General features: G+C 44.6%; 58 protein-coding genes and 1 pseudogene (1 of these 59 running past the window's edge). 18 read left to right on the plus strand and 41 right to left on the minus strand.

The features are described 5' to 3' along the window. Nucleotides 1-438: 438 nt before the first annotated feature. From TOI97_RS09490 to TOI97_RS09505, 4 genes are all read right to left on the minus strand, one after another. Nucleotides 439-861, minus strand: a complete 423-nt coding sequence (locus tag TOI97_RS09490; protein WP_321553883.1) for a PA0061/PA0062 family lipoprotein — start codon at nt 859-861, stop codon at nt 439-441. Between the two features lie 16 nt (nt 862-877). Continuing rightward, nucleotides 878-2,104, minus strand: a complete 1,227-nt coding sequence (locus tag TOI97_RS09495) for a nucleoside recognition domain-containing protein (protein ID WP_321553884.1) — start codon at nt 2,102-2,104, stop codon at nt 878-880. Between the two features lie 17 nt (nt 2,105-2,121). After that, complete coding sequence (locus TOI97_RS09500; RefSeq protein WP_321553885.1) at nt 2,122-2,901, minus strand: N-acetylmuramoyl-L-alanine amidase; 780 nt, start codon at nt 2,899-2,901, stop codon at nt 2,122-2,124. A gap of 156 nt (nt 2,902-3,057) precedes the next feature. Beyond that, entirely contained in the window at nt 3,058-3,303 is a 246-nt protein-coding gene (locus tag TOI97_RS09505; RefSeq protein ID WP_321553886.1) for a transposase, read from the minus strand. 466 nt (nt 3,304-3,769) lie between these two features. On the opposite strand from TOI97_RS09505, the gene TOI97_RS09510 reads away from it, so the two are divergent. Together TOI97_RS09510 and TOI97_RS09515 are read left to right on the plus strand one after the other, a co-directional pair. Then, nucleotides 3,770-3,994, plus strand: a complete 225-nt coding sequence (locus tag TOI97_RS09510; RefSeq protein ID WP_321553887.1) for an Mpo1-like protein — start codon at nt 3,770-3,772, stop codon at nt 3,992-3,994. Nucleotides 3,995-4,086: 92 nt separating this feature from the next. After that, nucleotides 4,087-4,497, plus strand: coding sequence for a TM2 domain-containing protein (locus TOI97_RS09515; protein WP_321553888.1), 411 nt, complete (start codon nt 4,087-4,089; stop codon nt 4,495-4,497). A 13-nt stretch (nt 4,498-4,510) separates the two neighbouring features. Here the strand turns inward: TOI97_RS09515 and TOI97_RS09520 are convergent, their stop codons facing one another. The 17 genes and pseudogenes from TOI97_RS09520 to TOI97_RS13350 all read right to left on the minus strand — a co-directional run. Further along, on the minus strand, nt 4,511-5,104 hold the full coding sequence (locus TOI97_RS09520) for an RNA-guided endonuclease InsQ/TnpB family protein (RefSeq protein WP_321553889.1): 594 nt from the start codon (nt 5,102-5,104) through the stop codon (nt 4,511-4,513). 114 nt (nt 5,105-5,218) lie between these two features. Next, a complete protein-coding gene (locus TOI97_RS09525; RefSeq protein WP_321553890.1) occupies nt 5,219-5,512 on the minus strand; it encodes a hypothetical protein in 294 nt (97 codons plus the stop codon). 269 nt (nt 5,513-5,781) lie between these two features. Continuing rightward, nucleotides 5,782-7,140 carry a bifunctional UDP-N-acetylglucosamine diphosphorylase/glucosamine-1-phosphate N-acetyltransferase GlmU gene (glmU, locus tag TOI97_RS09530; RefSeq protein ID WP_321553891.1) on the minus strand — a complete coding sequence of 453 codons (1,359 nt, stop codon included), beginning with the start codon at nt 7,138-7,140 and terminating at the stop codon, nt 5,782-5,784. A gap of 110 nt (nt 7,141-7,250) precedes the next feature. Beyond that, nucleotides 7,251-7,676 (minus strand): F0F1 ATP synthase subunit epsilon, encoded by a 426-nt coding sequence (locus tag TOI97_RS09535; protein WP_321553892.1) that lies wholly within the window; start codon nt 7,674-7,676, stop codon nt 7,251-7,253. Nucleotides 7,677-7,753: 77 nt separating this feature from the next. Next, complete coding sequence (gene atpD, locus TOI97_RS09540) at nt 7,754-9,130, minus strand: F0F1 ATP synthase subunit beta (RefSeq protein ID WP_321553893.1); 1,377 nt, start codon at nt 9,128-9,130, stop codon at nt 7,754-7,756. Nucleotides 9,131-9,160: 30 nt separating this feature from the next. Continuing rightward, on the minus strand, nt 9,161-10,030 hold the full coding sequence (gene atpG, locus TOI97_RS09545) for a F0F1 ATP synthase subunit gamma (protein WP_321553894.1): 870 nt from the start codon (nt 10,028-10,030) through the stop codon (nt 9,161-9,163). A gap of 51 nt (nt 10,031-10,081) precedes the next feature. Continuing rightward, entirely contained in the window at nt 10,082-11,626 is a 1,545-nt protein-coding gene (gene atpA, locus TOI97_RS09550; RefSeq protein ID WP_321553895.1) for a F0F1 ATP synthase subunit alpha, read from the minus strand. 15 nt (nt 11,627-11,641) lie between these two features. Next, nucleotides 11,642-12,178 (minus strand): F0F1 ATP synthase subunit delta, encoded by a 537-nt coding sequence (locus TOI97_RS09555; protein WP_321553896.1) that lies wholly within the window; start codon nt 12,176-12,178, stop codon nt 11,642-11,644. A gap of 12 nt (nt 12,179-12,190) precedes the next feature. Further along, a complete protein-coding gene (locus TOI97_RS09560; protein WP_321553897.1) occupies nt 12,191-12,661 on the minus strand; it encodes a F0F1 ATP synthase subunit B in 471 nt (156 codons plus the stop codon). Nucleotides 12,662-12,745: 84 nt separating this feature from the next. Next, on the minus strand, nt 12,746-12,985 hold the full coding sequence (atpE, locus tag TOI97_RS09565; protein ID WP_269818599.1) for a F0F1 ATP synthase subunit C: 240 nt from the start codon (nt 12,983-12,985) through the stop codon (nt 12,746-12,748). A gap of 67 nt (nt 12,986-13,052) precedes the next feature. Then, nucleotides 13,053-13,865 carry a F0F1 ATP synthase subunit A gene (gene atpB, locus TOI97_RS09570; protein ID WP_321553898.1) on the minus strand — a complete coding sequence of 271 codons (813 nt, stop codon included), beginning with the start codon at nt 13,863-13,865 and terminating at the stop codon, nt 13,053-13,055. Between the two features lie 15 nt (nt 13,866-13,880). Beyond that, entirely contained in the window at nt 13,881-14,240 is a 360-nt protein-coding gene (locus TOI97_RS09575) for a F0F1 ATP synthase subunit I (RefSeq protein ID WP_321553899.1), read from the minus strand. 170 nt (nt 14,241-14,410) lie between these two features. Beyond that, nucleotides 14,411-15,280 carry a ParB/RepB/Spo0J family partition protein gene (locus TOI97_RS09580; RefSeq protein ID WP_321553900.1) on the minus strand — a complete coding sequence of 290 codons (870 nt, stop codon included), beginning with the start codon at nt 15,278-15,280 and terminating at the stop codon, nt 14,411-14,413. Nucleotides 15,281-15,289: 9 nt separating this feature from the next. Then, nucleotides 15,290-16,081 (minus strand): ParA family protein, encoded by a 792-nt coding sequence (locus TOI97_RS09585; RefSeq protein ID WP_321553901.1) that lies wholly within the window; start codon nt 16,079-16,081, stop codon nt 15,290-15,292. Between the two features lie 13 nt (nt 16,082-16,094). Beyond that, a complete protein-coding gene (gene rsmG, locus TOI97_RS09590) occupies nt 16,095-16,739 on the minus strand; it encodes a 16S rRNA (guanine(527)-N(7))-methyltransferase RsmG (protein WP_321553902.1) in 645 nt (214 codons plus the stop codon). Continuing rightward, nucleotides 16,736-18,631 carry a tRNA uridine-5-carboxymethylaminomethyl(34) synthesis enzyme MnmG gene (gene mnmG, locus TOI97_RS09595; protein ID WP_321553903.1) on the minus strand — a complete coding sequence of 632 codons (1,896 nt, stop codon included), beginning with the start codon at nt 18,629-18,631 and terminating at the stop codon, nt 16,736-16,738. Before mnmG ends, rsmG begins: the two co-directional genes overlap by 4 nt. 935 nt (nt 18,632-19,566) lie before the next feature. Next, a pseudogene (locus tag TOI97_RS13350) lies at nt 19,567-19,763 on the minus strand (transposase); the annotation flags it as partial. A gap of 780 nt (nt 19,764-20,543) precedes the next feature. Between TOI97_RS13350 and TOI97_RS09605 the strand changes: the two are divergent. From TOI97_RS09605 to wrbA, 6 genes are all read left to right on the plus strand, one after another. Beyond that, the gene (locus TOI97_RS09605) at nt 20,544-20,744 is read left to right on the plus strand and encodes a hypothetical protein (RefSeq protein ID WP_321553905.1); all 201 of its coding nucleotides are present in this window, start codon (nt 20,544-20,546) and stop codon (nt 20,742-20,744) included. Nucleotides 20,745-20,848: 104 nt separating this feature from the next. Then, nucleotides 20,849-21,442, plus strand: coding sequence for an RNA-guided endonuclease InsQ/TnpB family protein (locus tag TOI97_RS09610; protein WP_321553906.1), 594 nt, complete (start codon nt 20,849-20,851; stop codon nt 21,440-21,442). A gap of 289 nt (nt 21,443-21,731) precedes the next feature. Beyond that, entirely contained in the window at nt 21,732-22,184 is a 453-nt protein-coding gene (locus TOI97_RS09615) for a DoxX family protein (RefSeq protein ID WP_321553947.1), read from the plus strand. A gap of 182 nt (nt 22,185-22,366) precedes the next feature. Beyond that, complete coding sequence (locus TOI97_RS09620) at nt 22,367-23,326, plus strand: quinone oxidoreductase family protein (RefSeq protein ID WP_321553907.1); 960 nt, start codon at nt 22,367-22,369, stop codon at nt 23,324-23,326. Between the two features lie 47 nt (nt 23,327-23,373). Beyond that, on the plus strand, nt 23,374-24,072 hold the full coding sequence (locus TOI97_RS09625; protein WP_321553908.1) for a pirin family protein: 699 nt from the start codon (nt 23,374-23,376) through the stop codon (nt 24,070-24,072). Between the two features lie 135 nt (nt 24,073-24,207). After that, nucleotides 24,208-24,807, plus strand: a complete 600-nt coding sequence (gene wrbA, locus TOI97_RS09630) for an NAD(P)H:quinone oxidoreductase (protein ID WP_321553909.1) — start codon at nt 24,208-24,210, stop codon at nt 24,805-24,807. 94 nt (nt 24,808-24,901) lie between these two features. Here wrbA and mnmE read toward each other — a convergent pair whose 3' ends face one another. The 7 genes from mnmE to ampD all read right to left on the minus strand — a co-directional run bounded on the left by mnmE (nt 24,902) and on the right by ampD (nt 30,725). Further along, entirely contained in the window at nt 24,902-26,269 is a 1,368-nt protein-coding gene (gene mnmE / locus TOI97_RS09635) for a tRNA uridine-5-carboxymethylaminomethyl(34) synthesis GTPase MnmE (protein WP_321553910.1), read from the minus strand. A 78-nt stretch (nt 26,270-26,347) separates the two neighbouring features. Then, nucleotides 26,348-28,087, minus strand: a complete 1,740-nt coding sequence (gene yidC / locus TOI97_RS09640) for a membrane protein insertase YidC (protein WP_321553911.1) — start codon at nt 28,085-28,087, stop codon at nt 26,348-26,350. 2 nt (nt 28,088-28,089) lie between these two features. Then, nucleotides 28,090-28,329 (minus strand): membrane protein insertion efficiency factor YidD, encoded by a 240-nt coding sequence (gene yidD, locus TOI97_RS09645; protein ID WP_321553912.1) that lies wholly within the window; start codon nt 28,327-28,329, stop codon nt 28,090-28,092. Beyond that, the gene (gene rnpA, locus TOI97_RS09650; RefSeq protein ID WP_321553913.1) at nt 28,322-28,723 is read right to left on the minus strand and encodes a ribonuclease P protein component; all 402 of its coding nucleotides are present in this window, start codon (nt 28,721-28,723) and stop codon (nt 28,322-28,324) included. Before rnpA ends, yidD begins: the two co-directional genes overlap by 8 nt. Nucleotides 28,724-28,739: 16 nt before the next feature. Next, on the minus strand, nt 28,740-28,874 hold the full coding sequence (rpmH, locus tag TOI97_RS09655; RefSeq protein WP_022967041.1) for a 50S ribosomal protein L34: 135 nt from the start codon (nt 28,872-28,874) through the stop codon (nt 28,740-28,742). Nucleotides 28,875-29,322: 448 nt separating this feature from the next. Continuing rightward, on the minus strand, nt 29,323-30,153 hold the full coding sequence (gene ampE / locus TOI97_RS09660) for a regulatory signaling modulator protein AmpE (protein ID WP_321553914.1): 831 nt from the start codon (nt 30,151-30,153) through the stop codon (nt 29,323-29,325). Further along, nucleotides 30,150-30,725 (minus strand): 1,6-anhydro-N-acetylmuramyl-L-alanine amidase AmpD, encoded by a 576-nt coding sequence (ampD, locus tag TOI97_RS09665; protein WP_321553915.1) that lies wholly within the window; start codon nt 30,723-30,725, stop codon nt 30,150-30,152. Before ampD ends, ampE begins: the two co-directional genes overlap by 4 nt. Nucleotides 30,726-30,993: 268 nt before the next feature. Between ampD and TOI97_RS09670 the strand changes: the two genes are divergently transcribed. Beyond that, nucleotides 30,994-31,305: a hypothetical protein gene (locus tag TOI97_RS09670; RefSeq protein WP_321553916.1), complete on the plus strand. Its 312-nt coding sequence runs from the start codon at nt 30,994-30,996 to the stop codon at nt 31,303-31,305. Between the two features lie 66 nt (nt 31,306-31,371). Here the strand turns inward: TOI97_RS09670 and hemE are convergent, their stop codons facing one another. Continuing rightward, a complete protein-coding gene (gene hemE, locus TOI97_RS09675; protein WP_321553917.1) occupies nt 31,372-32,439 on the minus strand; it encodes a uroporphyrinogen decarboxylase in 1,068 nt (355 codons plus the stop codon). Nucleotides 32,440-32,611: 172 nt separating this feature from the next. Between hemE and msrA the strand changes: the two genes are divergently transcribed. After that, on the plus strand, nt 32,612-33,229 hold the full coding sequence (gene msrA / locus TOI97_RS09680; RefSeq protein WP_321553918.1) for a peptide-methionine (S)-S-oxide reductase MsrA: 618 nt from the start codon (nt 32,612-32,614) through the stop codon (nt 33,227-33,229). Between the two features lie 158 nt (nt 33,230-33,387). Here msrA and TOI97_RS09685 read toward each other — a convergent pair whose 3' ends face one another. The 3 genes from TOI97_RS09685 to TOI97_RS09695 all read right to left on the minus strand — a co-directional run bounded on the left by TOI97_RS09685 (nt 33,388) and on the right by TOI97_RS09695 (nt 38,366). Then, nucleotides 33,388-35,166 (minus strand): acyl-CoA dehydrogenase C-terminal domain-containing protein, encoded by a 1,779-nt coding sequence (locus TOI97_RS09685; RefSeq protein WP_321553919.1) that lies wholly within the window; start codon nt 35,164-35,166, stop codon nt 33,388-33,390. Between the two features lie 227 nt (nt 35,167-35,393). Then, nucleotides 35,394-37,199, minus strand: coding sequence for a phenylacyl-CoA dehydrogenase (locus tag TOI97_RS09690; protein ID WP_321553920.1), 1,806 nt, complete (start codon nt 37,197-37,199; stop codon nt 35,394-35,396). Between the two features lie 276 nt (nt 37,200-37,475). After that, nucleotides 37,476-38,366 (minus strand): LysR family transcriptional regulator, encoded by an 891-nt coding sequence (locus TOI97_RS09695; RefSeq protein WP_321553921.1) that lies wholly within the window; start codon nt 38,364-38,366, stop codon nt 37,476-37,478. Between the two features lie 108 nt (nt 38,367-38,474). Here TOI97_RS09695 and trpB point away from each other — a divergent pair, with 108 nt between their 5' ends. Together trpB and trpA are read left to right on the plus strand one after the other, a co-directional pair. Continuing rightward, entirely contained in the window at nt 38,475-39,686 is a 1,212-nt protein-coding gene (gene trpB / locus TOI97_RS09700; protein ID WP_321553922.1) for a tryptophan synthase subunit beta, read from the plus strand. Continuing rightward, complete coding sequence (gene trpA, locus TOI97_RS09705; RefSeq protein ID WP_321553923.1) at nt 39,683-40,492, plus strand: tryptophan synthase subunit alpha; 810 nt, start codon at nt 39,683-39,685, stop codon at nt 40,490-40,492. The genes trpB and trpA overlap by 4 nt, the downstream gene beginning before the upstream one ends. Before the next feature lie 27 nt (nt 40,493-40,519). On the opposite strand, the gene dsbG is transcribed toward trpA, so the two are convergent. From dsbG to dsbD, 3 genes are read right to left on the minus strand one after another with little or no spacing between them, the layout of a single operon-like run. After that, a complete protein-coding gene (gene dsbG, locus TOI97_RS09710) occupies nt 40,520-41,275 on the minus strand; it encodes a thiol:disulfide interchange protein DsbG (RefSeq protein ID WP_321553924.1) in 756 nt (251 codons plus the stop codon). After that, on the minus strand, nt 41,272-42,108 hold the full coding sequence (locus TOI97_RS09715; RefSeq protein WP_321553925.1) for a TlpA disulfide reductase family protein: 837 nt from the start codon (nt 42,106-42,108) through the stop codon (nt 41,272-41,274). The genes dsbG and TOI97_RS09715 overlap by 4 nt, the downstream gene beginning before the upstream one ends. Continuing rightward, the gene (gene dsbD, locus TOI97_RS09720; RefSeq protein ID WP_321553926.1) at nt 42,108-43,838 is read right to left on the minus strand and encodes a protein-disulfide reductase DsbD; all 1,731 of its coding nucleotides are present in this window, start codon (nt 43,836-43,838) and stop codon (nt 42,108-42,110) included. Before dsbD ends, TOI97_RS09715 begins: the two co-directional genes overlap by 1 nt. A 171-nt stretch (nt 43,839-44,009) precedes the next feature. Between dsbD and TOI97_RS09725 the strand changes: the two genes are divergently transcribed. Together TOI97_RS09725 and TOI97_RS09730 are read left to right on the plus strand one after the other, a co-directional pair. Then, nucleotides 44,010-44,681: a response regulator gene (locus TOI97_RS09725; RefSeq protein ID WP_321553927.1), complete on the plus strand. Its 672-nt coding sequence runs from the start codon at nt 44,010-44,012 to the stop codon at nt 44,679-44,681. Beyond that, nucleotides 44,668-46,014 carry a sensor histidine kinase gene (locus TOI97_RS09730; RefSeq protein ID WP_321553928.1) on the plus strand — a complete coding sequence of 449 codons (1,347 nt, stop codon included), beginning with the start codon at nt 44,668-44,670 and terminating at the stop codon, nt 46,012-46,014. Before TOI97_RS09725 ends, TOI97_RS09730 begins: the two co-directional genes overlap by 14 nt. Here the strand turns inward: TOI97_RS09730 and pbpG are convergent. From pbpG to dnaA, 5 genes are all read right to left on the minus strand, one after another. Continuing rightward, nucleotides 46,004-46,870, minus strand: a complete 867-nt coding sequence (gene pbpG / locus TOI97_RS09735) for a D-alanyl-D-alanine endopeptidase (RefSeq protein WP_321553948.1) — start codon at nt 46,868-46,870, stop codon at nt 46,004-46,006. The genes TOI97_RS09730 and pbpG overlap by 11 nt on opposite strands. 351 nt (nt 46,871-47,221) lie before the next feature. Then, nucleotides 47,222-49,642, minus strand: coding sequence for a DNA topoisomerase (ATP-hydrolyzing) subunit B (gene gyrB, locus TOI97_RS09740; RefSeq protein WP_321553929.1), 2,421 nt, complete (start codon nt 49,640-49,642; stop codon nt 47,222-47,224). After that, the gene (gene recF / locus TOI97_RS09745; RefSeq protein WP_321553930.1) at nt 49,639-50,739 is read right to left on the minus strand and encodes a DNA replication/repair protein RecF; all 1,101 of its coding nucleotides are present in this window, start codon (nt 50,737-50,739) and stop codon (nt 49,639-49,641) included. Before recF ends, gyrB begins: the two co-directional genes overlap by 4 nt. Nucleotides 50,740-50,754: 15 nt before the next feature. Continuing rightward, nucleotides 50,755-51,858, minus strand: coding sequence for a DNA polymerase III subunit beta (gene dnaN / locus TOI97_RS09750; protein WP_321553931.1), 1,104 nt, complete (start codon nt 51,856-51,858; stop codon nt 50,755-50,757). Nucleotides 51,859-51,893: 35 nt separating this feature from the next. After that, nucleotides 51,894-53,351, minus strand: coding sequence for a chromosomal replication initiator protein DnaA (dnaA, locus tag TOI97_RS09755; protein ID WP_321553932.1), 1,458 nt, complete (start codon nt 53,349-53,351; stop codon nt 51,894-51,896). A 151-nt stretch (nt 53,352-53,502) separates the two neighbouring features. Here dnaA and TOI97_RS09760 point away from each other — a divergent pair, with 151 nt between their 5' ends. Together TOI97_RS09760 and TOI97_RS09765 are read left to right on the plus strand one after the other, a co-directional pair. Further along, the gene (locus TOI97_RS09760; protein ID WP_321553933.1) at nt 53,503-53,868 is read left to right on the plus strand and encodes a DUF3301 domain-containing protein; all 366 of its coding nucleotides are present in this window, start codon (nt 53,503-53,505) and stop codon (nt 53,866-53,868) included. 85 nt (nt 53,869-53,953) lie between these two features. Next, complete coding sequence (locus TOI97_RS09765; RefSeq protein WP_321553934.1) at nt 53,954-55,018, plus strand: RNA-guided endonuclease InsQ/TnpB family protein; 1,065 nt, start codon at nt 53,954-53,956, stop codon at nt 55,016-55,018. Between the two features lie 137 nt (nt 55,019-55,155). On the opposite strand, the gene ppx is transcribed toward TOI97_RS09765, so the two are convergent. Next, entirely contained in the window at nt 55,156-56,661 is a 1,506-nt protein-coding gene (gene ppx / locus TOI97_RS09770; protein WP_321553935.1) for an exopolyphosphatase, read from the minus strand. Between the two features lie 200 nt (nt 56,662-56,861). On the opposite strand from ppx, the gene trxA reads away from it, so the two are divergent. Beyond that, on the plus strand, nt 56,862-57,188 hold the full coding sequence (gene trxA, locus TOI97_RS09775) for a thioredoxin TrxA (protein WP_321553936.1): 327 nt from the start codon (nt 56,862-56,864) through the stop codon (nt 57,186-57,188). Nucleotides 57,189-57,440: 252 nt separating this feature from the next. Then, nucleotides 57,441-57,671 carry the 5' portion of a transcription termination factor Rho gene (rho, locus tag TOI97_RS09780; protein ID WP_321553937.1) on the plus strand. The gene runs 1,032 nt beyond the window's last position, so the window shows 231 of its 1,263 coding nt (coding positions 1-231); the start codon lies at nt 57,441-57,443; the stop codon falls past the right edge of the window.

The following is a 57,671-nucleotide window of genomic DNA, read 5'->3' on the forward strand; positions in this document are numbered from 1 at the left end:
TAAAAAGACAAAAATAACTCTATGAATTCACAGAGTAACTTGTGTTGCTGATAATCTTTTTGACTATCAATCATCGACACAAGCACCCACACGAATTGCTTGATTCAAATTGTTAAAGAACGTTTCGTTGAAGCTACCTGCTTCAGCGAGGTGGCGTATTCTACACTCACCATTTAATCTGTCAAGGTTTATTTTTAGGAAATTTAACTTCCGCTCAACCCTTGATGCCACAGAGGTATTTAAGCCTCTTTGGCAGGCCGCTCATTCTACACTAGAACTTCAGCCTGTCAAGTTTAATTTTTAAGATTTTTCCTTAAGAATCAAACTCTTACGCTAAGCAGTTATTACTGTGTTTGCCTAACGAGGTGCGCATTCTACAGGTTTTTAAAAAGCTGTAAAGCCCTTTAACTCAAAATGTTTCAAAATTATTAAAAGACATCAATATTGTGAACCACAACGCACTGGTAAACTCTCAACAATACGCTGTCCATCACTACCGTATAACCAAGCCCTTACCATCCAACCTTGTGCCACCCCTTGTATACGATAACGCTCACCTGCGACAAACTCTGGATAAACAATATCGATCAGACAACGCCGTTGACTTTCACCAGTTCGACTACTTCCCCGATTATAAATTAAACGTACCTGAAGCTGGTGAGCACCTGGACTGACTTGAACATACCGTGCATCATCCACTCTCCTGCCATCTAAACGTTGTGCTGATAATTGATGCCCAGCACGAGCTTGGATATCAATCCAAGCCATATTCGGATCATGCTCCGGTAAAGGAGCAGCACAAGCAAGACAAGTTACTACTAGCACAGCGACCCATGCGAACCGTAAAGACTTTACACTCACTTCAATCCACTCCTGATCAGCCAAAGAACCAGTAACACACCCCAATTGCAGCAATCACACCAGCCAGCTCAGCTAATAGTGCACACCCCACCGCGTGCCGTGCCCGCTGAATACCTACAGCTCCAAAATAAACTGCGAGTACGTAAAAAGTAGTTTCAGTACTCCCTTGAATTGTTGCAGCAACTAAAGCAGGAAAACTATCCACCCCCTGACTTTGCATGGTTTCAATTAGCATCGCTCTGGCTGCACTACCTGAGAAAGGTTTAACCATCGCAGTCGGTAACGCATCAACAAAGCGTGAATCCCACTGAAACCACTCAATCAACCAGCGAATACCATCTAACCCAAACTCTAAAGCACCAGAGGCACGTAACACACCAATAGCACACAACATAGCAATGAGGTAAGGAAGTAAATCTTTAGCGACTGCAACCCCCTCTTTAGCTCCCTCAATAAAGGTTTCATAAACAGGCACCTTACGCACCATACCTAATACTAAGAAGCACATAATGATGCTAAACAGCGTTAGATTTCCCAATAATGAAGATAAGCTGGCCAGTGCAGTGGCACTTAACGTTGCAAGCAAGGCCATAAAACCTCCTAGCAATAAAGCGCATGGTACAAGGTAAGCTAGCACTACAGGGTGCCAAATCTTCAAACGCTGAATAAAAGCAACAGATAATAACCCCACCAAACTAGACGCACTGGTTGCTAATAAGATAGGCAGAAACACTAAAGTGGGATCGATTGCTCCTTGCTGCGCACGGTACATAAAAATAGTCACAGGCAACAAAGTCAGGGAGGATGCATTTAAAACTAAAAATAAAATCTGCGCATTACTAGCACTGCTAGTCGATGGGTTAAGTTCTTGCAAAGCGCGCATCGCTTTTAAGCCAATAGGTGTGGCAGCATTATCTAAACCCAATCCATTGGCCGCAAAGTTCAACGTAATTAACCCCAAGGCCGGATGACCTCGAGGCACTTCTGGCATCAGTTTGGAAAATAAAGGCCCCAACAACCTCGCTAACAAATCAACTAAACCAGCTCTCTCTGCAATTTTCAAAAAACCCAACCATAGCGTAAGCGTACCAAAGAGTAACAGCATCACATCTACAGATAGTTTGGCCATACTGAATAAGCTTTCTACCATCGCAGCCCAAACATCAGGGTCTCCACCAAACCAACGCACAAGTCCAGCAATACTGGCAATAATAAAAAAACCGAGCCACAAACCATTTAACATGCAATTTGCTCCTCAGGTTAGCGATTAAACTGTGTGGATAATGCTAATAACATTGCAGCTGTTTGTGCGTCAGGCTCTCCATCATAACGCTGCGGCCTATATTTCATTTGAAAAGCGGCCAACACATTACGTGTTGCTTGATCAAGCTCGCCATGCTCAGGTACCGCATAACCTATCTTAGCGAGCTGTTGTTGGAACCATTCCACAGAAGGCATTTGCTGACTAAACTCTGTTAGGTAAAAAGCTACAGCTTGCGGATTTGGCCAGTCAATCAACCCCTCATGAGCTAAGCGCTGCCATGGAAATAAGGGACCTGGGTCCACTTTACGTTGCGGCGCAATATCACTATGCCCAACTATACTTGCTGGGGTTAAGTTATGACGCTGCATAATATCTTTTAACAGCACGATTAATGTATCGATTTGTTGATCACTCCAAGTTTGCCAAACTTTTTCTCCATCAGGCCCAGTAATGTAACCGCGATTAACCATTTCAATACCAATAGAGGTCGCATTCAGCCAAGTACGTCCACTCCACTGACTATCACCTGCATGCCACGCTCGACGGTTTTCATCCACTAAGCGATAGACTGTAGCTGGCTGCTCAGCAATTAAATAGTGACTACTGACCTGATCACCTGTTAATAACTGCAGAGAACGAGGTAAATCACTTGCCGTATAATGCAATACAATAAATTGCACACGACTATCATGCCCTTCCGACTGATAGCTATCATCAATTTTCAGTCCAGAACAGCCTGACAACATCAGTAAAAATATTAATGCTAGGTATTTCATACCCTTCCTAAATTAAGTAAAGAAACTCAAGGTTTTATGCAGTACATTTTTGGATACATGATTACATGACACCTTTGCGTACAATGCACTTTAAATGATCGGGTTTCTAAGAACACGTTACTGCACACAGTTTTGCACATTGACATCCTCCCCGACCTAAAGGACGGGGATTCCTACTGCTAGACGACTATGCCCAGCCGCGAGAATGTTACGTGCCGCGTTGATATCGCGATCGTGAGCGACACCACACCCACTGCACGTCCATTCTCTTATTCCAAGCCCTGCGATACCTTTCAACCTCGATTCAAGCAAATTACCACAAACCGAACCAAGTGGGGTGGTGTATGCCTCGTTAACTTCCTTAAAAACAATGCCTGCGCGAGCGCATTTATAATCTAGCATTATTTTTAATTACCTCTAACTAACACCCAATACTGACTTAGCCATCTTGGTTTTAACGAACTTTGAGCTACTCACATTACCCATATAGATTTCACCGCAGCGGTTGACCAAGGTGCGGCTGAACTTGTGCAGCGCCTATTTGCTACAACTAACAATCTGAGCGTGAATGCTTTTTACTTGGGTTTTATTTCTAGCCCGCTGCGTTATAGCCTGCTTCTCTTCAAGGAGATAATAAAAGTGTCCAGCTTGGAGCCCTCATATCCGTTAAGCCTAGATTAATACCGATACGTTCTTGACCTCTGGTATCCCAGCTTCAACATCAACCACTACCATTTTGGTAGACCTGTCTATTTTCCCACTGCGCTGCAGCCGTATTAACCGGAACCCTGCCCTAGGAATAACAACTTTAATCACGCTTTTTACCTACACCTAGATGTTCCTTTAGGCATTGCTATGGGTATATTTCTTGCTCTGTCTTTATAGTTGCACACTGATACACAACAGCTTGGTTAGCCTAGGGGTCGCTCATTTTTCCATTGGGCGGATTATCCAATTTATTGACCATTATTTTGAAGAGCGTCAACCTGCTTTTATCGATGATATGATGGGGGTTGCGATTGGTCCTCTATTTATTGCCGTCGAACTGGCTTTTCTTTGCGGCTTATGTAAAGCCCTCAGAACAGATATTTAAGCTCAGCTTAATCAGCAAACCAATGAATACAAGGCAACCTTTTCAATTTAAATAAGTCATATCTGCTACAGCACATCTGTAAGGACAGCTTTATGCAATACAATAGCGATAGCCACACACCCGTGATGGGATACTTACTTTGGATTTTTGGTTTTTTAGGCTCCCACCGCTTTTATTATGGTAAACCCATAACAGGAACCATTTGGTTTTTCACCTTAGGGTTATTCTTTATCGGTTGGATTATTGACTTGTTTTTAATACCTAGCATGGATCGTGCAGCTAATATGCGCTATACCACAGGGCGCATTGATTACAATGTTGCTTGGATATTACTCACATTTCTAGGCGTATTTGGCATACACCGTATGTATCAACGCAAATGGATTACAGGCATCTTATATTTACTAACAGGCGGTTTTTTTCTACTTGGCGTGCTTTATGATTTCTGGACTATGAATCAGCAAATATCAACACGCAATCAAATTTTCCATTCATCCTTTTGACATCCTCCCCACCCTAAAGGACGGGAATTCCTACTGCTAGACGGCCATGCCCGGCTGCGAGAATGTTCCGTGCCGCATTAACATCGCAATCGTGGGTGACATCACACCCACTGCACGTCCATTCTCTTATTCCAAGTCCTGCGATGCCTTTCGACCTCGATTCGGGCAAACTGCCGCAACTCGAACAGGTTTGGGTGGTGTATGCCTCGTCAATTTCCTTAAAAACAATGCCTGCGTGAGCGCATTTATAGTCCAGCATTGTTTTTAATTGACCCCAGCCAGCGTCCAGCACTGACTTGGCCATCGTGGTTTTAACGAGCTTTAAACTACTGACGTTGCCCACATAGATTTCACCACAGCGGTTGACCAGCTCGCGGCTAAATTTGTGCAATGCGTCTTTTCTACGGTTAGCAATTTTCGCGTGAATGGTTTTGACTTGGGTTTTATTTCTGGCTCGTTGCGCTATGGCTAATTTTTCCTCAAGGCCACGATAGAAGCGACCCGCTTCCAGTTTTATGCCATCCGAGCAGGTGGCAGTGTCGGTCAAACCCAGGTCAATACCGATACGGTCTTGGCCTTTGCTTGGTTCGACCTCCATATCAACCACAACATTGAAGTACTAGCGGCCACGGGCATCTTCATTGAAACTGGCCGAGCGGAATTTATATTGGCTCAAACCGTAGCTATCCCAGACCTTAAAATAGTGGCCGCTATGATAGATCTACCCGTTTTTCCATTGTGCCGCACCCGTATTGACGGGTATCCAGCCCAGTGAGCGGCATACACCGCCTGCTGATTTGTGCCAGTTCAGCCGCACCTTCTTAAACTGCTTGCGGCGTGTGACATACTCACCTGCAACGCACTGCAAGGTTTGGCTGTGCAGCACAAGCTCTTTACCTGCGCCCTTAGTGTAGGGATGCGTATCAAAAGCAGACAAAAACACACCTCGCTCTTTAATCGAGCGTTGACTTAATTCATTAACAAAGTTCCAGACGAAATTGACGCTGCGAGCCATGCGGTTTAGCAAGGGCACATGCCTATCTTGTACTCGAACTTTTAATGTTTTGGTGTACTTCATCATACTGTATACAATACCAGTTCAACCTATACTGCAAAGACTTTAGCAAGCTGTTAAGGGGCTGCTTACGCAGCCCTCGCTATCCATCCCCGCACTAAAAGCACAAGGTCTTACGCGATTTTGATAATCTTTATCACAATAAAAAGCTGCTTAATCATCCAAGTATTAAGCAGCTTTTTTATTAATGTGCTGTAAATGCTAAATATTTAGCGCTTGGTTGGACGAGGCCAGTTTTCTAAGTTACGTTGGCGTCCACGCCCCACCGCTAGAGCTTGTGCAGGAACATCTGCGGTAATTGTCGAACCTGCTCCAGTTGTTGAACCATCACCTAAGTTTAAGGGTGCAACCAAAGAACTGTTCGAGCCAATAAAGACATCTTCACCCATTACAGTTTTAAACTTATTAGCACCATCGTAGTTACAAGTAATAGTACCTGCACCAATATTAGTACGCGCTCCAATTTCACTGTCACCTAGATAGCTTAAATGTCCAGCTTTAGCACCTTCACCTAGATGAGTATTTTTCAACTCAACAAAGTTTCCCACATGAGCATTAGCAGCTAGCACAGTCCCTGGGCGTAAGCGTGCAAAAGGACCACAATCTGCTCCCTCACCAACTTCAGCACCTTCAAGGTGACTATTGGCTTTAACCACTGCACCACTGCGTAAAATAGAGTCTTTAATCACACAGTTAGGACCAATAGAGACATTATCTGCGATTTCAACCTTACCCTCTAAGATCACATTAATATCAATAAAAACATCACGTCCTACTGTCACTTCACCTCGCAGATCAAAACGAGAGGGATCAAGTAAAGTAACACCCTGTGCCATTAGAGTCTCAGCAGCGCGTTTTTGATAGTGTCGCTCTAATTCAGAAAGTTGCAAACGGTCATTAGCACCTTGTACTTCCATCGTATCGTTGGCAGTCTCAGTTGCTACCATGAAACCTTCTTCTACTGCCATGGCAATAATATCTGTTAAGTAATATTCACCTTGCGCATTACTATTAGACAAGCGACCTAACCAATCAGCCATACGCTCACGTGGAGCAGCTAATATACCAGTATTACCTTCTCGGACTTTTAGCTGTTCAGGGTTGGCATCTTTGTGCTCAACAATGGCTTGCACTGCGCCTGTTTCATTACGCATAATGCGGCCATAACCAGCAGGATTATCTAGATGAACCGTTAATAGTGCCATACTGTTAGCACTCAGCTGAGTCAGCAAGCTTTCTAAAGTACTTGCCTCAATCAGTGGCACATCACCATATAGCACCAAGGTGTTTTCTGCTTTAAGGTTAGGTAGTGCCTGTGCCACAGCATGTCCCGTGCCCAACTGTTCGCTTTGCACTACAAAACTGACATCATCGTCAGATAATTGCTCACGCACAGTTTCTGCACCATGACCAATAACCACCTGAATGCTCTGTGGTTTTAACTTGCGCGCAGTATCTACAACGTGTGCCAGCATGGATTTTCCAGCAATGGGGTGCAATACTTTCGGTAAGGCCGAACGCATTCGCGTACCTTGGCCAGCAGCGAGAATAACAATATCCAACGACATGCAATTAATCCTAAGTGAAGTATGTAAGTGCTTAATGTATTAAAAATAAGCAATAAAAAAGGGTAACCTTAGGCTACCCTTTTTTATTGTCGCGATGAAGCATGATTTGCTTATCGACGAATATTTTTGCGCAGCTCAGAAATCGTACGTAACTGTGCTGCCGCTTCAGCTAAGCGGGCTGCAGCAGATGCGTAATCAAAATCAGCACTGCTCTGCTGAATTGCTTGCTCAGCAGCTTTTTTCGCTTCTAGCGCAGCAGCTTCATCAAGATCCTTAGCACGGATAGCCGTATCTGCTAATACCTTAACTGACTTTGGTTGTACTTCGATAAAGCCACCAGAGATGTAATACACCTCTTCGCTACCACCCTGCTTAATCACCCGGACAGGGCCCGGCTTGATTGTAGAAATCAAGGGAGTGTGGCCAGGTAAAATACCCAAATCACCCATGTGACCATGAGCAATGACCATTTCGACCAAACCGGAGAACAACTCTTCTTCTGCACTAACAATGTCACACTGGACTGTTATGGCCATATAGATCGCCTCAGTTTTTTGGCTGCACGGATGCCAAAGCATCCGTCGCCATATTGCTCACCAAAAAGGTTTGCAAATTACATTTTGCTCGCTTTTTCAATGGCTTCATCGATGGTACCAACCATGTAGAACGCTTGTTCTGGCATGTCATCGTAGTCACCATTCAAGATACCTTGGAAACCACGGATGGTTTCTTTCAGCGATACGTATTTACCTGGCGCACCAGTAAAGACTTCTGCCACGAAGAATGGCTGAGATAGGAAGCGCTGGATTTTACGTGCACGAGATACTAACTGCTTATCTTCTTCAGACAGCTCGTCCATACCTAGAATCGCAATAATATCTTTAAGCTCTGTGTAACGTTGCAATACATATTGAACACCACGAGCACAATCATAGTGCTCTTGACCAATCACAGCAGCGTCAAGCTGACGTGAAGTTGAGTCCAGTGGGTCAATAGCAGGGTAAATACCCAAAGATGCAATGTCACGGGACAAAACAACGGTAGCATCCAAGTGCGCAAACGTAGTTGCTGGCGATGGGTCAGTTAAGTCATCCGCAGGTACGTAAACGGCTTGAATAGAAGTAATAGAACCTGCTTTAGTCGAGGTAATACGCTCTTGCAGAACACCCATTTCTTCAGCCAACGTTGGTTGGTAACCTACTGCAGAAGGCATACGACCTAATAATGCAGATACCTCAGTACCAGCCAAGGTGTAACGGTAAATGTTGTCAATAAACAACAATACATCACGACCTTCGTCACGGAATTTTTCCGCCATGGTCAAACCAGTCAAAGCAACACGTAAACGGTTACCTGGTGGTTCGTTCATCTGACCATAAACCAGTGCTACTTTATCGAGTACGTTAGAGTCCTTCATCTCGTGATAGAAGTCGTTACCTTCACGAGTACGCTCACCCACACCCGCGAATACTGAGTAACCGCTGTGCTCGATCGCAATGTTACGGATCAGCTCCATCATGTTTACGGTTTTACCAACACCGGCACCACCGAACAAACCGACTTTACCACCTTTAGAGAATGGGCAAATCAGGTCAATAACCTTAATACCTGTCTCTAAAATTTCATTGCCGCCTGCTTGCTCAGCGTAAGAAGGTGCAGCGCGGTGAATACCCCAACGCTCTTCTTCGCCAATTGGACCCGCTTCATCAATTGGGTTACCCAGTACGTCCATAATACGACCAAGAGTTTTAACACCCACTGGTACAGTAATAGGTCCGTTTGTATTAACCACTTCTAAACCACGTTTTAGACCTTCGGTCGAACCCATGGCAATAGTACGTACTACACCGTCACCCAACTGCTGTTGAACTTCGAGTGTAGTTTCAACGCCCTGTACTTTCAGTGCGTCATAAATGTTCGGTACCTGTTCGCGTGGAAATTCCACGTCGATAACGGCGCCGATGATTTGAACGATACGTCCGCTACTCATATCTGGTTCCTCTGAATATTTGAACCGTTCTTAAACCGCGGCAGCGCCGCCGACGATTTCTGAAATTTCTTGAGTGATTGCTGCTTGACGAGCTTTGTTGTAAACCAGTTGAAGGTTATCAATAAGATCGCCAGCGTTATCTGTTGCATTCTTCATCGCAATCATTCGAGCTGCTTGTTCGCATGCTGTGTTCTCAACAACCGCTTGGTACACCTGAGATTCGATATAACGAACAATCAGTGAGTCCAGCAACTGCTGGGCACCGGGCTCATAAATATAATCCCAAGAACCAATACGATCACCATCCAGCCCCTCGCCTTCAACCGCTAGTGGCACTAACTGCTCAACTGTTGGTTTTTGCGTCATAGTATTTACAAACTTATTCGATACTATGTACAAACGATCGAGACGGCCTTCAGAGAAGGCATCCAGCATAATTTTGATACTGCCAATCAGGTCATTAATCCCTGGCTCCTCACCTAAATCGGTGATTGCAGCAGTGATACTGAGCCCTTGGCCTTTGAAGAAACTTACGCCTTTCTTGCCGATCACGCAGAATTCTGCTTGAACGCCCTCTTGTTGTAAGTCCTTCATGTTATTAAACAGGGCCTTGAACAGGTTAAAGTTCAGACCACCGCACAGACCACGATCCGATGTAACAACGATGTAACCTACACGTTTAACCGGACGTTCGACCATGAATTCATGCTTGTACTCAGCATTGGCTTCAGCTAAATGGCCAATGACCTGACGAATACGCTCTGCATAAGGACGACCTGTAACCATGCGCTGTTGTGCTTTGCGCATTTTACTGACCGCCACTTTCTCCATGGCACTGGTGATCTTTTGCGTACTTGTGATGCTCGCAATTTTACTGCGAATCTCTTTTGCGCCTGCCATTTGTCACCCTTCAGGTTAAGCAAGCGGGAGTTTTAATACTCCCGCTGCGGCTTACCAGCTCTGAGTGGCCTTAAACTTCTCGATACCTTCTTTAATAGAAGCGTCGATATCGTTATTAAAGTCACCCTTCTCATTGATTTTCGCCATTAAGTCAGCGTAGTCACGTTTGAAGAAGGCTAACAAGGCTGCCTCGAAAGCACCCACTTTATTAACTTCTACATCAGCTAAGTAGCCACGTTCAGCAGCATACAGTGACACAGACATATCAGCGATTGACATTGGTGCATACTGTTTCTGCTTCATCAACTCGGTAACACGCTCACCGTGCTCAAGCTGCTTACGTGTTGCTTCGTCTAAATCAGAAGCAAACTGAGCAAAAGCCGCTAATTCGCGGTATTGAGCCAAAGCGGTACGAATACCACCAGACAGCTTCTTAATGATCTTAGTCTGAGCAGCACCACCAACACGCGATACCGAAATACCTGCGTTAACTGCTGGACGGATACCTGAGTTAAACATAGCTGACTCTAGGAAAATCTGACCATCAGTAATAGAAATTACGTTGGTTGGTACGAATGCTGAAACGTCACCTGCTTGGGTTTCAATGATAGGCAGAGCAGTTAAAGAACCGGTTTTACCTTTCACTTCACCTTTAGTGAACTCTTCAACGTACTCTTCAGATACACGTGATGCACGCTCCAACAAACGACTGTGGAGGTAGAACACGTCACCTGGGTACGCTTCACGTCCTGGTGGACGACGTAGCAAGAGAGAAATTTGACGATATGCTACAGCTTGTTTAGATAGGTCATCGTAAACGATTAACGCATCTTCACCACGGTCACGGAAGTACTCACCCATGGTGCAACCAGCATAAGGTGCTAGATATTGCAGTGCAGCAGATTCAGATGCACTTGCTGCAACAATAATAGTGTTGCTCAGCGCACCGTGTTCTTCAAGCTTACGTACAACGTTAGCAATGGTCGATTGCTTCTGACCAATTGCAACGTAAACACACTTAATACCGCTGTCTTTTTGGTTAATAATGGCGTCAACAGCTAGAGCTGTTTTACCAATCTGACGGTCACCAATGATCAACTCACGCTGACCACGACCAACCGGAATCATCGCATCGACAGATTTATAACCTGTTTGCACAGGCTCGTCGACCGACTTACGCCAAATTACACCCGGTGCAACTTTTTCAACTGCATCAGTTAGTTTGGTTTCGACTGGGCCTTTACCATCAATCGGATTACCCAGTGCATCCACAACACGACCTAAAAGTTCTGGACCAACCGGAACTTCTAAAATACGTCCTGTGCACTTGGCGCTCATGCCTTCGGTTAGACCGAAAGCGCTACCCAGAATTACAGCACCTACGGAGTCGCGCTCCAAGTTCAGTGCCATACCAAAAATACCACCTGGGAATTCAATCATTTCACCGTACATTACATCGGCTAAGCCGTGGATACGTACGATACCGTCAGACAAGCTGACGATTGTGCCTTCATTACGGGCTTGCGCAGATACATCAAGCTGAGCTATACGCTGCTTAATGATCTCGCTAATCTCGGAAGGATTCAGTTGCTGCATGCCATGCCCCTCAAATCAGGATTTCAACGCTTCGGCTAACTTATTCAGTTTGCCGCGGACCGAGCCGTCAATAACTAAGTCACCAGCACGAATGTGCAAACCGCCAATTAAAGCGGGATTTACAGTCGCTTTGGGTTGAACGGTACGATCAAGCCGCTTAGATAAGGCGGCAGCCAGTGTTTGGAGTTGTTCTGCGCTAAGCTCAAAAGCCGACTGCACTTCAACTTCCAAGGTACGATTTGCCTGAGCCTTAACAGCTTCAAACATTTCGCTCACCGTTGGAAGTAAAGTCAAACGGTCATTTTCACTCAGAATACTGAGGAAATTACCGAAAGAGTCATCGATATCGCCATCACACAGTTGCTTTAGAAACGCGACCTTGTCATCTTGAGTCAGCTCTGGTTTACCCAGCTGCTTAAGAACGACCGGCTCAGTTACCGCCGCTGCAGTGAGTGCCAACATCGCAGACCAAGCGTCAACTTGACCTGCTGCTGAAGCATGCTCATAAGCTGCTTTTGCGTAAGGTCGAGCAAGCGTATTGATATTCAGCATCGCTTGCCTCGCTTAAAGTTGTGCGGCCAATTGTTCGACCATTTTATTGTGAGCACTTGCATCCACCGATGAATCGAGGATTTTCTCTGCACCCGCAATCGCCAATACTGAAACTTGCGCACGGAGATCTTCTTTAACGCGATTTACCTCAAGATCAATCTCTGATTTAGCACTTGCAATCAAACGGTCGCCTTCTTCGCGCGCTTGTTGCTTAGCTTCTTCAACAATTTCACTCGCTGTTTTATTCGCCTTTTCAAGCATCTCTGCAGCAGTTTTTTTAGTATCACGCAACAGTTCTGTCGCTTTTTCTTGAGCTAGCTTTAGATCGCGCTCGGCGCGTCCAGCTGCATCTAAACCTTCAGCAATTTTCTTCTGGCGTGCATCCATTGCATTCGTAATTGGTGGCCATACGAACTTCATGCAGAACCAGACAAAAATAGCGAAGGCAATCAATTGACCAACAAGTGTCAAGTTAATATTCACTGATCTACCTCATGCTATTTCGTTGTGTATCTGAAAGATAACTTCGCGCAGCAAATAAATTTACTGCGCGATGAAATCGCTAGATCAGCCTGCCATACCTGGAGCAACAACGAAGATCAGGTACATAGCGATACCAACACCGATCATTGGTACGGCGTCAAGTAAACCAGCCATGATGAAGGTTTTAGTTTGTAATTGCGGTGCCAACTCAGGCTGACGCGCTGTTGATTCGAGCAGTTTGCCACCTAACAGTGCAAAGCCGATACCAGTAGCTAATGCGCCCATACCAATGATGATGGCGGCAGCGATAATTACGATTTCCATAGTTACTCCTAGAGTTTTAAGTTTTAAGGTTTACAGTTAAAGTTTTGGATTAACGCTCGCTTTCGCGTCAATGGCTCTCGTGGGCTGCGCTCAGGTAAACGATTGACAGCACCATGAAGATAAAGGCCTGTAACGGGATCACCAGAATATGGAAGATTGCCCATGGCCCATAAAGCGCCCACTGAACGTAAAACGGCAGTAGCGCAATCAGGATAAACACCACTTCACCAGCATACATGTTACCAAACAGACGTAATGCTAAGCTTAGTGGTTTGGTCAACAAACCTAGTAACTCAAGGAATAAGTTAAAAGGAATCAACGACCAGTGTTTAAAAGGGGTAAATGACAGCTCTTTAGCAAATCCACCCACGCCTTTAATCTTAATGCTATAGAAAACAATTAAGAAAAAGACACCGATAGAGATACCGAACGTAGCGTTTGGATCAGCTGTAGGTACATATTTAAAGTTAGGAATACCTGCAGCAGCTGCTAAGCCTGGAATCACATCAATTGGGATCCATTTTAAGCTGTTCATTAGCAAAATCCACATGAAAATGGTCAATGCTAAAGGTGCAATCAGGGAGCTGCGACCGTAAAAAGTATCGCGAACCATGTTTTGTACAAACTCAACCACCACTTCGACAAAGCCTTGTAGTCCTGTTGGTACTCCTTCATTTGCCTTTACAGCAACACGACGGAATAAAAACAAGAATAAAAAACCCATCAGCAATGACATCGCCATGGTATCCACGTGAATTGCCCAGAAACCCATTGCTTGGGCTTGCTCAGCAGTTTCAGCAAATTGCCATGTACCGTCTAGTTTACCGAAGGTAAGATTTTGTAGGTGGTGCTGAATATATTCAGCAGAACTTTGTGCCATAAATGCCTCAACCGCTCAACGCTTTAGAAAGCTTTTAGTCAAAAGAAGTGATGTTGCAGATGTAATCTGCACCAATATATAACCAGAGAACACAGCAAACACATTCAATGGTTTCACCCCCAAAAACAGCACTGCAAAAAACACTGCTGTAAGTATTAGTTTGCCCATCTCACCAGCCCAAAAAGACTGGACGATTACGGCGATTGAACGTGCACCAAAATACTGGAATGCCTTGTATGTAAAATACACGTTCGGTATGACTGCTACCAGCCCACCAAGCAATGCCGAGTAAGCTGCAGTCCATCCTTGTACTAACCCAAATAACAATCCGATCAGAACACCCACCGTAGCCTGTAGCACGATGACGCGAAACATTGGCTGCCGATGAAAAGGAACTTTATTTCGATACGCCACTGTTTGCCTGATTCCTTCGCTATTTGTTTCATCGAAACAAAAATAGCAACAAAATTGCGCGCAAAGTATAGTTGGCTAACGCTGTTCATTCAACTGTCATGTCAATATATAAGACCAACAGCTATAAAAACTTAGCGAATATGTGCCAAAACCCCTTGCAACTCTTCTAATGTGCCATAACTGATTACCAGCTGTCCTTTGCCTTTTTGACCGTGTTTGATCTGCACTTTCGTACCTAGTCGCTCGGCTAGTTTTGTTTCCAAACGCTGAACATCTGGGTCAATTATGGGTTTCTCTTTAGCAGGCTTCTCTACCTGCATATTGCGTACCATGGCCTCGGTTTGTCTTACCGTTAGCCCTTTAGCCACAACATCTCGCGCTGCTTCTATTTGCAGATCTTCAGGTAACCCTAACAAAGCCCGCGCATGCCCCATTTCTAAATCACCATGGGCAAGCAAAGTTTTCACCTCATCAGGCAAACTGATTAAACGCAATAAGTTCGCCACACTTGCGCGCGATTTTCCCACCGCATTGGCAACCTCTTGTTGAGTCAATTCAAACTCTTTTTGCAAGCGTTGCAAAGCAATGGCTTCTTCAACCGGATTTAAATCTTCCCGCTGAATATTTTCAATTAAAGCCATGGCGATGGCAGCTTCATCACTGACATCACGCACTAAAGCAGGAATACTCTCCAATCCTGCCAATTTTGATGCACGCCAGCGGCGCTCACCAGCAATAATTTCATAAATATTTTTTGCAACGAGACGGACAACAATGGGTTGCATCACACCCTGAGCTTTAATGGACTGCGCCAACTCTTCTAAACTGGCTTGATCCATATCGCGACGTGGCTGATATTTTCCTGGCCGAATACAAGTTAAGCTTAAATGCTGTAACTCATTTGCATTGGCTTTTACTGCCTGATCTTGCAAAGTATTCGCTGTCGCACTGCTCAATAATGCATCAAGTCCTCGTCCGAGGCCGCGTTTTCTAACCGCCATAGTGATTCCTTATGCGTGTTTTGCAGCACGCTGTTTGGCACGCTGACGACGTGATAGCTCAGCAGCAAGCTCCAAATAAGCTAAAGCTCCACGTGACTTTTTATCGTAAGCCAAAACTGGCAAACCATGACTAGGTGCTTCTGCTAAGCGCACATTACGTGGAATAACGGTGTCATATAGTTTTTCGCCAAAATAATCTTTGAGTTGTTGCGACACATCATTGGTTAAACTTAACCGTGGATCATACATGGTTCGCAAAATACCTTCTATTTCCAGTTCAGGATTCAACTGATCGGCAATGCGTTGAATGCTACCGATTAAATCTGTTAATCCTTCCAAAGCAAAATACTCACACTGCATCGGAATAATTACAGCGTCGGCCGCAACCATTGCGTTAATAGTCAGCATACTCAAAGAAGGCGGACAATCGATCAAAATATAGTCATAGTTACTGCGTACCGGTGCTAAAGCATCCAATAAGCGGCGTTCTTTGTTGGGTAGATCTAAAAGCACAACTTCTGCTGCAGTTAAATCACGGTTAGAAGGCAGCAATTGATAGCCACCCTCCTCTGAAAACTGCATCACATCAATTAAGTCAGCTTGTCCTGTTAGCACATCCAACACTGAATGTTCCAAGCTATGCTTATCAACTCCACTACCCATAGTAGCGTTGCCTTGCGGATCAAGATCAATTAACAACACATGGCGGCGTGTTGCTACAAGCGACGCTGCTAAGTTAATGCATGTTGTAGTTTTACCGACTCCACCTTTTTGGTTGGCAATTGCCACGACCTTGCCCATGTTGTCTCCTAAATTATGAATGACGTTGCAAGATCAGCAAGTGCCGCTGCCCTTGACAGCCTGGTACTTTTAAAATCTGACAACTTTCAAGACGAAAATCTTCTGGCAATGCTTGTAACTCATCATCAGGATGTACACCTTTCATGGCTAACCACTTGGTGTTTAGGTCACCAAGGTGGCGTGTCCACTGAGTAAAGTCAGCCAGCGCACTGAAAGCACGAGAAATAATGCCAGTAAAAGCTTGTTGTGGAGTATAGTCCTCTACTCGGCTGTGGATAACTTCTAAGTTATCCAATTTAAGCTCTAGTTTTACTTGAGTCAGAAATCGTGTTTTTTTGCCATTGGAATCTAGCAAAGTAAACCGTCGCTCTGGAAACATAATCGCTAGGGGCACACCAGGCATTCCTCCACCGCTACCTACATCTAACCAATTATCCCCATAGAGATCGACATATTCCACTACACTTAAACTATCAAGTAGATGGCGTGACACCATTTCATTGGGATTACGCACTGCAGTTAAGTTGTAAGCTTTATTCCACTTAATCAATAAACCTAAATACTGCAGTAGTAACTCTTGCTGCTGCTGACTTAGATTTACATTAAGCTTTTTGGCGCCTTGAGTCAGTTCTTGCGCATGCCGTGCAGTCATACTCATGAATCTGGTTGCTCCAACATCTGGCTCACTTTATGCTTTTTCAAATAGACCATTAATAAAGAAATAGCTGCTTGGGTAACCCCAGGTATACGTGAAGCTTGCCCTAAGGTTTCAGGCCGACTATCAATTAATTTTTGTTGAACTTCTTTGGATAACCCTGAAATAGAAGTGTAATCCAGTTCTGCCGGTAGCTTAACCTCTTCACTGGCGCGCATTTTAGCAATGTCATCAAGTTGACGACTAAGATAACCAGCATATTTAGTTTTAATCTCTATTTGCTGAGCAATTTGCTCATCAGTAATGCCATTACCTGTTACTTCAATGAGATCAAGGTAATTAATTTCAGGTCGCGCCAGCAGATTAAGTAAGTTGTACTCATGGGTTAGCGGTGTATTGAATTTCTTCATCACTGCCTCTCCCATTGGTGTTCCTGGTCGTATCCAAGTGTCTTTTAAACGCTGTTCTTCTTGTGCAATAGCTTCACGTTTTGCCTCAAAAAATGCCCAACGCTCATCATCAACTAAACCAATTTCTCGACCTTTTTCAGTGAGTCGCATATCTGCGTTATCTTCACGTAAAATCAAACGATATTCCGCACGTGAAGTGAACATACGATAGGGTTCTTGTGCACCTAATGTGATTAAATCGTCAATTAATACGCCAAGATAAGCTTCATCACGACGAGGATGCCAACTGTCTTTTCCTTGAGCACGTAATGCAGCGTTACTACCCGCTAATAAACCTTGTACACCTGCTTCTTCATAACCGGTTGTACCATTGATTTGTCCTGCAAAGAACAAGCCGTTAATTACTTTGGTTTCTAAACTGTACTTCAAGTCACGTGGATCAAAGTAATCGTATTCAATGGCATAGCCAGGGCGAATAATATGTGCGTTTTCCATACCTCGGATTGAATGCACTAAATCTAATTGCACATCAAATGGCAAAGATGTGGAAATACCATTTGGATACAGCTCATGGGTTCTTAAACCTTCTGGTTCTAAAAAGATTTGATGGCTGTCTTTATCAGCAAAACGATGAATCTTATCTTCGATAGAAGGACAATAGCGTGGACCGACTCCTTCAATCACGCCTGCATACATCGGTGATCGATCTAGGTTATTGGCAATAATTTCATGTGTACGACTATTGGTGTGAGTAATCCAACAACTGACTTGTTCTGGATGTTGTTCTGGCTTACCCATAAATGACATCACTGGCATTGGTGAATCACCGGGCTGTTCAGTCATAACTGAAAAATCTACAGAACGGGCATCAATACGAGGAGGGGTACCTGTTTTTAACCGATCAACTCTTAAAGAAAGTTCACGCATACGTTTAGCTAATGCATTTGCAGGAGGATCGCCTGCACGCCCACCAGAGTAGTTATCTAAACCGATGTGGATCACTCCACCTAAGAACGTTCCTGTTGTTAATACAACGTTATCAGCAAAAAAACGTAAACCCATCTGGGTTACGGCACCTCGAACGTCATCATTTTCAACGATAAGGTCTTCAACCGCTTGTTGAAAAATCCATAAATTAGGTTGATTTTCTAATACTTCACGGATTGCTGCTTTATAAAGAATACGGTCAGCTTGTGCCCGTGTTGCACGTACAGCTGGTCCTTTTCGACTGTTTAAAATACGAAATTGAATACCGCTTAAATCAGCTGCTTTTGCCATGGCTCCGCCAAGAGCATCAATTTCTCTAACTAAGTGGCTTTTACCAATACCACCAATTGCTGGATTACAACTCATCTGCCCGAGGGTTTCGATGTTGTGGGTTAGTAATAAAGTTTTAACCCCCATACGAGCAGCTGCGAGTGCAGCTTCCGTACCAGCGTGGCCACCACCAATTATTATCACGTCAAAACGAGAAGGATAATCCACCATATACCTCAGGATTTTAGATAAATACGGATGAGCTCATCAGTGCAAAGGTGAATTTATACACTTATGCATTTGCATTTAAGCCGATTGGTTGGCGATAGCGAGCTCTAAGTCAGCAATTGTATAGATTTTTCTTGTTCTTTGCAGAAGCTTTCATTGCTTAATTTTTGTACACAGATAAATTTACAGGTAAAAAATAATAAATATAGAATAAAGATATAAAGCTTATTAATGCTGTTACTACTACTGAGCTAATCTTCTGTAGATAACTCTATAAAACCCTTATAAATCAATACTTTAGGTTATGTATCTATCTGTGCTTAAGGGCGAATAGGTACGTTGGATAAGCCAATTAAACTTGTGGATAACAAGTCGAGTTATCCACAAGTCAAGTTATCCACAGAATTAGTCACGTGTTATCAACCTATCTCACTTAGGGTTCTCCACAGAGTTTAACCCCCTGTAAATCAAGTAAATATTGGCGGTTAAGCCCCTTTTTTGTGCCGTAATTGTGTGGGGAACTGTACTTATGAACTACCCGTCACTTTAGAATTGGCGGTTTTCTAGGTCATGCACAGACTTGGTGGGGGCGTTGCACCACAGCAGAGGTTATGCAGATTGATTCGGCTAACTCCTTCGCACCGAGGGTTTCTGTCATTGATATCCAACAGGTAACCCTTCCTTGAGTTGGCTAAAAACTTAGGATGAGCCTCGTGTTTAGTCTGACATCAGAATAAAGTCTGTTAACTCTAAATCAATGCTTATATTGCTGTTGGTTTTGAGTAATGGTGGGGCAATAGTTTCAACCAGTACACTGGAAAAGTAGTTGCCGGACGGTGTTCTTGATACCGTGTAACTTTTGTTCTTGCGATCAATCCTAGCTTTAACATGCCCCACCTTAGATAGTTTGATTGAGCGGTTGGTAACAGTAACCGTTTGAACAGAATATGAACGTGATCTTTGTCATGACTCCATTCTATGCACTCAATTTTATAGTGAGGCGCAATGCGATCAAAAATCTTTTTTGCTCTGCTTGATACAACAGCATCAAATATCTTCCAGCGGTACTTAGTGACAAGTATCAGTGATAATTGAGCAAAAAGCCCGAATGCGCATTTATGTCTAACAGCACTTACTTTCAAGCCTATCCATGCTTATGCTGAAGAATGAGTCTTATTTCATCATGCAATCGCATTTATCCCCCCACCTAAAAGGTGGGGGAATTCTGCTAGCAATTGTTAAAACCAACTTATCCACAGAGAAATCATGAGGTGACGTCACCTCAGTTAGATTCTTATTTGAAAGTTATGCACAGCCTAAAAATACGTACGAAGAAGTGATTATAAAGTCCACTCAAGTGTATTTTTACAAAAAACAAATGCACTGTCTTTTTTTAAAAAATATATAAATAGGCTTTAAGTCAGTAAATACAAGGTCTATAGGTAGTTTCCAAGGCTTGAGTAAAAGATAGCAATGACACGTTGAACAGTTTCTCTGCATACCTAAAAGACCACTTACCCCAAGTTACCCACAAAGTTATACACAGGTAAAGCAGCTAGGATTAATACTTTATTTTTGCAAAATTTAAAATAATAAGCACCCAATAACCTCATTCAATATTTAGAAGCTAATCACATATCAATTGTGTATGTGTAAAGATATCCACTAAGTTATCCACAGGTAACGGTATGCACAAACACTGTTAATGAATCTTTATCAAAATCGCGTAAGACCTCGTACTTTTAGTGAGAGGGTGGATAGCGAGGGCTGCGTAAGCAGCCCCTTAACCCCTTAACAGGTTGCTAAAGTCTTTGCAGTACAGACTGACACTGGTATTGTATACAGTATGATAAGGCACACCAAAACATTAAAAGTCCGAGTCCGAGACAGGCATGTGCCCTTGCTAAACAGCATGGCTCGCAGCGTCAATTTCGTCTGGAACTTTGTTAATGAATTAAGTCAACGCTCGATTAAAGAGCGTGGTATGTTTTTGTCTGCGTATGATATGCACCCTACACAAAGGGCGCAGGTAAAGAGCTTGGGCTGCACAGTCAAACCTGATACCCGTCAATACAGGTGCAGCTCAATGGAAAAACGGGCAGGTCTACCATAATGGCCACTACTTCAAGGTGTGGGACAGTTACGGCCTGAGCCAATATAAATTCCGCTCTGGTAGGCTTCAACGAAGATGCCCTTGGCCGCTGGTACTTCAATGTAGTGGTGGATGTGCAGGCAGAGATACCCGTCGGCCAAGATCGCATCGGTATTGACCTTGGCTTAACTGATACAGCCACCTGCTCGGATGGCACCAAGCTAGAAGCGGGCCGCTTCTATCGTGGCCTTGAGGAAAAATTAGCCATAGCACAACGGGCTAGAAATAAAACCCAAGTCAAAACCCTTCACGCCAAGATTGCTAACCGTAGAAAAGATGCACTGCACAAGTTCAGCCGCACGCTGGTCAACCGCTGCGGTGAAATCTATGTGGGCAATGTCAGTAGTTTAAAACTCGTTAAAACCACGATGGCCAAGTCAGTGCTGGACGCTGGCTGGGGTCAATTAAAAACAATGCTGGGCTATAAATGCGCTCACGCAGGCATTTTTTTAAAGGAAGTTGACGAGGCATACACCACCCAAACCTGTTCGAGTTGTGGCAATTTTCCCGAATCGAGGCTGAAAGGTATCGCAGGATTTGGAATAAGAGAATGGACGTGCAGTGGGTGTGGTGTCGCTCACGATCGCGATATCAACGCGGCACGTAACATTCTCGCGGCCGGGCATGGTCGTCTAGCAGTAGGAATCCCCGTCCTTTAGGTCGGGGAGGATGTCAACCTTCCTTTCACCTGGGTGCTAAGCCTCCTCCTCTTTAATTTTTACTTGGAAAGTATTCGCCTGTAAGCAATGTTGCATGTACTGTAAGTTCATGCTCTTAGATCTGACACCTGCAGATCTTACAACGAGGTATCAAGCAGCACCTTGTATAAAAAAAACAATTCAGTTTTATTGAGCATAAAGGTCAAAATGTTCCGTTATTATCTGTGTAATCATTGCAATATAGTAGACAAATCAAACAACATTACTGATGCATTTAGGAGATAACATGATGAATAAAGCTTTTATTCAGCGAGTACTTACAACGGACAATAGCCTTAGCAGTTTGCTAATGCGTCTAATTGCTGGGGTTATTTTTGTAGCCCATGGCGCACAAAAATTATTTGGGAGTTTCGGTGGCTACGGTTTAGAAGGGACAGGCCAATGGATGGCATCAATAGGTTTAGAGCCGGGCTACTTGATGGCTCTGGCGGCAGGTAGCGCAGAATTCTTTGGTGGTATTGCACTGTTGCTTGGATTATTAACGCGCCCCGCAGCATTAGTACTAGCAATGACTATGTTGGTCGCAATTATTACGGTCCACCTGCCAAATGGATTATTTATGAGCAATAACGGCTATGAGTTTGGTTTAGCGTTACTAGCTATCACCATTGCCTTAGCATTAAACGGTGGCGGTAAATTATCGTTGGATCATAAATTAAAAGATCGCATCGGTTCGCTTTAAATACCAATTAGTACGAAATGAGCCCGAAGGTACTTAACTTCGGGTTTAACCAAATAATACCCATTCATTCAGCACCCAATGAAGATGCCAACTGGTCAAAATCAGCAATACATATTGATGATTTAAGCTACAAAACTAACCAAGATGCCGCTTATGGCTTTACTCAGTGACTGAGGTCTCTTATGCAAGCTTTACAATTTACCGCCACAGGTTCTTTAGATTCATTGCACATAAAAAAACTGCCTAAGCCTAGAGCTGCTGCAGGCGAAGTACTGGTTGAAGTACGTGCTACCGGAGTGAACCCTAGCGATATTAAAAATATTTCAGGTTTATTTCCTTACACTACAGTACCGCGCGTACCTGGACGAGACTTTGCTGGTGTAGTTGTTGAAGGTCCCGAAGAACTTTTAGGGCAAGCTGTATGGGGGGGAAGTGGAAAAGGTTTTGGCTTTTATCGTGATGGTTGTCATGCACAGTATGTCTGCGTGCCGGTCAATGCTGTTACGCCGTTACCTAAATCTCTAACGTTTGCACAAGCAGCAACCTGTGGCGTTCCTTTTATTACAGCTTGGGACGCACTTGAACGCAGCCAAGTTAAAGCAGGTACACGGTTTTTAATTATAGGTGCAGGGGCGGTGGCCAAAGCTGCACAGGTTTTAGCTCAAGCTCGAGGTGCTGACATCGTCATGGCAGCACGTCGTGCAGAGGTTGTGCACAACCTACAAGAGCAAGGTATCAAAGCCTTTCAGTTAACCGAGGAAGGGTTATTAGCAGAACAAGCGCGACAGTATTTTCAACAACAAGCACCTGAGGTGATCTTTGAAACCACAGGTTTCTGGTTGAATGCAGCAGTAAGTACTGTTGACACCTTTGGGCGCGTAGCAATTATTGCTGCACCGAAAGAAGGTGTAATCAGCTTGTCGTCCTTGAATCTGTATCGCCGTGGCGGTTCTATTGTAGGCATTAATTCGTTGCTCTATAGCTTAGAAGAGTGTGCTCAGATGCTAAAGCATATTGGCGAAGCATTTGACGCTGACCTGCCTGCTCCCACTGGTTTCATTGAACTACCACTATCGCAAGCGATTACAGCTTATCAACAGGTTAGCGCTGGCGCGGCAGAAAAAATTGTTCTGATTCCATGACTCAATAATTTGGCTGATTACATTTCATCTCAGCAGGAGGCTTTACAATGATTGAACTACGACCTTATAACGAGCTTGGTGGAGCTCATCATGGCTGGTTAGATACACGCCACCATTTTTCTTTCGCTGATTATTACAATCCGCAACGCATGAACTGGGGACATTTACGTGTTTGGAATGATGACACCATCGCCCCACACTCAGGCTTTCCACCGCACCCTCATCGAGATATGGAAATTATTACTTACGTACGCTCTGGTGCAATTACCCATGAAGATAACCTTGGTAACCGTGGTCGCACTGAAGCCGGTGATGTTCAGGTGATGAGCGCAGGAACAGGTATTGCACATAGTGAAATGAATGAAGAAGATGTGGCAACCCAGATCTTTCAAATTTGGATTATGCCAAATGAGCAAGGTTTACCACCGACTTGGGGTACTAAACCTTTTCCCAAAGGTGAACGCAGCGGTTCTTTTGTCACTTTAGCCAGTGGTTTACCTGGAGATAAAGCGGCGTTACCGATTCGTGCCAATGCTCGCTTAGTGGCGGCAACACTCAAAACTGGGCAAAGCACTGAATATCAGATTACCGCTGGTCGTAAAGTATATCTGGTTCCTGCCAGTGGTCAGATCGAGATTAACGGTATTATCGCAAGTGCTGGTGATGGTGTGGCAATCCATAATGAATCTTTGCTGAAAGTGAGTGCTAAACAAGATAGCGAAATTGTGCTGGTGGATGTCGCATAGAGTGTGTTATTTGTAGTTGATATGAATTGGTTTTCACTGTACAAATTAATTTATATTTTCCCATCGGGAATACACTGCGAGTCACACGCTAAGGATTAAAACGCCCATAAGTAAGTCTTACAAGAGGTGATATAAATGACCAAAGTATTGATTCTTTATCATTCTATGTACGGACATATCGAAACAATGGCCAATGCAGTTGCCGACGGTGCACGCAGTGTGGCCGGTGTTGAGGTAACGGTTAAACGTGTCCCCGAAACTATGGACGCTGAAATTTTTAAAAAAGCAGGCGGTAAAACGGATCAAGCAGCAGAAATTGCAACTCCTGCGGAACTGGTTGATTACGACGCCATTATTTTTGGCACACCCACACGCTTTGGCAATATGAGCGGACAAATGCGTAACTTTCTAGATCAAACAGGTGGGCTTTGGGCTAAAGGTGCGTTAGCAGGTAAAGTTGCTAGCGTCTTTACTTCAACAGGTACTGGAGGTGGCCAAGAAATGACTATCACTTCAACTTGGACCACATTGGCCCATCACGGCATGATTATTGTCCCCATCGGTTACACCACCCCAGAACTCTTTGATATCTCACAAGTAGGAGGCGGAACACCATATGGTGCTTCAACTATTGCTGCTGGTGACGGCTCACGCCAACCTGATCCTCGTGAATTAAGCATTGCCCGCCACCAAGGCGCACATGTTGCTCAAATTACGAAAAAAGTGAGATCTTAAGTCCTATTTTAGGCTAGATACAGAGTAGAAAGCCTCAGCTTTTTAGATTTTTTAGCATGCTTAAGGTGACTTTTAAGTTACCTTAAGCATGTCTTCACTTTCCGATACAAAAGCTCGAGAAAATTCGACCTAACAAATCATCGGCACTAAATGCTCCAGTAATTTCTCCCAACGCTTGTTGTGCCATACGCAAATCCTCTGCTAATAATTCGCCAGCACTTGCATGGATCAATTGTTGATAACCATTTTCTAAGTATTTTTCAGCTTGCTTTAAAGCATCTAAATGACGACGTCGAGCACTAAAGCTACTTTCTGCAGTTTGACTATAGCCCATGCAATTCTTTAAGTGCTCACGTAGTAGATCTAAACCTTCACCTGTTCGTGCGCAAAGATTTAAGGTGACATGGCCATCAGCACTGCTAGAGATATCCACAGGTTCACCTGAAAGGTCAACCTTATTGCGAATCAAAGTTACTTTTTCTGGATTCGGCGTGCTTTCCAAAAATTCAGGCCATAAGGCAAAGGGGTCATGCGCTTCAGGCGAACTGGCATCCACCACGAGTAAAATACGATCGGCCTCATTAATGGCTTTAAGTGCCCGCTCCACACCAATTTTTTCTACCTGGTCAGCGGTGGTGCGTAAGCCAGCAGTGTCAGTGACGTGCAATGGCATCCCATCAATGTGAATATGTTCTCGCAAGATATCTCGAGTAGTGCCTTCAATATCAGTGACAATAGCTGCTTCATAACCCGCTAAGCTATTAAGTAAACTGGATTTTCCAGCGTTCGGACGACCTGCTATGACTACACTCATACCATCGCGTAATAGTGCCCCTTGTCCTGCTTCACGTACCACCTCTTTCAACTCGGTTTGCACATCAGTCAGTAGCTTTAAAATATGACCGTCAGCTAAAAAATCAATTTCTTCTTCTGGAAAATCAATCGCAGCTTCCACATAAATACGTAAACTGATCAGCTGTTCAGTTAAAGCATTTACCCGTTGTGAAAAAACACCCTGTAAAGAACGTAAGGCATTACGTGCAGCTTGTGCAGAGCTCGCTTCAATCAAGTCAGCAATGGCCTCTGCTTGGGCTAGATCTAACTTATCATTTAAAAATGCACGCTCACTAAACTCACCTGGACGGGCTAAACGTGCACCTAAATCAACACAACGTTGCAGCAACATATCTAACACTACAGGACCACCATGGCCTTGTAGCTCCAATACATCTTCTCCCGTAAATGAATTGGGACTAGAAAAATATAAAGCTAAACCTTCATCTAATGCCTGCTGCTCTTCCGTATAAAAAGGACCGTAATGAGCATAACGTGGCTTGAGTTCACGCCCTGTCATCTGCTGAGCTATCTGCCGGGCCAAAGGTCCGGAAACTCGAACAATCCCTACCCCTCCACGTCCTTGAGCTGTAGCAATAGCAGCGATGGTGTCACGCGACATTGGCATAAGATTTTCCTCAACAATATTTACAAAGCACAACGCCCCTAAAAAGGGGCGCTGTGAACTCGATTGGTTCGACTAACCTTAGTTAGTTGCCGCCATTGATTTTTCAATCTTACGAGTAATGTACCACTGTTGACCAATGGACAGGAGATTGTTAACCACCCAGTACAATACTAAACCAGCAGGGAACCAAAGGAAGAAGAAAGTAAAGATGATAGGCAATAGCTTCATCACTTTAGCTTGCATTGGATCCGGTGGTGTTGGGTTAAGTTTTTGCTGAACAAACATACTTAAGCCCATAATAATTGGCAAAATAAAGTATGGGTCTTTACTGGATAAGTCAGTTAACCAGAACATCCAAGGTGCCTGACGCATCTCGACGCTTTCTAGCAGAACCCAGTATAAAGATAAGAATACTGGCATTTGTACCAAAATCGGTAAGCAGCCGCCAAGTGGATTAATCTTCTCTTTTTTGTACAACTCCATCATGCCTTGCGACAGTTTTTGACGGTCATCAGCATAACGCTCTTTAAGCTCAGCCATTTTTGGAGCAACAGCACGCATACGTGCCATGGACTTATAACTTGCAGCTGAGAGCGGGAAGAAAGCTAGCTTAATCAAAATAGTCAAGACAATAATTGACCATCCCCAGTTACCTAAGATGCTGTGGATAACACTCAGTAACCAGAAGATTGGCTGAGCAATAAACCATAAGAAGCCATAGTCAACAGTTAATTCTAAACCTGGTGACAAAGCTTTCAAGTGACTCTGAATTTTGGGACCTGCATACAAGGTTGCAGTTGCTTGTGCATGCTGACCTGGCGCAACAACCATTGCTGGTGTGGTATAGCCAATAATGTAATTACCTTGTGAATCCTTACGTGTAGTCACTTGGTTGGTTTGCTCTGGGTTAGGTACCCAAGCTGTTACAAAGTAATGTTGTAACCAAGCAACCCAGCCACCATGAATGGCTTGACTGAAACGTTTATCATCCATATTGCTCATGGATAATTTTTTGTACGGCTCATCAGGTGTCCATAAAGCAGCACCTAAATATGTTGCAGTACCTGTAGCTGTGGTTGATGAAGGATCACCTTGACCGTCACGCTTGAGTTGGGCAAATAAATTACCTTTCCACTCTTGTTCGCTCTGGTTATCCACAAGGTAGGTTAAATCAACTTGATAGGCTTGATCGTTAATGCATTCAACTTTACGTTGACTGATATCGCGCGTAGAACATTCTCCGTTTAACCCCCGGTGAAAAGTGTAGCGCTTAGTATAATGAATGCCTTTTTCTTGGAAAGAAAGATCAACATTGAGCTGTTGTTGTCCATCTTCTAAGGTGAACTTTTGTTGAGCAACGCTGTACAGAGGGCGACCACTAGCACGGGCATCTGGACCATTAGCGCCTACTAAACCACTTTGAGCAACATAAACGCGTTCGTTACTGTTTTCAAATAGCTGTAACGGAATATCAGGGTTAGATGCATTACGTGGGTATTGGCTGAGTTTTAATTCAACAATATCGCCACCATTGGGATCAATGGCTAACTGTAATACATCGGTCTGTACGTAAATTAGATCATTGCTAACACTATTATTGACTAGTGTAGGGTCTTGCGTTAACTCATTCACAGCAACGGGCAAATCATCATTACCTGCAACAATTGGGGCATCTGAATTGCTGGCAAGTGCTGATTGAGTAGATTGCGTGGTCGCAGCTGTTACTGGTGCCTGGCCGTAGTCTTGGTTCCATTGAAGAACCATCATATAAGACACAACAGCTAAGGCAACGAGCAGGATGGTACGTTTGATATCCATAGTTACTCGGCCGTAGAAGATGAACAGGAAGAAGGTGGTACGGGATCAAAACCGCCCGAATTCCAAGGATGACAACGTCCAAGTCGTCGAGTAGCTAACCAGCCGCCCCGTATTACACCATGTTGTTCAATAGCTTCAATAGCATATGCTGAACAGCTTGGATAAAAACGACAATGACTTGCCATCATTGGGCTGATTGCATAACGATAAAACTTAATTGGCAAGATGACCAATTTACGCATTGGCCTGCCCTGTTGAATCGACTTTAGCTGTTTGCTTTGTTGTTGAAACCTGGCGAGCCAAGCGCTTCCACATTTTATCGAACTGTTTTTTAAGCTCAATATTAGACAAATCAGCAATACCCCTACGGGCGACAATTACGATATCTATCCCACTCAACAGATCTTGATTGAGACGAAATGATTCCCGTATTTGCCGTTTTATTCTATTGCGTTCAACAGCAAGTTTTACGCTTTTTTTACCAATAACCAACCCGAGACGTGGATGTCCGAGTTGGTTATCACGAGCAAGTAACAAGACACTCTTGCTTGGTACTTTATACTTTGCAGAATCAAAGACAGCCTTAAACTGCTTTGGTGTAAGCAGACGCTTTTCTCGGCCAAAGCCCAGATTCATGCTGTACTCGCTTGGATTATGCGCTCAGACGCTTACGGCCTTTGGCACGACGACGCTGAATAACTGCGCGACCGCCAACAGTTGCCATGCGAGCACGGAAACCGTGATTACGAGCGCGTTTGAGTGTGCTTGGTTGGAATGTACGTTTCATAATTCGTTACCTGGTGACTTCTTGGGCAAAAGGGGGGCCCGAAGTGGTCCCCGTTAAATAGACCGGCAATTCTAGAGAATGCTGAGCCTTAGGTCAATTGTCTGCAGCATTTGTTTACCTATTTATGTTTTACCTGTTTTAAAAAATTTTATTTTTTAACGTGTAATTCAAGATAAATAGAATTAAAAATGAATATATAAAGCTTATTAATGCTGTTACTACTACTGAGACATTTTTCTGTGGATAATACAAATAATCCTAATGAAATCAGTACCTTATTAGGATTTATAGGTTGTGCTGAAGAAGTGTTCTAAGTGTGCATTAAGAGTCTATAAGCTGTGCATAAGTAGTGAAGTTATCCACAGGTGTTTTGCTAACAGAGTTATCCACAGTTTGTTGTACTGGGTTTAGCTTGAGTTCTCCACAGAGTTTAAAACTGTAAATATGCTTAGAAAAATAACGTCCAAAAGGCTAAAAAAGCTATCCACAAGACTGCTGAGCGTATTAATAACAGCCAAATATCATTTAAAGTATCCGTGCCTTGTATCCCTAAAGCATTGTTTTCTGCTTCAACTGCAGCACGTCCTGTCTTGCTAATGAGGTTATCAGCAGGTTCTGTTATACACAGTAAATCCGGTGTGAGTGTTCGGCTGACGGTGATGAAATTACCTAATAAAGCAAAACTTAAACTCAATATACGCACGGGGATCCAGTTCAAAGCATGCAATATACGAGTGGCCTTTCCCGCAGCTTGTGGCCAATTAGACTGCTCTGAAGTCAGGACCAGTAGACGATAAAATAACGCAGCTATAGGACCTGCAATGATGTAATAAAAGATGACGGCAAAGAATCCTTGAAAGCCTTGCCAAAGGAGGTGACCTTGTACTGCTTGCAATAATCCTGCAGGTTCTTCAGATTGAATCAGTAGATCTCTTTGGGCTGCAAGACTGGCTGCTTGGGTGTCTTGTCGGCGCCAAGCATCGGTAAAAGGTCCTAAAGCAACACGTACGTCACCGCGACTTAGACTGTACATAAGAACGATAAGGTGCACTGGTAGCAGTAACAGTCCATATGCAACTGATTTTAAGCTTACTAAGACAAGGGCTAAGGCTATAAGCGGTAAACTTAGAGCTAACAGTAGGGCTAAGGTGTGTTGTTTAGAAAGGAGCTTGTGACAGCGCTGCAGTTGCTCATACCACCATTGGTCTTTTTGTAACATCTGTCTCCAGTGAGATAGTTTTTCTAGCAAGATGGTTAGAATAAGGACCAGAAAACTCATAGTATTTCTCCAAGCTGTTTTGCCGCTATGTTCTGCCATTTAAATGCAGGACCAGGGTCGGTTTTTCGTTTAGGGGCAATATCACTGTGACCGCAAATACGTTCAGAAGTGATCATTGGGTAGTGTTTGATGAGTTCATTAATCAGTTGATTTAGGCTTTTATACTGCGCTTCTGTATAGGGCCTATGATCTTCCCCTTCCAATTCGATTCCTAATGAAAAGTCATTACAGGCTTCGCGTCCTTGAAAGTTAGACACACCTGCATGCCAAGCACGATCTAAGCAGCTTACAAATTGAGTGATAGAGCCTGTGCGTTTAATAAAAAAATGTGCAGAGACTTTCAGATGGGCAATATCTGCAAAGTACGGGTGAGCATTAATAGGAAGCTGATTGGTAAAGAAAGCCTCCACCATATCAGTCCCAAACTGTCCTGGAGGTAAGCTGATATTGTGGATAACTAATAATGAGATTTCTGCTGAGGGGCGTGCATTACAATTTTCTGATGGTATGTGTTTGATACCGCTGATCCAACCAGTATTGGGGTCAAGATTTAAAGGGCACTCAGGTTGCATAAAAATATCCTGTAAGCATGTTAGTCGGAGGCGTAAGTACCCTACTGTGCCATCAAGGCTATGAATAGCATAGACAGTAGCGGTTATCAAAATCGCTTAAGCCCTCGTACTTTGAGTGCGAGGATGGATAGCGAGGGCTGCTAAAGCTTTTGCACTAGAGGTTGATACTGGTATTGTATACAGCATTATAAAGCATACCAAAACATTGAAAGTCCGAGTCCGAGTCCGAGTCCGAGTCCGAGACAGACATGTGCCTTTGCTTAATAGAATGGCAAGAAGCGTTAATTTCGTCTGGAACTTTGTTAATGAATTAAGTCAACGCTCGATTAAAGAGTGTGGCGTGTTTTTGTCTGCTTTTGACATGCACCATTACACCAAGGGCGCGGGTAAAGAGCTGGGGTTGCACAGCCAAACCTTACAGTGCATCGCGAGTGAGTATGTCACGCGCCGTAAGCAGTTTAATAAAGAGAGGCTGAACTGGCGCAAATCAGGCGGCGCTCACGATCGCGATATCAACGCGGCACGTAACATTCTCGCGGCTAGGCATGGTCGTCTAGCAGTAGGAATCTCTGTCCTTTAGGTCGGGGAGGATGTCAAAAACAACTAAGGCCGCAAATGCGGCCTTAGTTATCCACAGGTTATGCAATTAACCTTGGTGATATTTAGCAGAAAGGTCATGCACTGCATTGATGAATGCACCAGCATGTTCAGGTTTGACTTCAGGGGTAATACCGTGGCCGAGGTTGAAAACATGGCCAGGACCCGAACCGTAGCTTTCTAAAATACGGCCTACTTCTGTTTCAATAGCAGCAGGGTTTGCATATAAAACAGTTGGATCCATATTACCTTGTAGGGCAACTTTATCGCCGACACGTTTACGGGCTTCTCCCATATCACAAGTCCAGTCTAAACCTAGAGCTTCAACACCAGTGTTTGCCATGGATTCGAGCCATAGGCCACCACCTTTTGTGAATAGAATCACAGGGACACGACGGCCTTCATGTTCACGGATTAAACCGTCAACGATTTTCTGCATATAGGCTAAAGAGAACTCTTGGTATGCTGCTGAAGATAAGCTACCACCCCAGCTATCAAAGATTTGCACTGCTTGTGCACCGGCTAAGATTTGCGCGTTAAGATAAGTGGTCACTGATTGAGCCAACTTATCTAGCAGCATATGCATAGCTTGCGGATTATCGTAAAGCAGGGCTTTACTTTTGCGGAAGTCTTTTGAAGAACCACCTTCAACCATGTAAGTAGCAAGAGTCCAAGGGCTGCCAGCAAAACCAATCAGGGGTACGCGTCCGTTTAATTCATGACGAATAGTGCGCACAGCATCCATGACATAACCGAGATCTTTTTCAGGGTCAGGGATGGGTAGCGCTTCAATGGCTTCAGGGGTGTCAACAATTTTTTTGAACTTAGGACCCTCACCTGTTTCGAAGTATAGACCTAAGCCCATTGCGTCGGGGATGGTTAAAATATCTGAAAAAAGAATCGCGGCATCGAGTGGGAAGCGTTCTAATGGTTGTAAAGTTACTTCGCAAGCCATTTCAGGATTCATGCATAAAGACATAAAGTCTCCTGCACGTGTACGGCTCGCTCTATACTCTGGTAAGTAGCGGCCTGCCTGACGCATCATCCATACAGGTGTAACATCAACCGGCTGCTTGAGCAGGGCGCGGAGAAAACGATCATTTTTCAGAGCAGTCATATTAGCGTCCAATAGAGATTAATAGGTTATTGTCGCAAATTTGCTTACCAAAGGCACGAATCACCAGGAAAGTGTGTAGTAAGCAGAGTTTAGGTCAACTGCAACAATAGGCTTGTTAAGGTACTAGTCTAGCGCATCATACACTTATAAGCATATTAGCTAGGGGCTGAGAATGAAGAATACATTGATCGATGACAGTTTATTTGTAGTGGCGGCAGAAGGTGATGGTCAGAGAGGAATGCCTGAGCATGCTGTGCTGCAGCGTTCTATTTTTCCGCCCTTTCCTGAGCATTACCAGTGCGTATTATTTGGGATGGGCTGCTTTTGGGGAGCTGAGCGTCGATTTTGGCAGCAGCGCGGCGTGTATACTACGGCTGTGGGGTATGCTGGTGGTAACACACTCAAACCCAACTATGAGCAGGTATGCAGTGGTTTAACCGAGCATGCTGAAGTTGTATTGGTTGTTTTTGACCCATCAGAGATCTCTTTCTCTGAACTGTTACAAGTATTTTGGCAGTCACATGATCCAACCCAAGGAATGCGTCAAGGCAATGATGTGGGCAGCCAATATCGTTCAGTGATTTACTGTATGAGTCGAGAGCAATTAGAAGAAGCGCAAGCCAGTTGTGTACATTATCAAAAACGTTTAATCACTGCTGGTGGTGCCAGTATCACAACCGACATAGAAATGGCTCCTGTATTTTATTACGCCGAAACCATGCATCAGCAATCCCTTGCTCATAACCCACAAGGTTACTGTGGTCTTCGTGGGACTGGGGTGATGTATTAAGGATTAACTACCCACCACTTTAGAGGTGAGGGAATTCTGCTAGGTCATTGTTAAAACGGTTGTGGATAAGTTGCCTAGGCTGTTTTGAGTATTGGCTAGGATCAATATATGTTTAAACGACCAGCCTATATTTTCTAGGACTGGCCGTTTATAGGGAGTTAGAACTGCTCAGGGGCTAACAAGTATAAGCTTTCACTACCAGCTTTGACTGAGCTAGTAAGCGAATGGATACGCGGTAATAAGCGAGCAAAGAAGAAGCGCGCTGTACCTAGTTTACTAGCATAGAAGTCATCTTCTTTTTCTTTATCTTGTGCTGCAGCTGCCATCATTGCCCACATATAAGCATAGGCTGTATAACCAAAGACGTGTAAGTATTCAACAGAGGCAGCACCAATTTCATTTGGATTGGTTTGAGCTTGTTCAAGTAACCAAGCAGTTAAATCATCGAGATTTACAATGGCTGTTTTAAGCGGTTCAGTGAATTCAGAAAGCTTATTATCGGCAGTAGCGATAAAGGCTTTAACCTCATCAGAAAAATGTCGGTAAAAAACGCCACCGTTGGCCACGACCTTACGGCCAGCCAAGTCTAACGACTGAATACCGTTGGTGCCTTCGTAAATTTGTGTAATACGACAGTCACGAATCAGCTGTTCTTGACCCCATTCACGTACATAACCATGACCGCCAAAAACTTGCTGACCATGAATAGTGGATTCTAAACCAACGTCTGTTAAAAATGCTTTAGCAATGGGGGTTAATAAAGCGACTAATTCTGCTCCACGCTTTTGCATTTCTATGTCGTCACTGTATTTTGCAATGTCCAGTTGCATGGCTACGTAGCTTGAGAAGGCACGTCCTCCTTCATTGAAGGCTTTCATGGTAAGTAGCATGCGGCGTACATCAGGGTGAACTATGATTGGGTCAGCTTGTTTGTCAGGTGCTACGGTGCCGCTTGGGGCTCGGCTTTGGATACGATCTTTAGCGTATTCAATGGCGCTCTGGTAAGAACGTTCACCTAAAGATAAACCTTGGATGCCAACACCTAGACGCTCATAGTTCATCATAGTGAACATTGCTGCTAAGCCTTTGTTGGGCGCATCAATGATATAGCCGGTAGCGTTATCGAAATTCATAACACAAGTAGCTGAACCATTGATTCCCATTTTATGTTCAATTGAGCCACAGGATAAGTTGTTAGCTTCACCGAGAGATCCATCATCTTTGACCATTATTTTAGGGACTAAAAATAATGAAATGCCTTTAGCGCCAGCAGGGGCGTCAGGTAGTTTAGCTAGCACTAAATGGATGATATTTTCGGTAAGGTCATGCTCACCACCAGTGATGAAAATTTTGGTACCGGTGATTTTGTAGCTGCCATCAACTTGTGGTTCTGCTTTAGTACGAATAATGCCGAGATCTGTACCTGCATGGGGCTCAGTTAAGCACATTGAACCGGCCCACGAGCCGTTATACATGTTTGGCAAGTATTTTTCTTTTAAAGCTTCACTGGCATGCGCATGGATTGATAAACACGCGCCAGCAGTCAGCATTGGGTATAAGCCAAATGACAAGTTGGCAGAGTTAATCATCTCTTCAATTTGTGCAGTGATCATTTTAGGCATGCCCATGCCGCCAAACTGAGGGTCACCACCGACTCCGACCCAGCCTCCCTCAGCATAGGTTTTATAGGCTTCAATAAAACCTGCTGGAGTGGTGACTACACCATCATTCCATTTGCAGCCTTCTTCATCACCGATACGGTTGGTAGGTGCAATGGAGCCTTCAGCAACTTTACCAGCTTCTTCTAAGATGGCGCTGGCTGTTTCAGTATCAACGCTTTCTGCCAATGCAGGAAGTCGCTCCCAAAGCTTACCTGCTTCGAACACTTCGTTGAGTACAAAACTCATGTCACGTAAAGGTGCTTTGTAGTCGGCCATGTGGAAGTCCTCTTGATTACGCCAGTTAGGCTGTGTAAAGACACAATATCAGGCTGTTTATTTTAGTAAGGGTTGTTCGTATTTTGAGTGTACATTAATAAACTTTTAAAACTAACAAGCTCTTTTTATGACTAAATAGTTTTGTTTGTTTTAATAAAAAACCCGTTAAATGAGATGTATCAAACACTTCATTCAACGGGTTGTTAAGGTTTTAGTGTGTTTAAGGATTAATAGCTCAGAGCAAAGTCTTCTTCGGCCATATCCATTAAGTTATCTGCGCCTGACAGCATTGCAGCTACATGAGCACGAGTGCGTGGTAGTAATCGTGCAAAGTAGAAGCGAGCAGTTTGGATTTTAGCTTTGTAGAAAGCTTCTTCATCGGTACCTGCAGCAAGCTTTTCTGTTGCAACACGAGCCATGTCAGCCCAGAAATAGGCTAAGCAGGCATAACCACTGTACATCAAGTAGTCGACTGATGCTGCACCAACTTCTTCACGATTTTTCATGGCTGCCATCCCCACTTTCATGGTGATTTCGCCCCACTCTTTATTGATCTCGGCGAGTGGTGTAATGAACTCTTTAAGTGCTTCATTTTCTTCATTGGTTTTGCAGAACTTATGCACAACCTTGGTAAAGCCTTTTAAGGTTTCACCTTGGGTCATCAGAACTTTACGACCAAGTAAGTCCAACGCTTGAATACCAGTGGTGCCTTCATACAGCATAGAAATACGGCTATCACGTACGTTTTGTTCCATCCCCCACTCAGAGATATAGCCATGACCACCGTAAATTTGTACGCCGTGGTTAGCTGATTCAAAACCTACTTCAGTCATAAAGGCTTTAGCGATCGGAGTTAATAATGCCAGCATCGAATCAGCAGCGATACGCTCATTTTCGTCAGTGCTGCGCTGCATAATATCGACTTGTTGAGCTGCATAGTACAGTAGTGCACGATTACCTTCGGTGAAGGCCTTGATGGTGAGCAGCATGCGACGTACATCAGGGTGCACAATAATGGGGTCAGCTGCTTTTTCAGGTGCTTTTGCCCCTGTTAATGAGCGCATCTGGAGGCGTTCGCGGGCATACTCGATACCACCTTGAAAAGCTACTTCAGAGTGGGCTAAACCTTGCAGTGCAGTACCCAAGCGGGCTGTATTCATAAAGGTGAACATGCAGTTCAACCCTTTGTTCTCCGGGCCAATAAGGAAGCCTTTGGCGTTATCAAAATTCATTACGCAAGTTGCGTTACCGTGGATACCCATCTTGTGTTCAATAGAGCCACATTGCACGCCGTTGTTATCACCAGCGTTTCCCTCTGCATCAGGTAAACGCTTAGGTACGATGAACAGTGAGATACCTTTGGTACCTTCTGGGGCACCGGTAATACGTGCTAATACGATGTGCACAATGTTGTCCGCTAGGTCATGTTCGCCTGCAGAGATAAAGATTTTGGTGCCACTAATAGCATAACTGCCGTCTTCTTGGGGCTCTGCTTTTGTACGCAGTAGACCTAGATCGGTTCCGCAGTGAGATTCTGTAAGACACATGGTACCTGTCCACTCACCTGATACCAGTTTTGTTAAGTAAGTGGCTTGCTGTTCTTCAGTACCGTGAGCATGCAAGGTGTTCATAGCACCATGAGAGAGACCTGGGTACATTCCCCATGACCAGTTTGCTTGCCCCACCATTTCACTGATGGTCATCCCCAATGATTCTGGTAAACCTTGACCACCATAGGCGACATCATGAGCAAGGCTCGGCCAGCCACCTTCAACGTACTGTTGATAAGCTTCTTTAAAGCCTGTAGGGGTTTTAACGCCTTCTGCAGACCAAGTACAGCCTTCTGTATCACCGACACGGTTCAGTGGGGCAATTACGTTTTCACAGAATTTTGCGCCTTCTTCAAGAATGGCGCTGACCATATCTGGAGTTGCGTCTTCGCAGCCAGGCAGATTTGCATAGTGTTCTGGGTACCCGAGCAACTCATCACGAATGAAGCGGATGTCGCGCAAGGGAGCTTTGTATTCAGCCATAGCTATAAACCTCTACAGTGGAGACTTTTTTATATTAATTAGACCTAGCTCATTGATTTTAGGCCTGCATTGAGCAGCACAATGATGAGTGCTCATAAATAACTTAATCAAACGACTGTTTGAAACTTACGACTCAATCGTATTCTTGTCAAGCATTGCTCGTGCCTTTATTTGATTTTGTATGAAATGGACGGATTGAGTAAAAATTCCACAATAGGTACAAGCAAGGTATAACACAGTTCCTTATGGAGATTTTCACTGTGGATAAGAAAACAATTAAATGTTATCCACAAGCCATTGGGCTAACTGCTCTGCCCTTTTCTCGTGTTGTCCTTTACGTGTGAGTAGTACTAATTTAGCGGAGGTTTCAACAAAGCCCCATGGTGCGATCAGACGACCGTTGGCAATGTCATTGCGGACAATATGCTCTGGGGCAATGGCAACTCCTAGGCCGGCCATTGCCGCTTCTAGTAAGTAGTAAAGGTGCTCAAACTCCTGTGCATAAGTGATACTTTCCAATGGTAGTTTTTGAGCTTTAGCCCAATCAGGCCAAGCTTGGGGTCTAGAGCGGGTAAACAGTAAAGGTTCATTGAACACCTGCCTAGGGTTCGTTTGTTGCAGTACGCGTGCCTGTGGATAAAAAGGGCTGAGGACTGGTCCAATACGTTCATTATCCAGTGGGTAGACTTGCATATCATCAGGGTAAGGAGCACTCAAAAAAACCAAACTGGCATTGGCATCTGTTTGTTGTAAGTGACTGTCGTCCCCTGTGTTGGTGATCACTTGCAGTCGTAAGTCAGGTAGGTCACTTTGCAATTGTTCAAGACGTGGAATGAGCCATCGGGCCAGTAAGCTACCTGGACAAGCTAAAACAAATGGTGCTTGCTGGATTTGGTGGCGAATGTCTAAACAAGCATGGTGAATTAAAGCAAAAGCAGCGTTGCTAGCCTCATATAAATGGGTACCTGAATCTGTGAGTTTAATGCCGCGACCATGCTTCGCAAGTAAGGTGACTCCTAGGTATTCTTCCAATTGTTTAACTTGCCGGCTCACTGCGCCGTGAGTTACGTTCAGCTCTTTCGCTGCTAAGCTAATACTTTGTAAACGAGCACTGACTTCAAAAGCTTTTAAAGCGTTCAATGGCGGTAAATTAAAATGATTCAACATGTGAGTTTTCCTAACCTATTACTGCAATGATATCGCTTTTCCTGAATCAAGCTATCAGGTACTTTAGTTAACATAGCAATGACATTTAATTTAATTGTGGAGCGGGTAATGAGTTCATTTAGTAATGGTCCCGATGAGCGTGGTCTATTTGGCGAGTATGGTGGTCTTTTTGTTGCAGAAACATTGATGCCATTGATTCTTGAATTGGGCCGCGAGTATGACAAGGCTAAAACGGATCAAACGTTCCAAAATGAATTGGCTTATTTTCAACGTGACTATGTTGGCCGTCCAAGCCCGCTGTACTTTGCCGAGCGTTTAACTGAGCACTGTGGCGGTGCAAAAATATTTTTGAAGCGTGAAGAATTGAATCACACCGGTGCACATAAAATTAACAATTGCATTGGGCAGATTTTGTTGGCGCGCCGTATGGGGAAAAAACGCATTATTGCCGAAACGGGTGCAGGTATGCACGGTGTAGCCACTGCCACTGTTGCTGCTCGTTTTGGTATGCAATGTGTGATTTATATGGGCACCACGGATATTGACCGGCAGCAGGCGAACGTATTTCGTATGAAATTACTAGGTGCTGAAGTACGCCCTGTAGTTGCAGGTACTGGTACTTTGAAAGATGCGATGAATGAAGCTTTGCGTGACTGGGTCACCAATGTGGAGGATACCTATTATTTGATTGGTACTGTAGCCGGTCCTCACCCGTTCCCTGCTATGGTGCGTGACTTCCAAGCTGTGATTGGTAAAGAAACCCGTGCACAACTGCAAGAACAGGAAGGCCGTCTCCCTGACAGTTTAGTGGCGTGTATTGGCGGTGGCTCCAATGCTTTAGGTTTATTCCATCCTTTCCTTGATGATGCAAGCGTTAAGATTATTGGTGTCGAGGCTGCTGGGCGAGGTTTGAAAACTGGTCAACACGCGGCAAGTTTGCAAGGTGGATTACCTGGTGTATTACATGGAAATCGCACCTATTTACTGCAAGATGAAGATGGCCAGATTTTAGATGCTCACTCAATTTCAGCTGGCTTGGATTACCCTGGTATTGGTCCTGAGCATTCATGGTTGCATGATATTGGTCGTGTGGAGTACACCTCCATTGAAGATGATGAAGCCATGCAAGCATTCCATTTATGCTGCAAGTTAGAGGGCATTATTCCTGCGCTAGAATCTTCGCATGCGTTAGCAGAGGTGTTCAAACGTGCTCCAGAGCTGCCGAAAGATCATTTAATGGTGGTCAATTTATCTGGTCGCGGTGATAAAGATATGCAAACAGTCATGCATTATTTTGAACAACAGGAGCAGTCAGTATGAGTCGTATTGAAAGATGTTTTGCCAAGCTCAAACAACAAAACCGGGCAGCCTTAGTAACTTTTGTGACCGCTGGTGACCCTGATTACGATACGGCAATGCGTATTTTTAAAGGTCTACCCGAAGCTGGCGCTGATGTTATTGAGCTTGGGATGCCTTTTACGGACCCCATGGCTGACGGTCCTGTGATTCAGTTGGCTAACTTACGTTCGTTAAAAAACGGGCAAAATTTAGCCAAAACCTTGCAGATGGTGACTGAGTTCCGTCAAGACAACCAGCACACTCCTGTGGTGTTGATGGGCTACTTCAATCCAATTCATCATTATGGTGTGTCGCGTTTTATTGCAGACGCTAAAACAGCAGGTGTTGATGGTTTGATTATTGTTGATTTGCCACCAGAGCATAACGACATGTTTTGTGACCCTGCTCAAGCTGCCGGTTTAGACTTTATTCGTTTGACCACCCCCACTACTGATGATGTACGTTTGCCTACAGTGCTGAATAACAGTTCGGGTTTTGTGTACTACGTTTCTGTCGCTGGGGTAACAGGTGGTAAGTCCGCCACTATGGAGCACATTGAAGAAGCGGTGGCACGGTTACGACGTCATACAGAACTGCCGGTGTGTATTGGTTTTGGTATTCGTACAGCAGAACATGCAGCCAAGATTGCACGCTTAGCTGACGGTGCTGTTGTGGGATCTGCATTTGTCGAATTGATTGAGCAGGCAGCGAATGCAGATGAAGCAGTAAATGCTGTACTTACACGTTGCCGTGCTATTGCTGAAGGTGTCCACAGTGCGCGTGGGTAGCGCACTGTAGGTTCCAAAGGTAAAGACTTAAGGGCGTGGGCCAAGAATCTCTATCAGTTGTTGGCCTTGTGGTGCACCAGGGTGCATTTGCATCATGCCATCCGGTTGTAGGTAGAAAATAGCCGGTGTACCTGTAGCACCTAAGCTCGCCATGAGCTGTTGGTTATCATCCAATTGCTTGCGTTGTTCAGCTGCAATAGATTTAATTTCTTTAGCGGGGTTTTTACCGCTTTCATTACCCTTTAAAGCTGCCTTTTGATCTTTGGCAGAGAGTAAAAATGCCGCTTTCTTCTGGCTGCTTAGACCTAAAGTACCTACCATTACGTGACGAATTTGTACCTTGCCTGCATCAACCCAAGGACGTGCATCATTCCAGAAGCGTTTGCAGTATGGGCAGTTTGGGTCAGTAAAGGCGTAGACAATTTTTTCTGCACTGTCTGACCCATCAGCAATCCAGGTGCTGTTTTTAAGTTTTTCCCATAGAACTTTACTTTGTGGCAGGCTGACTTTTTCATCTAGAACAGGGCCGGTTAAGTCGTCACCATTAGCGTTTAATAAGCTACCAATTAACGCATGTTGGTTATCTTCAGTGACATATAATGCTAGAGGACGGCCATTAAACAGTGCTGTGTAACCGGTTAACCCGCTGGGTGCATCAAAGCGCTCCAAGACTTCCACACCGCGATCGCGCATTGCTTCAATAGGGGCAGGAAACTTTTCTGCTTGAGCCACTACCGGTAAACTCAGTAAAGCCAAGACCGGTAAGAATTTTTTAAAAGTCATAGTTGTTCCTCTAGTTTAATTTTTTGCTCTGCTGAGCTGATATGGCGTAAAGCATGCTTTAAGCTAGCAGGTGAAAGCTCACCTAAATGATTATTTTTTAACAAACCATCAGCACTATAAAACAATGTAGTTGGTAACGATAAAGAGCCAACTGACTGGCCGACACGTCCACCGGTATCCAGTAAGACATTCTTTAGGCTTAACTGTTGCTGAGTTAAGAATTTATCGACTAATGCCTGCCCTTCACCTTGGTTAACAAAGACAAAACTTATTTCAGGATTGTTTTTTTGTGCTGCTTCTAAGACTGGCATTTCACGGCGACAGGGAGGACACCAAGTAGCCCATAAATTGACCACCAGTGGCTTTCCAGCCAAGCTGTGTAAGGCCACGGGGTTGCCATCAATATCACGTAACGAAATTTCAGGTATTTTTTGACTGCTATGTAGTGCATTCATTACTGAAATACTGGCACCCCATACTACTAGACCAATACAGACTCCAGTAGCTAAAGGGATGCGTAATGAGGATTGGCGCCATGCTTTGTAGATACCTACTAAGACGGCGGCAATGAGTCCTGGTAGTAATAAAAAACCGCCATCTCGAATATCAACGATCTGTATTAGGTTGTCAGCATACTGCTCAAAGTACTTCAATACAAAGGTCATGCGGCTAACAAGCGCACCTATTAATAACATGTTAAACAGTACGGACTCAGGGTTAGCGCCCCGTTTACGGCCTATCAACCATCCACTGAACCAGGCAATAAAAAAGGCTGCATAGAGCAGTGCTAAGTCCATCGGAATGGCGAAAGGGCCTAAGTTAAAACTCAACATTAATTATCCTGCACTGCACTGTTTAAGTGGCGTAAAAACTCACTGGCAGACACTTCGCCAGTGATACGTTCAGCTCGGTGTTCATTGCCTTGTGGGTCGATAAAGAGAATAGTTGGTGGTCCCATAATTTGTCGATCTTGCATAAACTTTTTATGTGCCTCTGTGTTTAAAGTGACATCCAGTTGCAGTTGACGAAAGTCTGTCAAAGCATCTTGCACCTCGGCTTTGCCAAATACGGTTTTTTCCATCACTTTGCAGGAAACGCACCAGTCCGCATAAAAGTCTAAAAGTACCCATTGACCATCTTGTTGCGCCTGTGCCATTTGAGTTTCCAGTTGTTGAACATTAACAAAGCGTTGCATTTCAGCTTTGCTGCTGACAACTGTTTGAGATGGAGTGTTAAGATTTTCTAGAGGGCGTAATGGGTCGCTCCCTCCGGCAGCAGAACCAAAAAGCATAATGCCGCCCCAGATGCCCAACAGTAGAGCAAGGTATCGGCTGATGAAGCGCCAGCTCGGACGTTCAATGGTATTGATATGTACAGCAATAGCGAGTAACAGTGCTCCCCAGAGACCAAGGAATAACGGGCCGCTAATGACCGGGCGAATGATAATAATGGCTGTGGCAAGTAAAGCATAACCAAAGATACGGTTGATGTTTTCCATCCAGTTTCCAGGTTTAGGCAACCAACGCATGCCAATGGTTATGGCTAAAAGTAATGGAATACCGCTACCTAGGCCGAGGGAAAATAATGCTAAGCCGCCACGCATGCTGTCACCACTTTGTGCGATATACAGTAATGCTCCGGCTAGTGGTGCAGTCATACAAGGCCCTACGAGTAAGGCTGACAAAGCGCCTAGACTAGCTGCACCAACTAAACTACCGCCTTGTATATTTTGGTCGGCACCTTGTAGGCGCTCACGGATAAATGCCGGGAGTTGTAAGGTGTAAACTCCAAATTGAGCTAAAGCTAAGAGAGTAAAAATACCGGCAAAGGGTAATAATAACCATGGTTGTTGCAGAGTGGCGGCAAGGTTACTGCCTAAGCTGGCTGCTACGACTCCAAGTCCTGCGTAAACTAGAGCCATAGGTAAAATAAAAGCAATACCTAAGCGTGCACCTTGCCAGCCCCCTTTTTTGGAGCCAGTAATGACGCTGGTTAAGATAGGCAACATCGGCAACATGCAGGGGGTAAATGCCAGCAAAATACCCATTATAAAGAAGGCGAAAATATTCATGAGCAAGCTTGAGTCGCCTAGGCGCTCAGCAATGGATTGATCTTCCGCTAAGCTGATGGGGGCTGATGAGTCGTACCCCTTCGCTGTTGTAGTTAATTCACCTCCTAGGGTAGTGGTTTGCGGAGGGTAACATAGCCCTGCATCAGCACAGCCTTGCCAAGTCACTTTAATGGGTCGTGCCACGTCAGCGTCGATTGGAACCTGTAACAAGTGGCGATAAATTTGCGTGTCACCAAAAAACTCATCGGAGTGATCTATACCTTCAGGTAAGTCAACCTCGACAACTTGGCCGTTGGCATCAGTCACTTTGGTTCGATGTTTATATAAATAATGCTTATCAGTAATCTGCCAAACTAAAAGATTGGGTTCGATATCTTCCATGGCTTCAAAACGAAAGGCCTCTTCAACTGGTAAGAAGTCTTGCTGATTACTGGTAAAAGCTTGCGTTAAACTACTGATAGAAAGTAGTAACGCAATAAAAATATAGCGCATACGTAATGATCCTATTGGGTTTGCGCATACTATGCAGAGAATCGATTAAGGCAGTATTAAAGGTTAATTTACTCTTAATCGAAGTATTGTAGGTTAGATATACATTATGCTGCTGTATTGTTAATCAGGTATTCCTATTATGCCTGTATTGTATTGAGAGTTGACTGACTTATGCACATATTATTGGTTGAAGATGACCTTTTAATTGCCCAAGGTTTGCAAACAGGATTGGAGTTACAAGGTTTTACTTTGAATCATATGGCACATGCTGCAGCAGCTGAGCAGGCGCTGGAGTTGGGGCATTTTGATGCCATGATTCTAGATCTTGGCTTACCTGATGAAGATGGTTTGCAATTGTTAACTCGTATGCGTCAGCAAGGTAAAGATTTACCCGTATTGATTTTGAGTGCGCGGGATTCGGTATTGCAGCGGGTTGAAGGCTTGCAAGCAGGAGCAGATGATTACTTACTTAAGCCTTTTGATTTGCGTGAGCTTGCGGCACGCTTACACAGTCTATTAAGACGTAGCAGCGGACGAAGCACGCATCTAATCGAACACCATGGTCTAGCCTTTGATCCAGCCACTCGAGAGACTACTTTGCACGGCGAGTTAGTGACACTCTCCCGTCGTGAGCAGGCTTTGCTGGGGGCGTTGTTGCAAAATCCAGGGCATATTTTAAGTGCTGAACAACTACAAGATAGCTTGTATGGCTTGGGTGATGGTGTTGAGAGTAATGCAATCAATGTACATATTTACAATTTACGCCGCAAGCTAGGCAGTGAAGTGGTCAAAACTGTACGGGGTTTAGGCTATCGTATCGGGGTACCTCGTGAGCCTGCGTAAGCGCTTGTTATTAATTTTAGGTGGTACATTTATTGTACTTTGGAGCCTTGCAGCAGTTTGGTTGCTTGGCGATTTGCGTCGTGAGATGACGGCTGCATTGGATGAGCGTTTGGCTTCATCAGCACACATGGTGGCCGGTTTACTGGAACAATTGTCACAGCCTTTACCTGCTTTATATGCCAGCCCATTAAGTGCATCGGAGTTGGGGTTGCAAGGAGGTCTAGTATGTCAGGTGCGCTCTTTACGTGGTGAAGTGCTAGTGCGCACCCCTAATACACCAACAGCTGTGTTAGCCGAGCAAGGTGTAGGGTTTCATGATACGACTGTAAATGGCGAGCGTTGGCGCAGTTATACCTTACAGCGGCAGCACCTATGGGTGACCACAGCAGATCGACTGGATGAGCGATCAACCTTACAGTCGTCCATTTTAATTGCTGCAGCACTCCCCGTATTATTAGCATTGCTAGGAAGTTTGGTTTTAACTTGGTTTGGTATTGGTCGAGGTTTAAAGCCGTTAAAAAGCTTAAGAGAGTTGCTTGCACAACGTGATGCGGAAGATTTACAAGCTGTTTATGTTGAGCATTTACCTAAAGATTTACAGCCATTAGTTAGCACTTTAAATCAGTTATTTGATCGTATTGCTGCTGCCTTAGTTCGTGAGCGTCGCTTTACTAATGATGCTGCTCATGAGTTGCGTACACCATTAACCGCAGTAAAAACACATCTGCAAATTGCTCAAATGAGCACTGGTAAGGTTGCTGAACGTGCCTTACTGCAAGCAGAAACTGCTGTGGGTCGTATGCAAAAAAGTTTGGAGCAACTACTATTGCTGGCTCGTGTGGAAAGTACCCAAGACTTTGAAGTAGATGGTCAAATCAGTGCACAAAATCTTGCCCGCCATGCTTTAGCTGATTTAATTGCTGTACCTGGTTATCAGCGTATTGAAGTGATCAATGAACTTGAAGACGAAGTTTTAGTAGCTGTACCAGAGTCTTTGGCAGTGGCCTCTTTGCGTAACTTATTGGATAACGCTTTACGTTATAGCCCCGCTCAGAGTTGTGTGGAGCTGTATATTGGACGTGCTGATCAACAACTATTGCTACGGGTACGTGACTCGGGTCCTGGTTTAACAGATGAAGATATTCAACAGGCGAAACAGCGTTTTTGGCGCACATCTAATAAACCAGGAGGGAGTGGTCTTGGATTGGCTATTGTTCAAGCTGTGACAGAGCGTTATGGTGGGGTGTTGCGTTTGCAAGCTGCACCCACCGGTGGGTTGGATGCTTGGTTATATTTACCTATAAGTAAGAGCTCATCGACTTCTACTGGGTAGCAAGAGTCTGTTGGCGTTGTTGCTGTTTTTCTTTTTTATAACTTAAGGCTGCTGCAGGAACTGGGGTCACCTCCCCTGTTTCTAGCCATTTCTTTAGGCGGTTCGCGTCTGCCATATGGGTGTACTTGCCAAAAGCATCGAGTACTACAAATGCTACTGGACGTTGATTCATTTCAGTTTTCATGACTAAGCAATGCCCAGCACTATTAGTGAAACCTGTTTTACTGATTTGAATATTCCAGTTATCTTTACGCACCAGTGCGTTGGTATTACGAAAGTTAAGGCCATATCTTGGTGCGTTAAAAGTGACATACTTTTCATCTAAAGTACTGAATTGACGAATCAGCGGGTATTGGTTAGCTGCCTTAATTAACAAAACTAAGTCATGAGCATTAGATATGTTTTGTTCGGATAAACCTGTGGGTTCTACAAAGTTAGAATTATGCATACCTAAGGCTCGCGCTTTAGCATTCATGGCTTTAATGAATGCTTTGTGTCCACCTTGATAGTGATGTGCCAAGCTAGCTGCCGCTCGATTTTCTGAAGACATTAATGTAATTAGTAAGAGGTCCTTACGGCTCAATTCGCTGCCTATGCGTACGCGCGAAAAAACACCCTGCATTTCCTTTGTATCTTTTATCACAATGGGTAGTTGCTCATCTAACGCTTGTTGCGCATCAAGAACCACCATTGCTGTCATGAGTTTGGTCACCGAAGCAATTGGCACTTGGTAATTAGGGTTACTGGAATAAAGCACTTCATTGGTTTCCAAATCTACTAATAGTGCACTGCCTGCGGCGAGATCTTGCTCCGGTGTGTTTGCATAAGATTGGCCAAAGAATATGTAGGCAGCCAAGAAACCTGTTTTTATCAGAGTTAAAAGTTTCAAAGGAGTTACTCAAATTAGATCAGAAGACACTTAGAGTGGTCTAAGTAAGTTGTGGGTAAGACAGCACAATGATACATAAGGTTCGTAGAGTTTATAGGGTGTTACATCTGGATGTTCCACGTGAAACATTTATGTGAAGATAAATGTAGAGTGTTCCACGTGGAACAGTCCACTATAGTTCTCCGGTATAGCCTTTTAGATCGGAAAAATGTTCCACGTGGAACAAAAGTAAATTATGAGTTTTTAGGTTTTTGTAGGTAAAAAAAATCGCCGCACCCATGCGGATGCGACGATTACTTCTAACAGAAAACTAAAGCTTTAGAAATCCAAGTTAGATACTGCTAATGCGTTATCCTCAATAAAGGCACGGCGTGGCTCCACATGATCACCCATTAAAGTGTTAAAGATTTGATCTGCAGCAATCGCGTCATCAATGGTCACTTGTAGCATACGGCGTTGACTTGGATCCATTGTAGTCTCCCAGAGTTGCTCTGGGTTCATCTCCCCAAGCCCTTTATAGCGTTGTACACTTAAGCGACGGCTGCCTTCAGCCAACAACCAATCGAGCGCTTCAGTAAAGGTGCGCACTTCTTTTTTGCGCTCCCCTCGCATGACATATGCATCATCTTCGAGCAGGTTATCCAGTTTATTACCAAGCTCTGTTACAGTGCGGTAATCGTTACTGGAGAAGAAGTCGTGATTGAATAATATATGGTTTGTTAATCCATGGGCCTTAATTTGGATGTCTGGCAGCCAGTAATTTCTTTCGCTGTCGTGACGCAGACCTACGGTATACACCTCGCCTGATTTTTCAACATTATCCATGCGTGTTTGTAGTGTTTCTAACCAGGCTTGCATGGCTACCTTATCTGTTAATTGCTCTGGTTCAACACGATCTAGGTAGATAAAGTGTTCAGTAATCTCTTTTGGATATAAGCGAGACAGACGATCAAGAGTCTTCTGCACAGTACGGTATTCACCGACGAGCTCTTCGAGTGCTGCGCCCGATAGACCAGGTGCGCTTGCATTAACGTGTAGGCTGGCATCCTCTAAAGCAGCATTGGTGAGGTATTCATCCATAGCCTCATCATCCTTAATGTATTGCTCTTGTTTGCCACGCTTAACTTTGTACAGCGGTGGCTGAGCAATATAAATGTAGCCGCGCTCAATGAGCTCCGGTAACTGGCGGAAGAAGAAGGTTAATAAGAGTGTACGAATATGCGAGCCATCCACGTCAGCATCCGTCATGATGATGATGTTGTGGTAGCGTAGTTTGTCGATATTGTACTCTTCGCGACCAATGCCGCAGCCCAGTGCAGTAATCAGCGTACCCACTTCTTGGGATGAGATCATGCGATCAAAACGAGCTTTTTCTACGTTTAGAATCTTACCTTTGAGGGGGAGAATCGCTTGTGTTTTACGGTCACGGCCCTGCTTGGCTGAGCCGCCAGCTGAGTCTCCTTCCACAATGTAGAGTTCAGAGAGAGCAGGGTCTTTTTCTTGGCAGTCAGCTAATTTACCTGGCAATCCTGCTATGTCTAAAGCACCCTTACGACGTGTCATTTCACGTGCTTTACGGGCTGCTTCACGGGCGCGTGCGGCATCAATCATTTTCGCAACGATAGCTTTAGCTTCCGCTGGGTTTTCTAACAGGTAGTCAGAAAGGTATTTCCCCATCTCTTGTTCTACTGCTGTTTTAACTTCAGAGGAAACCAGTTTTTCTTTCGTTTGCGAACTGAACTTAGGGTCTGGCACTTTAACGGAAACAATTGCAGTTAGGCCTTCACGGGCATCGTCACCAGTGGTATTAACTTTGTCGCGTTTGCCTAAGCCTTCAGCTTCAATGTAGTTGTTCAAATGACGGGTTAAGGCGCTACGGAATCCCGCCAAATGAGTACCACCATCCCGCTGCGGAATGTTATTAGTGTAGCACTGCAAGTTTTCATTAAAGCCATCGTTCCACTGCATGGCAACTTCTACACCAATACCGTCTTCTTCACGTTGGGTGGAGAAGTGAAAGATTTCGTTGATTGTAGTTTTATTGGTGTTTAAATATTCAACAAAAGCTTTTAAGCCGCCTTCATACTTAAAGAGCTCTTCTTTACCGGTGCGCTCATCCTTTAAATGAATGCCGACTCCAGAATTGAGGAAGGACAGTTCACGTAAACGCTTCGCCAAAATTTCCCAGCTAAAGTGAATATTAGCAAAGGTCTCAGGTGAGGGCTTAAAGTGAATACGTGTACCTGTTTGTTCCGTATCGCCCACTGCACTCATAGGAGCTTGAGGTACGCCATGATGATAGGTTTGCTCCCATACTTTGCCTTGACGGCGAATGGTCATAACCAACTCACGCGATAAGGCGTTAACTACCGAGATACCTACACCGTGGAGTCCGCCCGATACTTTATAGCTGTTATCGTCAAATTTACCACCAGCATGCAGTACCGTCATAATTACTTCGGCAGCGGATACCCCTTCCTCTTCGTGAATATCGACTGGGATGCCGCGGCCGTTATCTTGGACGGTGATCGATTCGTCTGGGTGAATGGTAATAGTGATCTCATCGCAATGGCCGGCTAAGGCCTCGTCGATGGAGTTGTCCACGGTTTCAAAAACCATGTGATGTAGCCCGGTGCCGTCATCAGTATCGCCGATATACATGCCAGGGCGTTTGCGTACTGCATCCAGCCCCTTCAGGACTTTAATACTACTGGAATCGTACGATTGTTCTTCGCTCATGCGGTCACTCCCGATGGTGTAATTTGACCTTGTTCCACGTGGAACAAAGAGACTGGTGTATCCGTTCGCCAGCCTGAACTCATTAATTGTTTATCTACGCAGGTGATAAACACCTGACATTCTAACTCATCTAGCAATTGGCACAGTGCGCTTCGATGCTGCTCATCAAGCTCAGAAGGTAGGTCATCGACAAGGTAGATGCATTCATTGCGTCGTGCTTGTGAGAGTAAATAACCTTGAGCAATTCTTAGTGCACAAATAACCAATTTTTGCTGTCCTCTCGACAAAATATCGACAGCATTATTTTTTTCTATACGCACTCGCAAGTCGGCTCGTTGTGGTCCCGCTTGGGTATAACCTAGAGCCTTATCGCGCTCCAGATTCCTGTCCAGTACTTCCTGTAAATCACTGTTTTTATCCCAACCACGGAAGTAGCTCAGAGTTAGGCTGGGTAAGTTCAGTAGTTTGGCGAGTGTTTTTTCAAAAACAGGTTTCAACTGAGTAATATAAGCGCGGCGTAGTTGGTCAATTTCATTACTGGCCAAGCATAACTCGTGATCCCATGCCGCAATAATTGAGCTGTCCATTATACCATGCCGTAAGTATGAATTTCTTTGCTTAAGGCTAGTCTGTAGACGTTGCCAGGCAGAAATAAACTGATGTTCCACGTGGAACACACCCCAGTCTAAAAATTGGCGCCGCATTTTTGGGGCACCCTCCAGTAAACGGAAACTATCGGGGTTAATTAATTGTAAAGGTAATAACTGGGCTAACTGAGCAGCGCTACGGGCATTTTGACCATTAATGCGGATGCGCAATTCAGATTGTCTATCACGACTGATACCTAGGCTTGTTTGACTGCCGTCAGTATGTTCAATCTGTGCAAAGACAGTGCAGCTAGCGCGTTCATGTTGGATCATAGGTTGTAGGCGTGTACTGCGAAAGGAGCGCGCCATGGCAAGTAGGTGAATCGCCTCAAGGACGCTGGTTTTACCACTACCGTTATCGCCATGAAGAATATTAATGCGCGCAGAGGCGTGCAAAGTCACCGGCTGCAAGTTGCGAATGCCGGTGATTTGCAATTGGCTAATAGCCATCGAATGAACGTCGAGTTACAGGCGCATCGGCATAACAACGTAGGAGGCACTTTCGTTGTCAGCTTCTTGGATGAGCGCACTGCTGTTGGAGTCAGAGAGAATAATACTGATCTGCTCTGATGTGGTGGCACTTAAAACATCAAGTAAATAGGTGACGTTAAAGCCGATTTCTAAGTCATCGCCGGAGTAATCCACAGATACTTCATCTTCTGCCACTTCTTGCTCTGGGTTGTTGGCTTGAATTTTCAACAGGCCAGACTCAAGTTGCCAGCGAATACCGCGATATTTTTCGTTCGATAGAATAGATGCACGGTTGAGTGCTTCGCGTAGATTTTGACGGTCAGCGATAACTGTCTTATCCCCTCCTCGCGGTAATACACGCTCATAGTCAGGGAATTTCCCATCGACCAGTTTAGAGATAAAAGTAAATTCAGCTGTCGTTGCACGAATGTAATTGCTACCGAATACTACATTGACATCAGCGTTGTCATCATTCATTAAGCGGGCAAGTTCTAACACACCTTTTCGTGGAACGATCACTTGGTGTTTGATACTTTCCTCGATGGGGGCTGATACAGAACAGAGTGCTAAGCGGTGCCCGTCTGTAGCGACAGCACGCAGTAAGCCTTGTTGCGCTTCAAGTAACAAACCGTTGAGGTAATAACGGACGTCTTGTTGCGCCATGGCAAAACTGGTGCGTTCAATCAAGTGGCGTAAATGGCCTTGTTTTAAGCTGAAAGTGAGAGAGCCTGGCGCCTCTTCTGAGGAGGGGAAGTCGGAGGCAGGCAAAGTGGTTAAGGTAAAGCGGCTACGGCCAGCTTTAATGAGAACCTTTTGATCGTCGACCTGAAAGTCAATCAGAGCATCAGTAGGCAAGTTTTTACAGATATCCATCAGCTTGCGTGCTGGCACAGTAATTTCGCCTGATTGAGCTGGCTCTTCTAAGGTGATGCGTGCAACCAGTTCGACTTCGGTGTCAGTACCGGTCATGGATAGATTCTGATCTTCAATGACGAGCAGTACGTTGGATAACACAGGCATGGTTTGCTTGCGTTCAACAACACCGGCCACCAGTTGCAGCGGTTTTAACAAAGCTTCGCGTTGGATGGTGAAGTGCATGGTTAGATCCTTGCTTAAATATGCTGGCACTGCTGTTAGGTAGTTAACGTGCGCAGTAGGTTTTTATAATCTTCTCGGATATCGGCATCGGTTTCGCACAGCTCGGCAATTTTGCGGCAAGCATGTAAAACTGTTGTATGGTCACGGCCACCAAAAGCGTCACCAATTTCTGGCAAGCTGTGATTGGTAATTTCTTTCGCTAGGGCCATCGCTACTTGGCGTGGACGAGCGACTGAGCGTGATCGACGTTTTGATAAGATATCGGAGATTTTGATTTTGTAATATTCAGCAACTGTGCGTTGAATATTATCAATACTGACAAGTTTATCTTGTAGAGCTAATAGATCTTTTAATGACTCTTGAATTAGCTCAACAGTGATAGGTTCGTTAGTAAAGTGTGAGTGAGCAATCACTCGCTTTAAAGCACCTTCTAACTCACGCACGTTGGAACGAATACGTTGAGCAATAAAGAAAGCACAGTCGTGCGGGAGTTGCACCCTACTCTGCTCAGCTTTCTTCATTAAAATAGCTACACGAGTTTCCAGCTCTGGTGGTTCAACCGCAACGGTTAAGCCCCAGCCAAAGCGTGACTTTAGGCGTTCTTCTAAACCATCAATTTCTTTGGGATAGCGGTCACTGGTGAGAATAACTTGCTGGTTACCTTCTAGTAATGCATTAAAGGTATGGAAAAATTCTTCCTGTGAGCGCTCTTTTTTGGCAAAAAACTGAATATCATCAATCAGCAGTGCATCTACTGAGCGGTAGTAGTTTTTAAACTCATTAATAGCGTTGTTTTGCAATGCACGAACCATGTCGGCAACAAAGCGCTCAGAGTGCAAATAAATCACTTTAGCGTTGGGGTTTTTCTTCAATAAATGATTACCCACAGCATGCATTAAGTGTGTTTTACCTAAACCGACACCACCGTATAAAAATAGCGGGTTGTAACCATGCTTAGGGTTGTCTGCTACCTGCCAAGCAGCAGCGCGTGCCAGTTGGTTGGATTTGCCTTCAACAAAACTGTCAAAGGTAAAAGAGCGGTTTAAGGCGCTGACATGTTTAATGGTATTTTTGGATGATGCACCTGTTTCTGGTTGGACACCTAACATAGGTTGGTTGCTTTCAGGCACAGGTGTATTTTGCATCACAGGCTCTTGTGCCGGCAGTGGTGTTGGTGCAGGGTTATGTACCGGTGTGCTGACTGCTGGGCGTGAGTTCGCTGGCGTTGTTGCTGCGACTCGCCCTTTACCTTTACTGCCGATCTGTAGAGCAATAGATGGCGCATTACCATTATTACGCTCGGCCATAAGCTCGAGAATACGATTGATATATTTATCGTTGACCCAATCTAATACAAACCGATTCGGTGCAAAAATATGCAATTCATCACCGATGGCTTCAACTTGTAATGGACGGATCCAGGTGTTGAAATGCTGAGCCGGCAGTTCATCGCGTAAAAAGTCGACAGACTGTAGCCAAAGTTCGACAGACACAGAGATCCCTCAAGTAGAACATAAAGAATACGACCTGCTATTGTAGCTGCCAGAGATAAAGTTATCCACAGGCTGGTAAAAATAAATTGCTTTGCCTGGGGATAACTCAGTTTAGGTTTGCAGGATAAAAACACAATTTTGATGGTGCATTATGATAACACTCGGGGAATTGGTTGCATGGTTATTGGTTGTTGCAATGATTGCATGGCTTTGGCGTGGTCATGGAGTACGTGAGCGAGCTTTATGGTTTGCTACCCAGCATTGTAAAAAGATGGGTGTGCAATTGTTGGATGGCAATGTAGCCTTAAAGGGGTGGCGTTTTATCTTGGATGGTAAAGGGCGAAAACGCATAGCTCGCATGTACGGCTTTGAATTTACTGTGACCAGTCAAGAGCGGCTAAATGGCACTGTAGCGATGTTTGGACGGTATTTGGGTAAAATTGAATTGCAAGCTTACCCAGATCCTTATCAAAGTCGCGTAAGACCTCGTACTTTTAGTGCGGGGATGGATGGATAGCGAGGGCTGCTTAAGCAGCCCCTTAACCCCTTAACAGGCTGCTAAAGTTTTTGCAGTATAGGTTGGTACTGGTATTGTATACAGCATGATAAAGCACACCAAAACATTAAAAGTCCGAGTACGAGACAGGCATACGCCACTGCTAAATCGCATGGCTCGCAGCGTCAATTTCGTCTGGAACTTTGTCAATGAATTAAGTCAACGCTCGATTAAAGAGCGTGGTGTGTTTTTGTCTGCGTATGATATGCATCCCTACACAAAGGGCGCAGGTAGAGAGCTTGGCCTGCACAGCCAAACCTTACAGTGCATTGCAGGTGAGTATGTCACACGCCGCAAGCAGTTTAAGAAAGTGCGGCTGAACTGGCGCAAATCAGGCGGTGTACGCCGCTCACTGGGCTGGATACCCGTCAATACAGGTGCAGCTCAATGGAAAAACGGGCAGGTCTACCACAACGGCCACTATTTTAAGGTCTGGGACAGCTACGGCTTGAACCAATACAAGTTTCGCTCGGCCAGTTTCAATGAAGATGCCCGTGGCCGCTGGTACTTCAATGTTGTGGTTGATATGGAGATCGAACCAACCAAAGGCCAAGACCGCATCGGTATTGATCTTGGCTTAACTGATACAGCCACCTGCTCGGACGGCACCAAGCTGGAAGCGGGCCGCTTCTATCGTGGCCTTGAGGAAAAATTAGCCATAGCGCAACGAGCCAGAAATAAAACCCAAGTCAAAACCATTCATGCGAAAATCGCTAACCGTAGAAAAGACGCATTGCACAAGTTCAGCCGTAAGCTAGTCAATCGCTGCGGTGAAATCTATGTCGGTAATGTCAGTAGTTTAAAACTCGTTAAAACCACGATGGCCAAGTCAGTGTTGGACGCTGGCTGGGGTCAATTAAAAACAATGCTGGACTATAAATGCGCTCACGCAGGCATTGTTTTTAAGGAAATTGACGAGGCATACACCACCCAAACCTGTTCGAGTTGCGGCAGCTTGCCCGAATCGAGGCCGAAAGGTATCGCAGGACTTGGAATAAGAGAATGGACGTGCAGTGGGTGTGGTGTCACCCACGATCGCGATATCAACGCGGCACGTAACATTCTCGCGGCCGGGCATGGTCGTCTAGCAGTAGGAATCCCCGTCCTTTAGGTCGGGGAGGATGTCAAACAGATAAGGAGGCAGTAGTAAGCCATACACCTTCATCTAAGCTTCAAATCCACAGTAATGTGGTGGATTTAAAGCACTGGAAAAGTCAGAACAAATCGACTGATCAGTATTAGCAACTCTTATTCTGCAGTTAAAGTGTAATTGATTCGCTCAAGCCAGCTTGCTTCTTTTTCAAAGTCAGCTGCTGTTAGAGGGTTATTCTTTAACCAGTCTTTAGGAAAGCGAATATGCAGACTGCTTTCTTTTGCGGTTAATTCAAGTTCTGGAATCTCTTGTGAGCCGCGGATGTGGTGCAAGAGGATGGAAAAGCGTAGCAAAATGCAGAGTCTTAATAATGCCTGTGCATCTTCGGCAAACTCATTAAAGAAGCGGTCTTTTGGGATATTACGGCGGTGACCACGAACCAATAGAGCTAACATTTGTTGTTCTTGGCGAGAGAAACCAGCGAGGTCTGAATGCTCGACTAAATAAGCCCCGTGCTTATGGAAGTGGTAATGAGCAATATCTAACCCCACTTCATGTACGCGCGCAGCCCAACTTAATAGATCGCTATACCATTCATCTTTAAGCTGCCAAGTGTCAGCGACCTGCTCTAGAGCCTGCAAAGCATTACATTCAACTCGGTGGGCATGTTCGACGTCAACATGGCTGCGTTCCATGAGAGACTGGATTGAACGTTCACGGACATCTTCATGTTGATGGCGACCCAGTAAGTCATAGAGGACGCCCTCACGTAAAGCACCATCACAGGGTGTCATGTGCTTAAGTTCTAAAGCATCAAAAATGGCTTCCATAATGGCTAAACCTGCAGGCAAAATCGCACTGCGTTCTGGTTTTACACCAGGCATGTCGATTTTGCTGATGTCCCCCACTTTTATAACTTCATTTTTTAACCACGTAAGGCCTGCGCTAGTGATTTCACCATTGGTTTGACCGGCAGCTCCTAGAGCTTGGCCGATCGAACGAATGGTGCCAGAAGCACCAACAGTGTCGTTCCAGCCTAGTCGGCGTAGACTTTGCTCCAGTTCCATCAGTTCTAGGCGTGCTGCTGTATAAGCTTGTGCATAGCGTGCAGTGGTTACTTTGCCATCTTTAAAAAAACGTTGAGTGAAGCTGACACAGCCCATTTGTAGACTGCCCCGTAATTGAGACTCAAACTGTTGACCAATAATAAATTCGGTGCTGCCACCACCGATATCCACGACTAAACGTTTGCCCGGAGTATCCGCTAAAGAATGGGAAACCCCTAAATAAATAAGGCGTGCTTCTTCACGACCTGAGATGACATCAACGTCGTGTCCTAAAATTGCTTCAGCGTGTTGGATAAAGGTATTGCGGTTGTGGGCAACACGGAGTGAGCTAGTTCCAACGATACGTACTGCGCCTTGAGGCAAACCATGAATGAGTTGAGCAAAACGTCGTAAACACGCCAACCCTCGTTCCATAGCATCTGCTTGTAGTTCAAGCTGGTCGTTTATGCCTGCCGCCAGTTGTACCCTTTCACCCATGCGCTCAAGAATACGGATTTCCCGTTGGTCTGTTTTAGCGAGGACCATGTGGAAACTATTAGACCCTAGGTCAATGGCTGCAATGATTGGGAAGTGTTTAGGAGCAGAGTTGGGCATGCCGCAATTCCAATAGTAGTAATGGGGCTATCCTGCCATGTTGAGAAGGATTCGCCAATTTTAAATCATTTGTGGTGAGATAGAGACAAAAAAGCAGCAAAAATATTACAGGGTGGTACTTGGTTACTTTCGTTAACTGTTAAGTCGGGCTATGATTGTCAGGATAATTTAATTTGCATCCGCCTTTACGGAGAGGTTTCATGAGCGATCACATTATAAATATTAGCGATTCAAGTTTTGATGAAGATGTATTGCAAGCTGAGGGTCCGGTTTTAGTTGATTACTGGGCAGAATGGTGTGGTCCTTGCAAGATGATTGCTCCAGTTTTAGAAGATGTTGCAGCTGAGTTTGTTGGCAAAGTTAAAATTTGCAAGCTCAATATTGATGACAACCAAGCAACACCGCCAAAGTATGGTGTACGTGGTATCCCTACGTTAATGTTGTTTAAAAACGGTAACGTAGAGGCAACTAAAGTTGGCGCATTATCCAAAACACAATTAGTGGCTTTCTTGGAAAGTCATATCTAATTTAGCGTTAATCGCTCACACGCTAACGTCTAGTGCGTACTTTCTTACAGTGTGCACTAGACGCACGCCCTTGCAAGTGGTAGATTCCACATTTGTAGCGCTAAGCCGTTGCAGTCACAAGAACCACAAGTCTGCATACCGTCGCCGATATCTTATACGGCTCTGAACACCCAAATAGCTGTTCTCCTCACGGTGCGCCTCTCAAGCTAAGTGCTTACTCATTCCCTCTAAATTATATCATCGTCATTCCCTATGAATCTGACCGAATTAAAACAAAAACCCGTTGCCGAATTGCTAGAAATGGCTGAACAAATGGGCCTAGACAACATGGCTCGTTCGCGCAAGCAAGATATTATTTTTTCACTCCTAAAGCGCCATGCGCGCGGTGGTGAAGAAATTACTGGTGACGGTGTACTCGAAATTTTACAAGATGGCTTTGGCTTTTTACGCTCAGCAGACTCTTCATACCTTGCTGGTCCGGAT

Origin of the sequence: Denitrificimonas halotolerans (genome assembly GCF_034259425.1) — a bacterium.
Lineage (GTDB): Bacteria > Pseudomonadota > Gammaproteobacteria > Pseudomonadales > Pseudomonadaceae > Denitrificimonas > Denitrificimonas halotolerans.

Coding starts and splice junctions, on each gene's coding strand:
- ppx (WP_321553935.1), bottom strand. CDS start 56,661: ATGCCCAACTCTGCTCCTAAACACTTCCCAATCATTGCAGCCATTGAC.
- TOI97_RS09620 (WP_321553907.1), top strand. CDS start 22,367: ATGCAAGCTTTACAATTTACCGCCACAGGTTCTTTAGATTCATTGCAC.
- trpA (WP_321553923.1), top strand. CDS start 39,683: ATGAGTCGTATTGAAAGATGTTTTGCCAAGCTCAAACAACAAAACCGG.
- TOI97_RS09535 (WP_321553892.1), bottom strand. CDS start 7,676: ATGGCCATAACAGTCCAGTGTGACATTGTTAGTGCAGAAGAAGAGTTG.
- glmU (WP_321553891.1), bottom strand. CDS start 7,140: ATGTCGTTGGATATTGTTATTCTCGCTGCTGGCCAAGGTACGCGAATG.
- yidD (WP_321553912.1), bottom strand. CDS start 28,329: ATGCGTAAATTGGTCATCTTGCCAATTAAGTTTTATCGTTATGCAATC.
- TOI97_RS09580 (WP_321553900.1), bottom strand. CDS start 15,280: ATGGCGGTTAGAAAACGCGGCCTCGGACGAGGACTTGATGCATTATTG.
- TOI97_RS09725 (WP_321553927.1), top strand. CDS start 44,010: ATGCACATATTATTGGTTGAAGATGACCTTTTAATTGCCCAAGGTTTG.
- recF (WP_321553930.1), bottom strand. CDS start 50,739: ATGGCTATTAGCCAATTGCAAATCACCGGCATTCGCAACTTGCAGCCG.
- TOI97_RS09695 (WP_321553921.1), bottom strand. CDS start 38,366: ATGTTGAATCATTTTAATTTACCGCCATTGAACGCTTTAAAAGCTTTT.
- gyrB (WP_321553929.1), bottom strand. CDS start 49,642: ATGAGCGAAGAACAATCGTACGATTCCAGTAGTATTAAAGTCCTGAAG.
- atpE (WP_269818599.1), bottom strand. CDS start 12,985: ATGGAAATCGTAATTATCGCTGCCGCCATCATCATTGGTATGGGCGCA.
- rnpA (WP_321553913.1), bottom strand. CDS start 28,723: ATGAATCTGGGCTTTGGCCGAGAAAAGCGTCTGCTTACACCAAAGCAG.
- TOI97_RS09605 (WP_321553905.1), top strand. CDS start 20,544: ATGGCTCGCAGCGTCAATTTCGTCTGGAACTTTGTTAATGAATTAAGT.
- yidC (WP_321553911.1), bottom strand. CDS start 28,087: ATGGATATCAAACGTACCATCCTGCTCGTTGCCTTAGCTGTTGTGTCT.
- TOI97_RS09625 (WP_321553908.1), top strand. CDS start 23,374: ATGATTGAACTACGACCTTATAACGAGCTTGGTGGAGCTCATCATGGC.
- TOI97_RS09515 (WP_321553888.1), top strand. CDS start 4,087: ATGCAATACAATAGCGATAGCCACACACCCGTGATGGGATACTTACTT.
- TOI97_RS09575 (WP_321553899.1), bottom strand. CDS start 14,240: ATGTTTCGCGTCATCGTGCTACAGGCTACGGTGGGTGTTCTGATCGGA.
- TOI97_RS09555 (WP_321553896.1), bottom strand. CDS start 12,178: ATGCTGAATATCAATACGCTTGCTCGACCTTACGCAAAAGCAGCTTAT.
- dsbG (WP_321553924.1), bottom strand. CDS start 41,275: ATGACTTTTAAAAAATTCTTACCGGTCTTGGCTTTACTGAGTTTACCG.
- TOI97_RS09760 (WP_321553933.1), top strand. CDS start 53,503: ATGATAACACTCGGGGAATTGGTTGCATGGTTATTGGTTGTTGCAATG.
- TOI97_RS09690 (WP_321553920.1), bottom strand. CDS start 37,199: ATGGCTGAATACAAAGCTCCCTTGCGCGACATCCGCTTCATTCGTGAT.
- TOI97_RS09615 (WP_321553947.1), top strand. CDS start 21,732: ATGAATAAAGCTTTTATTCAGCGAGTACTTACAACGGACAATAGCCTT.
- msrA (WP_321553918.1), top strand. CDS start 32,612: ATGAAGAATACATTGATCGATGACAGTTTATTTGTAGTGGCGGCAGAA.
- TOI97_RS09500 (WP_321553885.1), bottom strand. CDS start 2,901: ATGAAATACCTAGCATTAATATTTTTACTGATGTTGTCAGGCTGTTCT.
- ampE (WP_321553914.1), bottom strand. CDS start 30,153: ATGAGTTTTCTGGTCCTTATTCTAACCATCTTGCTAGAAAAACTATCT.
- TOI97_RS09505 (WP_321553886.1), bottom strand. CDS start 3,303: ATGCTAGATTATAAATGCGCTCGCGCAGGCATTGTTTTTAAGGAAGTT.
- TOI97_RS09765 (WP_321553934.1), top strand. CDS start 53,954: ATGATAAAGCACACCAAAACATTAAAAGTCCGAGTACGAGACAGGCAT.
- ampD (WP_321553915.1), bottom strand. CDS start 30,725: ATGCAACCTGAGTGCCCTTTAAATCTTGACCCCAATACTGGTTGGATC.
- TOI97_RS09495 (WP_321553884.1), bottom strand. CDS start 2,104: ATGTTAAATGGTTTGTGGCTCGGTTTTTTTATTATTGCCAGTATTGCT.
- rsmG (WP_321553902.1), bottom strand. CDS start 16,739: ATGAGTATGACTGCACGGCATGCGCAAGAACTGACTCAAGGCGCCAAA.
- TOI97_RS09670 (WP_321553916.1), top strand. CDS start 30,994: ATGGCAAGAAGCGTTAATTTCGTCTGGAACTTTGTTAATGAATTAAGT.
- trpB (WP_321553922.1), top strand. CDS start 38,475: ATGAGTTCATTTAGTAATGGTCCCGATGAGCGTGGTCTATTTGGCGAG.
- trxA (WP_321553936.1), top strand. CDS start 56,862: ATGAGCGATCACATTATAAATATTAGCGATTCAAGTTTTGATGAAGAT.
- atpD (WP_321553893.1), bottom strand. CDS start 9,130: ATGAGTAGCGGACGTATCGTTCAAATCATCGGCGCCGTTATCGACGTG.
- TOI97_RS09525 (WP_321553890.1), bottom strand. CDS start 5,512: ATGGCTCGCAGCGTCAATTTCGTCTGGAACTTTGTTAATGAATTAAGT.
- atpB (WP_321553898.1), bottom strand. CDS start 13,865: ATGGCACAAAGTTCTGCTGAATATATTCAGCACCACCTACAAAATCTT.
- rpmH (WP_022967041.1), bottom strand. CDS start 28,874: ATGAAACGTACATTCCAACCAAGCACACTCAAACGCGCTCGTAATCAC.
- dnaN (WP_321553931.1), bottom strand. CDS start 51,858: ATGCACTTCACCATCCAACGCGAAGCTTTGTTAAAACCGCTGCAACTG.
- TOI97_RS09585 (WP_321553901.1), bottom strand. CDS start 16,081: ATGGGCAAGGTCGTGGCAATTGCCAACCAAAAAGGTGGAGTCGGTAAA.
- hemE (WP_321553917.1), bottom strand. CDS start 32,439: ATGACTGCTCTGAAAAATGATCGTTTTCTCCGCGCCCTGCTCAAGCAG.
- TOI97_RS09715 (WP_321553925.1), bottom strand. CDS start 42,108: ATGTTGAGTTTTAACTTAGGCCCTTTCGCCATTCCGATGGACTTAGCA.
- dsbD (WP_321553926.1), bottom strand. CDS start 43,838: ATGCGCTATATTTTTATTGCGTTACTACTTTCTATCAGTAGTTTAACG.
- TOI97_RS09685 (WP_321553919.1), bottom strand. CDS start 35,166: ATGGCCGACTACAAAGCACCTTTACGTGACATGAGTTTTGTACTCAAC.
- atpG (WP_321553894.1), bottom strand. CDS start 10,030: ATGGCAGGCGCAAAAGAGATTCGCAGTAAAATTGCGAGCATCACAAGT.
- wrbA (WP_321553909.1), top strand. CDS start 24,208: ATGACCAAAGTATTGATTCTTTATCATTCTATGTACGGACATATCGAA.
- mnmE (WP_321553910.1), bottom strand. CDS start 26,269: ATGCCAATGTCGCGTGACACCATCGCTGCTATTGCTACAGCTCAAGGA.
- atpA (WP_321553895.1), bottom strand. CDS start 11,626: ATGCAGCAACTGAATCCTTCCGAGATTAGCGAGATCATTAAGCAGCGT.